Source organism: Lacticaseibacillus mingshuiensis, assembly GCF_016861785.1.
GTDB lineage: Bacteria > Bacillota > Bacilli > Lactobacillales > Lactobacillaceae > Lacticaseibacillus > Lacticaseibacillus mingshuiensis.
The window spans coordinates 1-57671 of sequence record NZ_BOLS01000007.1; the positions used below are offsets into that span (position 1 = coordinate 1).

The 57671-nt window shown below is 56.6% G+C and carries 51 protein-coding genes, 1 tRNA gene and 1 pseudogene (1 of these 53 running past the window's edge); 31 read left to right on the forward strand and 22 right to left on the reverse strand.

Annotated elements, in window-relative coordinates; translation table 11 throughout:
* Positions 1 to 319 precede the first annotated feature (319 nt).
* From trxA to JUE67_RS05580, 4 genes are all read left to right on the forward strand, one after another.
* Positions 320 to 655 (forward strand): thioredoxin, encoded by a 336-nt coding sequence (trxA, locus tag JUE67_RS05565; RefSeq protein ID WP_203626547.1) that lies wholly within the window; start codon positions 320 to 322, stop codon positions 653 to 655.
* Entirely contained in the window at positions 645 to 1394 is a 750-nt protein-coding gene (locus tag JUE67_RS05570; RefSeq protein ID WP_203626546.1) for a threonine/serine exporter family protein, read from the forward strand. The genes trxA and JUE67_RS05570 overlap by 11 nt, the downstream gene beginning before the upstream one ends.
* A gap of 13 nt (positions 1395 to 1407) precedes the next feature.
* The gene (locus JUE67_RS05575; RefSeq protein WP_125696786.1) at positions 1408 to 1872 is read left to right on the forward strand and encodes a threonine/serine exporter family protein; all 465 of its coding nucleotides are present in this window, start codon (positions 1408 to 1410) and stop codon (positions 1870 to 1872) included.
* A gap of 344 nt (positions 1873 to 2216) precedes the next feature.
* Positions 2217 to 3317: an LCP family protein gene (locus tag JUE67_RS05580; protein ID WP_203637052.1), complete on the forward strand. Its 1101-nt coding sequence runs from the start codon at positions 2217 to 2219 to the stop codon at positions 3315 to 3317.
* A gap of 192 nt (positions 3318 to 3509) precedes the next feature.
* Here the strand turns inward: JUE67_RS05580 and JUE67_RS05585 are convergent, their stop codons facing one another.
* Both JUE67_RS05585 and JUE67_RS05590 read right to left on the reverse strand, forming a co-directional pair.
* The gene (locus tag JUE67_RS05585; protein ID WP_225877892.1) at positions 3510 to 4349 is read right to left on the reverse strand and encodes an alpha/beta hydrolase; all 840 of its coding nucleotides are present in this window, start codon (positions 4347 to 4349) and stop codon (positions 3510 to 3512) included.
* Entirely contained in the window at positions 4346 to 5551 is a 1206-nt protein-coding gene (locus JUE67_RS05590; protein WP_203626544.1) for a PTS sugar transporter subunit IIC, read from the reverse strand. The genes JUE67_RS05585 and JUE67_RS05590 overlap by 4 nt, the downstream gene beginning before the upstream one ends.
* Positions 5552 to 5687: 136 nt before the next feature.
* On the opposite strand from JUE67_RS05590, the gene deoC reads away from it, so the two are divergent.
* The 4 genes from deoC (at position 5688) to JUE67_RS05610 (ending at position 9899) form a co-directional block, all read left to right on the forward strand.
* Complete coding sequence (deoC, locus tag JUE67_RS05595) at positions 5688 to 6353, forward strand: deoxyribose-phosphate aldolase (RefSeq protein WP_203626543.1); 666 nt, start codon at positions 5688 to 5690, stop codon at positions 6351 to 6353.
* Positions 6353 to 7546 (forward strand): phosphopentomutase, encoded by a 1194-nt coding sequence (locus tag JUE67_RS05600; protein WP_203626542.1) that lies wholly within the window; start codon positions 6353 to 6355, stop codon positions 7544 to 7546. Before deoC ends, JUE67_RS05600 begins: the two co-directional genes overlap by 1 nt.
* An 83-nt stretch (positions 7547 to 7629) precedes the next feature.
* Positions 7630 to 8337, forward strand: a complete 708-nt coding sequence (gene deoD / locus JUE67_RS05605; RefSeq protein WP_203626541.1) for a purine-nucleoside phosphorylase — start codon at positions 7630 to 7632, stop codon at positions 8335 to 8337.
* Positions 8338 to 8546: 209 nt separating this feature from the next.
* Positions 8547 to 9899 carry a C40 family peptidase gene (locus JUE67_RS05610; protein WP_203626540.1) on the forward strand — a complete coding sequence of 451 codons (1353 nt, stop codon included), beginning with the start codon at positions 8547 to 8549 and terminating at the stop codon, positions 9897 to 9899.
* A gap of 865 nt (positions 9900 to 10764) precedes the next feature.
* On the opposite strand, the gene JUE67_RS05615 is transcribed toward JUE67_RS05610, so the two are convergent.
* The 3 genes and pseudogenes from JUE67_RS05615 to JUE67_RS05625 form a co-directional block, all read right to left on the reverse strand.
* Positions 10765 to 11610 carry a sce7725 family protein gene (locus JUE67_RS05615; RefSeq protein ID WP_203626539.1) on the reverse strand — a complete coding sequence of 282 codons (846 nt, stop codon included), beginning with the start codon at positions 11608 to 11610 and terminating at the stop codon, positions 10765 to 10767.
* 125 nt (positions 11611 to 11735) lie between these two features.
* Positions 11736 to 12404: pseudogene (locus JUE67_RS05620) on the reverse strand (hypothetical protein); the annotation flags it as partial.
* Positions 12401 to 14788 carry an ATP-dependent DNA helicase gene (locus tag JUE67_RS05625; protein WP_203626538.1) on the reverse strand — a complete coding sequence of 796 codons (2388 nt, stop codon included), beginning with the start codon at positions 14786 to 14788 and terminating at the stop codon, positions 12401 to 12403. The gene JUE67_RS05625 and the pseudogene JUE67_RS05620, both read right to left, overlap by 4 nt.
* 208 nt (positions 14789 to 14996) lie before the next feature.
* On the opposite strand from JUE67_RS05625, the gene JUE67_RS05630 reads away from it, so the two are divergent.
* Together JUE67_RS05630 and JUE67_RS05635 are read left to right on the forward strand one after the other, a co-directional pair.
* On the forward strand, positions 14997 to 15791 hold the full coding sequence (locus JUE67_RS05630) for a hypothetical protein (protein ID WP_203626537.1): 795 nt from the start codon (positions 14997 to 14999) through the stop codon (positions 15789 to 15791).
* Between the two features lie 732 nt (positions 15792 to 16523).
* Positions 16524 to 17408: a helix-turn-helix domain-containing protein gene (locus JUE67_RS05635; protein WP_203626536.1), complete on the forward strand. Its 885-nt coding sequence runs from the start codon at positions 16524 to 16526 to the stop codon at positions 17406 to 17408.
* A gap of 52 nt (positions 17409 to 17460) precedes the next feature.
* Here the strand turns inward: JUE67_RS05635 and pepT are convergent, their stop codons facing one another.
* Entirely contained in the window at positions 17461 to 18714 is a 1254-nt protein-coding gene (gene pepT, locus JUE67_RS05640) for a peptidase T (RefSeq protein ID WP_203626535.1), read from the reverse strand.
* 139 nt (positions 18715 to 18853) lie between these two features.
* Positions 18854 to 20056, reverse strand: coding sequence for an aminotransferase-like domain-containing protein (locus JUE67_RS05645; protein ID WP_203626534.1), 1203 nt, complete (start codon positions 20054 to 20056; stop codon positions 18854 to 18856).
* A 127-nt stretch (positions 20057 to 20183) separates the two neighbouring features.
* On the opposite strand from JUE67_RS05645, the gene JUE67_RS05650 reads away from it, so the two are divergent.
* From JUE67_RS05650 to brnQ, 4 genes are all read left to right on the forward strand, one after another.
* A complete protein-coding gene (locus JUE67_RS05650; RefSeq protein WP_203626533.1) occupies positions 20184 to 21086 on the forward strand; it encodes a LysR family transcriptional regulator in 903 nt (300 codons plus the stop codon).
* Positions 21087 to 21523: 437 nt separating this feature from the next.
* Entirely contained in the window at positions 21524 to 22339 is an 816-nt protein-coding gene (locus tag JUE67_RS05655) for a Cof-type HAD-IIB family hydrolase (protein ID WP_203626532.1), read from the forward strand.
* Positions 22340 to 22516: 177 nt separating this feature from the next.
* On the forward strand, positions 22517 to 23170 hold the full coding sequence (locus JUE67_RS05660) for a histidine phosphatase family protein (RefSeq protein WP_225877891.1): 654 nt from the start codon (positions 22517 to 22519) through the stop codon (positions 23168 to 23170).
* 85 nt (positions 23171 to 23255) lie between these two features.
* The gene (brnQ, locus tag JUE67_RS05665; RefSeq protein WP_203626531.1) at positions 23256 to 24593 is read left to right on the forward strand and encodes a branched-chain amino acid transport system II carrier protein; all 1338 of its coding nucleotides are present in this window, start codon (positions 23256 to 23258) and stop codon (positions 24591 to 24593) included.
* A 77-nt stretch (positions 24594 to 24670) separates the two neighbouring features.
* Here brnQ and JUE67_RS05670 read toward each other — a convergent pair whose 3' ends face one another.
* Positions 24671 to 24928, reverse strand: coding sequence for a DUF2187 domain-containing protein (locus JUE67_RS05670; RefSeq protein ID WP_203626530.1), 258 nt, complete (start codon positions 24926 to 24928; stop codon positions 24671 to 24673).
* 477 nt (positions 24929 to 25405) lie between these two features.
* On the opposite strand from JUE67_RS05670, the gene JUE67_RS05675 reads away from it, so the two are divergent.
* The 8 genes from JUE67_RS05675 to JUE67_RS05710 all read left to right on the forward strand — a co-directional run bounded on the left by JUE67_RS05675 (position 25406) and on the right by JUE67_RS05710 (position 35963).
* The gene (locus JUE67_RS05675) at positions 25406 to 25747 is read left to right on the forward strand and encodes a hypothetical protein (protein WP_203626529.1); all 342 of its coding nucleotides are present in this window, start codon (positions 25406 to 25408) and stop codon (positions 25745 to 25747) included.
* A 424-nt stretch (positions 25748 to 26171) separates the two neighbouring features.
* Positions 26172 to 26981, forward strand: coding sequence for an HAD family hydrolase (locus JUE67_RS05680; RefSeq protein ID WP_203637053.1), 810 nt, complete (start codon positions 26172 to 26174; stop codon positions 26979 to 26981).
* A 125-nt stretch (positions 26982 to 27106) separates the two neighbouring features.
* Positions 27107 to 28099: an aldo/keto reductase gene (locus JUE67_RS05685; RefSeq protein ID WP_203626527.1), complete on the forward strand. Its 993-nt coding sequence runs from the start codon at positions 27107 to 27109 to the stop codon at positions 28097 to 28099.
* 364 nt (positions 28100 to 28463) lie between these two features.
* A complete protein-coding gene (locus JUE67_RS05690; protein WP_203626526.1) occupies positions 28464 to 31775 on the forward strand; it encodes a vWA domain-containing protein in 3312 nt (1103 codons plus the stop codon).
* Position 31776: 1 nt separating this feature from the next.
* Positions 31777 to 33084, forward strand: a complete 1308-nt coding sequence (locus JUE67_RS05695) for a pilin N-terminal domain-containing protein (RefSeq protein ID WP_203626525.1) — start codon at positions 31777 to 31779, stop codon at positions 33082 to 33084.
* A 33-nt stretch (positions 33085 to 33117) separates the two neighbouring features.
* A complete protein-coding gene (locus JUE67_RS05700; RefSeq protein WP_203637054.1) occupies positions 33118 to 34485 on the forward strand; it encodes a pilin N-terminal domain-containing protein in 1368 nt (455 codons plus the stop codon).
* Positions 34442 to 34864, forward strand: coding sequence for a SpaA isopeptide-forming pilin-related protein (locus JUE67_RS05705; RefSeq protein WP_203626523.1), 423 nt, complete (start codon positions 34442 to 34444; stop codon positions 34862 to 34864). Before JUE67_RS05700 ends, JUE67_RS05705 begins: the two co-directional genes overlap by 44 nt.
* A 76-nt stretch (positions 34865 to 34940) precedes the next feature.
* The gene (locus JUE67_RS05710; RefSeq protein ID WP_203626522.1) at positions 34941 to 35963 is read left to right on the forward strand and encodes a class C sortase; all 1023 of its coding nucleotides are present in this window, start codon (positions 34941 to 34943) and stop codon (positions 35961 to 35963) included.
* Positions 35964 to 36136: 173 nt separating this feature from the next.
* Here the strand turns inward: JUE67_RS05710 and JUE67_RS05715 are convergent, their stop codons facing one another.
* Together JUE67_RS05715 and JUE67_RS05720 are read right to left on the reverse strand one after the other, a co-directional pair.
* Positions 36137 to 36907 (reverse strand): ABC transporter permease, encoded by a 771-nt coding sequence (locus JUE67_RS05715; RefSeq protein ID WP_203626521.1) that lies wholly within the window; start codon positions 36905 to 36907, stop codon positions 36137 to 36139.
* Positions 36904 to 37827 (reverse strand): ABC transporter ATP-binding protein, encoded by a 924-nt coding sequence (locus JUE67_RS05720; protein ID WP_203626520.1) that lies wholly within the window; start codon positions 37825 to 37827, stop codon positions 36904 to 36906. The genes JUE67_RS05715 and JUE67_RS05720 overlap by 4 nt, the downstream gene beginning before the upstream one ends.
* A 129-nt stretch (positions 37828 to 37956) precedes the next feature.
* Here JUE67_RS05720 and JUE67_RS05725 point away from each other — a divergent pair, with 129 nt between their 5' ends.
* Both JUE67_RS05725 and JUE67_RS05730 read left to right on the forward strand, forming a co-directional pair.
* Positions 37957 to 38622: a response regulator transcription factor gene (locus JUE67_RS05725; protein ID WP_203626519.1), complete on the forward strand. Its 666-nt coding sequence runs from the start codon at positions 37957 to 37959 to the stop codon at positions 38620 to 38622.
* Between the two features lie 551 nt (positions 38623 to 39173).
* Positions 39174 to 40079 carry a sensor histidine kinase gene (locus JUE67_RS05730; protein WP_203626518.1) on the forward strand — a complete coding sequence of 302 codons (906 nt, stop codon included), beginning with the start codon at positions 39174 to 39176 and terminating at the stop codon, positions 40077 to 40079.
* Between the two features lie 67 nt (positions 40080 to 40146).
* Here the strand turns inward: JUE67_RS05730 and JUE67_RS05735 are convergent, their stop codons facing one another.
* A complete protein-coding gene (locus JUE67_RS05735) occupies positions 40147 to 42684 on the reverse strand; it encodes an excinuclease ABC subunit UvrA (RefSeq protein WP_203626517.1) in 2538 nt (845 codons plus the stop codon).
* A gap of 26 nt (positions 42685 to 42710) precedes the next feature.
* Between JUE67_RS05735 and JUE67_RS05740 the strand changes: the two genes are divergently transcribed.
* On the forward strand, positions 42711 to 43454 hold the full coding sequence (locus JUE67_RS05740; RefSeq protein ID WP_203626516.1) for a nitroreductase family protein: 744 nt from the start codon (positions 42711 to 42713) through the stop codon (positions 43452 to 43454).
* A gap of 72 nt (positions 43455 to 43526) precedes the next feature.
* Here JUE67_RS05740 and JUE67_RS05745 read toward each other — a convergent pair whose 3' ends face one another.
* Both JUE67_RS05745 and JUE67_RS05750 read right to left on the reverse strand, forming a co-directional pair.
* A complete protein-coding gene (locus JUE67_RS05745; protein ID WP_203626515.1) occupies positions 43527 to 43853 on the reverse strand; it encodes a MarR family winged helix-turn-helix transcriptional regulator in 327 nt (108 codons plus the stop codon).
* Positions 43829 to 44011 carry a hypothetical protein gene (locus JUE67_RS05750; RefSeq protein WP_203626514.1) on the reverse strand — a complete coding sequence of 61 codons (183 nt, stop codon included), beginning with the start codon at positions 44009 to 44011 and terminating at the stop codon, positions 43829 to 43831. Before JUE67_RS05750 ends, JUE67_RS05745 begins: the two co-directional genes overlap by 25 nt.
* A 75-nt stretch (positions 44012 to 44086) precedes the next feature.
* On the opposite strand from JUE67_RS05750, the gene JUE67_RS05755 reads away from it, so the two are divergent.
* The 4 genes from JUE67_RS05755 (at position 44087) to JUE67_RS05770 (ending at position 46343) form a co-directional block, all read left to right on the forward strand.
* A complete protein-coding gene (locus JUE67_RS05755) occupies positions 44087 to 44737 on the forward strand; it encodes an HD domain-containing protein (protein ID WP_203626513.1) in 651 nt (216 codons plus the stop codon).
* A 216-nt stretch (positions 44738 to 44953) separates the two neighbouring features.
* Positions 44954 to 45026: transfer RNA gene (locus tag JUE67_RS05760), tRNA-Thr, on the forward strand.
* A 71-nt stretch (positions 45027 to 45097) separates the two neighbouring features.
* Positions 45098 to 45775: a CPBP family intramembrane glutamic endopeptidase gene (locus JUE67_RS05765; protein ID WP_203626512.1), complete on the forward strand. Its 678-nt coding sequence runs from the start codon at positions 45098 to 45100 to the stop codon at positions 45773 to 45775.
* A gap of 46 nt (positions 45776 to 45821) precedes the next feature.
* Positions 45822 to 46343: a GNAT family N-acetyltransferase gene (locus JUE67_RS05770; RefSeq protein ID WP_203626511.1), complete on the forward strand. Its 522-nt coding sequence runs from the start codon at positions 45822 to 45824 to the stop codon at positions 46341 to 46343.
* Between the two features lie 121 nt (positions 46344 to 46464).
* Here JUE67_RS05770 and helD read toward each other — a convergent pair whose 3' ends face one another.
* Positions 46465 to 48759, reverse strand: coding sequence for an RNA polymerase recycling motor HelD (gene helD / locus JUE67_RS05775; protein ID WP_203626510.1), 2295 nt, complete (start codon positions 48757 to 48759; stop codon positions 46465 to 46467).
* Between the two features lie 1750 nt (positions 48760 to 50509).
* Between helD and JUE67_RS05780 the strand changes: the two genes are divergently transcribed.
* The gene (locus tag JUE67_RS05780) at positions 50510 to 50824 is read left to right on the forward strand and encodes a hypothetical protein (RefSeq protein WP_203626509.1); all 315 of its coding nucleotides are present in this window, start codon (positions 50510 to 50512) and stop codon (positions 50822 to 50824) included.
* 749 nt (positions 50825 to 51573) lie between these two features.
* On the opposite strand, the gene JUE67_RS05785 is transcribed toward JUE67_RS05780, so the two are convergent.
* The 8 genes from JUE67_RS05785 to JUE67_RS05820 all read right to left on the reverse strand — a co-directional run bounded on the left by JUE67_RS05785 (position 51574) and on the right by JUE67_RS05820 (position 56969).
* Complete coding sequence (locus JUE67_RS05785; protein WP_203626508.1) at positions 51574 to 52086, reverse strand: hypothetical protein; 513 nt, start codon at positions 52084 to 52086, stop codon at positions 51574 to 51576.
* Complete coding sequence (locus JUE67_RS05790; protein ID WP_203626507.1) at positions 52067 to 52711, reverse strand: ATP-binding cassette domain-containing protein; 645 nt, start codon at positions 52709 to 52711, stop codon at positions 52067 to 52069. The genes JUE67_RS05785 and JUE67_RS05790 overlap by 20 nt, the downstream gene beginning before the upstream one ends.
* Positions 52708 to 53397, reverse strand: coding sequence for a hypothetical protein (locus JUE67_RS05795; RefSeq protein WP_203626506.1), 690 nt, complete (start codon positions 53395 to 53397; stop codon positions 52708 to 52710). Before JUE67_RS05795 ends, JUE67_RS05790 begins: the two co-directional genes overlap by 4 nt.
* Complete coding sequence (locus tag JUE67_RS05800; protein WP_203626505.1) at positions 53397 to 54071, reverse strand: hypothetical protein; 675 nt, start codon at positions 54069 to 54071, stop codon at positions 53397 to 53399. Before JUE67_RS05800 ends, JUE67_RS05795 begins: the two co-directional genes overlap by 1 nt.
* Complete coding sequence (locus tag JUE67_RS05805; protein WP_203626504.1) at positions 54049 to 54861, reverse strand: hypothetical protein; 813 nt, start codon at positions 54859 to 54861, stop codon at positions 54049 to 54051. The genes JUE67_RS05800 and JUE67_RS05805 overlap by 23 nt, the downstream gene beginning before the upstream one ends.
* A 62-nt stretch (positions 54862 to 54923) precedes the next feature.
* Positions 54924 to 55325: a DUF2712 domain-containing protein gene (locus JUE67_RS05810; RefSeq protein ID WP_203626503.1), complete on the reverse strand. Its 402-nt coding sequence runs from the start codon at positions 55323 to 55325 to the stop codon at positions 54924 to 54926.
* Between the two features lie 53 nt (positions 55326 to 55378).
* Positions 55379 to 56464 carry a hypothetical protein gene (locus JUE67_RS05815; RefSeq protein WP_203626502.1) on the reverse strand — a complete coding sequence of 362 codons (1086 nt, stop codon included), beginning with the start codon at positions 56462 to 56464 and terminating at the stop codon, positions 55379 to 55381.
* Entirely contained in the window at positions 56454 to 56969 is a 516-nt protein-coding gene (locus JUE67_RS05820) for a sigma-70 family RNA polymerase sigma factor (RefSeq protein ID WP_203626501.1), read from the reverse strand. The genes JUE67_RS05815 and JUE67_RS05820 overlap by 11 nt, the downstream gene beginning before the upstream one ends.
* A gap of 437 nt (positions 56970 to 57406) precedes the next feature.
* On the opposite strand from JUE67_RS05820, the gene JUE67_RS05825 reads away from it, so the two are divergent.
* Positions 57407 to 57671, forward strand: partial view of an ABC transporter permease/substrate-binding protein gene (locus JUE67_RS05825; RefSeq protein WP_203626500.1) — the 5' end (the start) only. The gene runs 1265 nt beyond the window's last position; the window shows 265 of its 1530 coding nt (coding positions 1–265); it begins with the start codon at positions 57407 to 57409; its stop codon lies off the right edge, out of view.

Below are 57671 nucleotides of genomic sequence, written 5' to 3' on the forward strand. Positions count from 1 at the left end.
CTCACCATTCTTCATGATGAGGTAAGGGTACTGCTGGGGCGCTGCCTTTTACATACGGTCAGTTATTGGGTGCTTACTAGGCTGGTAGCGGTCGGGCAAGTCGAGTCGGTCTCCGTAAGGCGATACGAGACGCCGGCTTGTCGCGGACACCTGGGTGACGTGCCGATGGGTCAATGAGAAGCTGCCGAAAATTGGTGGCGAGATGATGAAAAAGTCGCGCTAGGCCACGCCAAATGGGCCGCAATCTGCTAAAATCATGGCAATGGTCACAACAAGTTCAATCGCCAATCGCGAACGGGCCATCTAGGAGGGACGCATCATGCCGCAAACGGTGAACACGAAAACATGGCAGTTGGCCGCGACTCAGCATAAACGGGTCGTCTTAGATCTGTGGGCGCCTTGGTGTGGCCCGTGCCGGATGATCGCCCCGATGCTTGAAACATTGGAAGGTGAATTGCCAGTCACGGTGCTGCGGCTGAACATCGATGAGGACAAGACGGCCACAGATGCCTTTCATGTGCAGAGCATTCCGACCCTGATCCTGTTCAAGAACGGCAAGGCATTTGAAAAAATCACTGGCGCCTACCCGAAGGCGCAACTCGAGGCCCATTTGCGGCAGTCTTTTCAGCTGGAGGAAACGCGCGATGACGACTGAGGACCTGTTACTGGACACCTGCTTGTTGGCGGGACGAATCATGATCGAGGGCGGCTCGGAAATGTACCGGGTCGACGACACCATGTCCCGCATCGCGAAAAACGCAGGGGAGTGCTCGGCGATGGTGTTCACCACGCCGACCGGGATCTTCGCAGCTGTGTCGAGTTCGCCGCTGGTGCAGCTGTCGCCGGTTCTCAGACGCGGCATCGATATGGAAAAGGTGGCGCGGGTGAATAACCTGTCGCGCCAGTTTGCCGCACATGAGCTGACTCTCCCAGAGTTGCGGGAGGAGCTGATCAAAGTCGATCAACACACCCCGTATTTTCCATTCTGGCTGCAGGTGCTGGCCGCGGGGCTGTGCTCGACCACGTTGATGGTGATCTTTGCGCAGGCCTATGACTGGTTCGATATGCCACTGGCGGCGCTGGCCGGGGCGGTCGGCTACTGGGTCTATGCCCGCGTGAGCCGCCTCACCAATGTGCGCTTTATTGCAGAGGCGATCGGGGCGCTCTGCGTTGGCCTCGCGTCATGGGCCGGCGTGCGCCTCGGAATCGGACATAACCTCGACAATGTGATCGTCGGGGCTGTCATGCCGCTGGTGCCTGGCGTCGCGATCACCAACTCGATTCGCGATATGTTGGCCGGCCATTTGATCTCCGGCATCGCGCGCGGAATGGAAGCCATTTTGTCCGCCTGCGCGATCGGTGTCGGCATTGCCGTGATCTTTAGATTCTTATGATGGAGGAAGCGCCATGCCATATTGGGTGCAGCTACTCGTTCAGCTCAGCTTCAGTTATCTGTCCACGGTGGCGTTTGCCATCATCATCAATGTGCCGCACCGCGCGCTGAACTTGGCCGGGTGGGCCGGCGCGACCGGCTGGATGGTCTATTGGCTCTTAATGGAAGTTCATGCGGGCCGCATGATGTCCAACTTGCTGGGTGCTTTTGCGATTGGGCTGGCCGGGATGATCTTTGCGCGGGTGAAAAAACTACCCGTGATTCTTTTCAATATTCCGGGCTTGGTCCCGCTGGTGCCTGGCGCCACGGCGTATCAGGCGGTCCGGGCGCTGGTGCTGGGAAAATTCGATGACGCGATGCTTTTGACGGTGCGCGTCGCAATGGTCGCTGGGGCGATCGCGGTTGGCTACATGATGGCGCAACTGCTGGCCGAACAGACCTACAAGGCGCAGGCCAGGCGCGCGTCAAAAAATGAGTGACTGTTTTTTTCGCCGCGGTTGGCGGCCCGGCCAGCGCGTGGTATACTGAGGCCATGCGATGAGTCGAGTAACCGGCAATGCCGGTGAAAGCACAGCTGGCTGTTTTACCGCCGGAATGCGGGGGTCAGTGGTCTGAGGTTGTGGAGCCAAGATGGCCTTATCTTGAAAAAGGTACTGTGAGCGAGCGCCGTGTCCTTCGGGATGCGGCGCTTTTTGCATGCTCGCAGGCGCCGCGTACATGTTAATATTTGCTTAATGTCACCGCTTGCACCCAACTTTCTGATATGATACAGATGCGTGTGTAATACAATTGGACTAATACAAGCCGGTTAGGGGAGACAAGCATGGCTGACAAGCGACGAGGGGAAAAACAAGATCATCAGCGCCATCTGATCGGGAAGCTGGTCATGATGGCTGTGCTGGCGGTGGCTTTTTTGGCGGCTGGCTATGCGGCGCGTTTGTGGACCCAGACAAAAACGGCGGTGGCCAAGACTTATGAAGTGGCCAAGACCAAGGAAGGCAAAACGGTCACCTATCATTCGGCGATCGATGGCACCAAGCCGCTGAGCATTCTTTTGCTGGGCACGGACACCGGCGCATTTGGGCGGACCGAGACAAATGGGCGTACGGATGCGATGATTCTGGTGACGATCGATCCGAAAGCGCAGCATACCACGATGACCTCGCTGCCACGGGACATGCTCAGTGTGATGGCCGACTCGGGCGACATGACTGGCCAGTTCGCCAAGCTTAACGCGGCGTACGCGTATGGCGGCGCCAGCGCGTCCATCCAGACGGTCCATGATTATCTCAATGTCCCGATCAACAAATACGTGGTCGTCAACATGTCTGGCCTTGCGAAGATCGTGGATGCGGTCGGGGGCATCGACATCGACGTCAAGTTCGGCTGGACCGACAAGGATGTGGGCAACCAGACCTTCGTTAAGGGGAAGCAGCACGTCAACGGCAAACGTGCCTTGGCCTATGCTCGGATGCGCCACGAGGATCCGGAAGGCGACAACGGCCGGGCCAAACGCCAGCAGGAAGTCATCGAGGCGATCGTCAAAAAGGCGCTGTCCGCTAGCTCCCTTAGTAATTATGAAAATGTGATGGCCTCCTTATCCTCCACGATGCGCACGGATCTCTCCTTCGATGATCTGCTCGCGATCGCGGCCAAATACCGGGCGGCCGCCAGCAACATCACCAAGGATGCGATCAAGGCCACCGGGGCTTGGGTCACGGATGGCTCGGGCATGCAATCCGCCTACCAAGTCGCGACGACTGCGGAATTGCAGCGGGTGTCGGATGCGATTCGCAAAGAGCTAGGCTTGGCGAGTGTACCGCTCACCGGCAAAGTGATCGAGGAAAATAAGCTCAATGCCGCCAATGGGATGCCGCTGGGCGACGGCGGCAATCCGATCTACACGTTGTACAACGTGCAATAAATGGGGCGAGACAAAAACGGGAACCAAATTCGCACACTGCGGATCAGGTTCCCGTTTTTGCATGGGCGAGTTGGGCGGACCGGTTCGTTGGCCGGGTCCGGCTGCGGTTGGACGCTCGGCCGTGGCCGATCATGGCGAGCGCACTGCCTCGCCAGGTCGGTCTCGGCGCTGCCCTTCCGCCCGCGCTGGGGGTCATTGCTGCCGATCGCGGCCCGGGTTGCTGAGAATATTCTGTTTGATCATGTCGACGATCTGCTGGTTTTGCGGCAGTGCGCTGTGCTGGGCATCGGTGCCGGAAACAGTGAGCTGCGTGAAGCTGTGCACCGCCCCGAAAAAGATGTTGCGCCCGGCTTCCACACTGGCCAGGGGCACGATGCCATCACCGCTGGCATTTTCGATGCCGGCCACCGAGATCACATCCAGCGACTTCGGTAATTTGGTGCGCGCCTTCATCATATCCGTGTACATCTGGGTGGGATTGGCCAGGCTGCTTTCCTCGAGGTTGAAAGGCGACCCCAGCGTCATGAGTTTATTCATGGTCACGGTATCGTCATCAACATATTTTTCCAAAAATAAAGTGAGGACTAGGCCGCCGTTGCTGTGGCCAATCGCGGAAAACCGGTTGAAGTGGTAGCGGCCGGTCAGGTAGCTGAAGGCCGTCTTGAACCACTTCGCCTGGCGCTTGATGTTCGTGTAGCCGTCGCTGTTGTTGGCAAAGGCGACGACGATGTAAGGCTCATTGTCCCCCGCGGCGACCTCGCCGGAAAGTGAGAGCTTACCATTTTCGGCCACCGTTACCTTGAGCAGGCTGTGGCCGCGCGCCTGCTGGTTGAGCAGGGTGACCAGCGTGTTGAAGCGCTCCTGATTGGCAGAGCTGCCCGGCACCAGAATCACCGGATGCATGCGGGAATTGTGCACCACCCGCGCTGACGAGACGTTCGATTTCATCCACTGGACACTGCTGATGGTGAGTGTCCCCGCTACAAGCAGACCAAGTGCCAGCAGCAGCCATAGACGCAACTGTTTTTTCAAGAGACGGCACCTTCTTTCAACGCGATGCGCACGAACGGCAGGAAGATCAGCGTCGCCACCGCCAGCATCACCACGGCGAAAATGCCGGCGCGCCAATCGCCGTTCGTGCCCAGCAGCGCGATCAGCGGGCCAGGCGTTGTCGGCGGGACCTCAAACACGTTCGCGGCGAAAAGATGCAGCGCCAGCGCGCCAGCGGCCAGCAGCTGCACCACCAGTGGCGCGATGATCGCCGGAATCAGAAGGACCGGATCCAGCAGGGCGGGCAGGGTGAGCAGCGCCGGCAGCGGCAGGTTGACCAGGCTGGGCAAAAAGGCGGCGGATGGCACCTTGCGCCGGGCGATCACCACCGCGCAAAGGAGCGCCAGGGTCATGCCGGCGCCGCCCATGTTGGCAAACGGTGCATATGTCGTCATCAGCGTCAGGAGGTGCGGCAGGTTCGACCCGTGCGCGTGGCTCAGCGCATAATCCAGGTTTTCCGTGCTCCAGCCGCTACTGGAAAAACTGTTCAGCGTTGGCAACACACCCGGCAGACCGCACCAAATCAGGAGCGTGTTGACCACAGGCAGCAAAAACAAAAAGACATGCGGGCCGGGCAGGTTGGCGACTGATGTGATCACACCGGAAGAGACGACCGCCAGCTGCCAATAATGGCGAGTCGCGCCGATCGTGATGGCGAAGACGGTGACCCCCAACGCGAGGCAGGTGCGTGGCCGCACGCCGCGGGCCCAGTTGCGATCAAACAACCAGGCTACAAACCCTGCGATCACCAATGAAACGAGCAGGCGGTCGCTGCCAAAATCAGAGAAGGTCGGTGGCCGCATGGTGGACAGATCCATAGAACCCAGGACCACCACGGCGATCGCGGTCACCGGCGCAAAGATGTCGCGCCGCCGCTGGACCTCATAGGTGAAAAGCCCCACGATGGCCAGCGTGAGCAGGCCCCAGACCACCGGCGTCGCGGCCGCAAACGCGTGACCCACGGGTGCCCAACCCGGCATGCGATGTGGCAGATCATAGACTGCCGCAAAAAAGCCGTTATGGGAAAAAACGCTGGCCGTGATGGCACTGAGCGCCCCTGTAAACAATAAAAACGCGCGCAGCCGCCGTAGCGTTGTCATCAGCGCAGCCGGCCAAGGAAGCCCCCGCCACCATTGATGCAGGCGCGTGAGGATGCGGTCGAGTCGCAGCCCAATTTTTCCCAAGATGTGCCACCTCCGTTCGTGCGTCAACTGGGCGCACTGAGTACTGTTATTATTGCGCGGCTGACCATTAATATCAATGCAGGCGCGGCGTGGCAATGGTAATATTAGGGCAGAGACGAACAAAGGAGTGCAAAAAATGACAAAGCCATTAGCAAAATACATCGACCATACCCTGCTCAAGCCGGAAGCCACGCAGGACCAGATCGACCGGGTCTTGGATGAAGCCAAGCAGTATGATTTCGCATCCGTGTGCATCAATCCGTACTGGGTCCCACGCGCGGCGGCGGCCTTGGCCGGAACCGATGTCACGGTGTGCACCGTGATCGGCTTTCCGCTGGGCGCAAACACGACGACGATCAAGGTCGCCGAAGCCAAAGAGGCCATCGCCAATGGTGCCGGCGAGGTGGACATGGTCTTGAACATCGGCGAGCTCAAGGCAGGCCATGACGCGGCGGTGCAGGCGGATATCGCGGCGGTCGCGGATGCGGCCCATGCCGGTCACGCGCTGCTCAAAGTGATCATCGAAGCAGTGTTACTGACGGACGACGAAAAAGTCACGGCCTGCAAGCTGGCGGAAGCGGCGCATGCGGATTTCGTCAAGACCTCGACAGGCTTTGCAAACGGCGGCGCGACGGTCCATGATGTGGCGCTGATGAAGCAGACAGTCGGCGATCGCCTGCAAGTGAAGGCGGCAGGTGGCATTCACACCTACGCTGACGCCAAGGCGCTCATCGAGGCCGGGGCGGATCGCTTGGGCGCAAGCGCTGGTGTCGCCATCATGAAGGAAGCAGGCGAAGCGTAATGGAAAAATTCAAACGTGTCATCGCGATCGTCACAGATTCCATCGGCATCGGCGAAGCGCCCGACGCCGCAAAATACAATGATGTCGGCGCAGATACGCTGGGCCATATCGGCGACTTTTTCAAAGGCGACTGGGCCTTGCCGAACTGGCAGCAGCTCGGACTTGGGAATATCCGCCGCGATGCCCCGATTCAAGGCGTTGAACCGATCGAAGGCCCGCTCGGTTATTTTGGCAAAATGTATGAGATCTCGGCTGGCAAGGATAGCATGGACGGTCACTGGGAAATGATGGGCCTCCCGGTGACAGAACCGCTTGGCTTTTTCCCCAAGGGCTTTCCGGCTGAGTTGATTCAAAAGATCGAGGATTTTTCTGGGCGCAAGGTGATCGTCAATCTGCCGTATTCTGGTACCGAAGTCATCGCCAAATACGGCGAACACCAGCTCAAGACCGGTGATCTGATCGTGTACACGTCGGGGGATTCCGTTTTGCAGATCGCGGCGAACACCGCCGTCATTCCGCTGGCGGAGCTTTATAAGATCTGCGAATATGCTCGTAGCATCACCACCGACCAGCCGTATCGCATTGGGCGTGTGATCGCGCGGCCGTATGTCGGCGATAGTGCGGACACATTCACCCGCACGTCGGATCGCCACGACTATGCGCTGATGCCGAACGCGCCGACGGATCTCGACCGCCTGCAAGCGGCCGGCGTGCCAACTTATGGCGTGGGCAAGATCAATGACATCTTTTCTGGCCAGGGCCTGGATGACGGGGTGCACACCACTTCAAACGATGATGGCATGACGCAGACCATCAAGGCAGTCACGGACGGCCGGACGGGCTTTATTTTCACCAATCTCGTGGACTTTGACGCGGTGTATGGCCACCGCCGCAACGCGCAAGGGGATGGCGATGCCTTGATGGCGTTTGACGCGCGGCTTGGCGAGCTGCTGGCGATCATGGAAGACGATGACCTGCTGATGATCACGTCCGACCACGGCAATGACCCGACCTTCCGTGGCACCGACCACACACGGGAATTTGTGCCGTTGGTTGTCTATTCGCCAGGCCTGCCGGGCAACGGTGACTTGGGTATCCGCTCGCCTTTTGCCGATATGGGGGCCACCATCTTGGCCAACTTCGGGGTCGCCAATGACGGCAGTGGTCAGTCATTTTTGAACGAGTTAAATTAGCTTTATATAGGAAGAAAAAAGCTGTAAAGTGAGTTGACCAACTGCGGCATTCCATGCGGCAGTAGGGCTGAAAGGAGCTCGTGATGAGTACACATATCGAAGCCAAGCAGGGCGAGATCGCGGATGTCGTCTTGTTGCCAGGCGACCCACTCCGCGCCAAATACATTGCGGAGACCTATCTGGATGATCCGGTGCGCTATAACACGGTGCGCAACGCGTTTGGCTATACCGGCACCTATCAGGGCCGCCGCATTTCCGTTCAGGCGACGGGGATGGGAATTCCGTCCATTAGTATTTATATCACCGAGTTAATGGTCGATTATGGCGTGAAAACCCTGATTCGCGTGGGCACGGCAGGTGGGCTCGGCCCCGATGTGCATGTGCGCGATGTCGTGTTGGCGCAGGGTGCGACCACGGATTCCTCGATCATCCTCAATACATTTGGTGCGGGTCTGTATTTTGCCCCGCTCGCTGATTTTGGTCTGCTTCACCGGGCCTACCAATGCGCGCAGCAAAAACAGATCCGCGTCCATGTAGGCAACGTGCTCGGGGAGGATCGGTTCTACAACGACGAAATGGATCGGCAAAAGTTGATCGATTACGGCGTATTAGCCACCGAAATGGAAACACCGGCACTTTATTTACTCGCTGCAAAATATCACCGGCGGGCGCTGGCGGTCTTGACCGTGTCAAACCACCTGATCACAGGCGAGGAGACCACGGCGGAGGAGCGCCAGACGAGTTTTGACGAAATGATCGTGCTTTCGTTAACCGTTGCACAAGGTCTGTAACACAATTGAAAAATTTCACCGGTCGGCGGGAGAAAATGCCCGCATGACCGGTTTTTTTTGTAACAAATGCGGCGCTTTCATCATGAACGAACAGGCATTCGGGTGCAAAGAATATTTGAACGTGTTAATGTGGTAACAGTTGCTTAAGAATCTTTAAAAATAAATGCGTTTATCTGACGCGATAAGTAGTTTGAATGGAGGATCGTTGCATGGTTAAGACAAAACAAGTCGTCGCTTTAACAGCAGGGCTCGTCGGTGCGGCGGGGGCCGCAGTGCTCTCTGCAAACACGAATACTGTCAGTGCCGCAACCGGGACTGTGACCTATAAAGACGGCGCGACTACCGTTTGGGGGACCCCTGCGTTCAACCAGGTCAAGCGTTACGTGACCTATAACGAAACAATCAACGTGATCGGCCAAAAGACAGTTAACGGGGCAACCTGGTATCAGATCGGCGCCGGCGAATGGATCCCGGATACTTATCTGCAGGTCGGCGGCACCACCAAAAAGGCGACCACCACGACTACAACGGCCGCTGCACCTAGCAGTAGCAGTGCGTCCAGCCAGAGCCTGTCCGTGACTTACACCACCGGGGCAGTGACGGTGTGGGCCGGTACCAGCTACACGCATCCGACTGGCCAGTATCTGACCGCCGGCAATAAGTACACCGCAGTTGCTAAGACAACTACCGGTGGTGAGACATGGTATCGCCTGAGCAATGGCGGTTATGTACCGGCTCGCTTCGTCGCAGCCGGGACTGGCGCCACCACTTCGACGCCTGCCAAGACCACCACGACCACAAACACGGCTTCTAAGACCACGATGCCGGCTCAGTCCACCGCGACCAGCACAACCAAGCTGACCATCAGCTATACGGGTGGTGCAGTGACGGTTTGGGCAAGCGCCGGCTACAGCACGCCAAATGGCTCGTATTTGACCAATGGCACGACTGTGACCGCGACGGGCAAAGTGACCGCCTCTGGTGAGACTTGGTACAAGCTGAGCAATGGCGGTTATGTCCCAGCGCGCTTTGTATCCACGGGCGCTGCGACCAGCACGCCAGCGACCTCGACGCCTGCCAAGACGACCACAACAACGAACACCGCTTCTAAGACAACCACCACGCCGGCCAAGCCTGCGACTTCTGCGCCTGCAACGACCACGAACACGACTAACGTTTCTTCTAGTGCCAGCCGCACCGCGAAGATCAATGCCGTGATCGCGCTGGCCAAGCAGCAGATCGGCAAGCCTTACCAGTGGGGCGGCAAAGGCCCAACGAGCTTTGATTGCTCCGGCCTCATGCATTATGTTTTCCTGAACGCGATCGGCACCGAGATCGGCGGTTGGAGCGTCCCTCAGGAATCTGCTGGGACGGTCATCTCCGTCAGCAACCTTCAAAAAGGTGACTTGGTCTTCTGGGGTGCCCGTGGTGCTTCCTATCACGTTGCGCTGTACCTTGGCGGCGGCCAGTATCTCAACGCCCCACAGCCTGGCGAAAACGTCCAGATCGACTCTTTCTCCGCGTACTTCGAACCTTCCTTTGGGGTTCACGTGGACCTTTAATTCAAAATTGTTTTGGCGCTCGCTGCGGCGGGCGTTTTTATTTTGTCCAGGAGAGGTTGCGGAACTGGCAAAAATGCACAAAAAAAGGCCGATCCAGTTGCGCTTGCCCGCAACTGGATCGGTCAATTTTGGTCCTGTTACCGATGCAACGTCCCCAGGCGGGCGTCACGCCGCTTGGTTAGAGCTTTGGTTCGGGTCAGGGCGTCTGTTCAGCGGCCCTCGTTTGTCAGATTGGTCCTGGCCGTTTGACCGCACTTAATACGGCCTTGATGAAGGGATTTTTTTAGATCTCCCAAATCGTTGTTTTCCAACTCGTTAGGGGGACGTGATCGGCGTCCCAGCCCGCAGTGGTGCCGGGCTTTTCCGGAAGTACTTGTTCATTTGCCTGGTGTACCCAGGGTGACTAGGCAGGGTGGCCCTCCCAGTGACGGTCGCCGTCTCGACACGAGACCAACTAATAGTGCCGCGGTGTGTTCGCGAAAATCACCGCGCCGTTGGACTCGCTCTCGACATGGGGTGACTGCAACGAACTGCGACATTTGCCGGTCGCCTTGCAGACACCCAATCTTAAGATAGTGTCAGTATAATCTCGAAAGCGTTTTCTGGCAAGAGATCCGATTGCGGGCGACGCTTCGATAGAAACGTTGATACAGCGCGGATTTGAGGCCGTTTTAGATGCAATAAAAAGCCGAAGTACCCGCTTCGGCCGAATCTTTTACATAACATTTACGTGCTGCAGATAGGACCACAAGACAAGATTGAATCTTCACAAATAAAACGCATAGAGATAGCAGGGACGGGGGCCACAGACGACGACATCTCATCAGAATCGCAAAAATTAAATAATCATGCGACAGATGCCCAGTTAGGTCAGCCACCGGCCCATGATGGTCAAAAAGTGGCTCAGTTGCCATTTGCGTACAGCACCCAACCCGGGGAAGTGCCGTGCGGCCAGCGCCTCTGAAATGGCGGTCGTGCCTGGCGTGATCGCTTCCGGATGCGTTGCCAGCCAATCCTGCATGGTCGCGGCGGCCTCGAAGAATTTTTCCCCAGGGGCGTCAAAGCCGTCATTGCTTTGCGAGACGAAATGATGCATCCAAAGCGTCCCATTTTTCCCAGGATATAAGAGATGCAGCGCGATCGCCCGCTGGGGGTAGCCGTGCGGGTCATAGGTCGCGCGGGACAGCGGGTAGTCCGCAAAGCCAATGCCAGGCAAGGCGGCATGCTGGTATTGGTAAAATTCGTCCGGTATGCTCGCATAATCCTCAGTCCGCTGGCGGCCGGGGGTGTGATCTTCCAGATAGATCGCGCGAGGATGCGCCAGTGCACGCACCCGGGCGGCATTCGGCACCACCGCGCGCTGCTCAGGTGCCAGCAGTGCCGCCTGAGTCTTGGTCTGCGCCAACACAAGCGGGGCGTCCAGGGGATCGAACCAGCGAGCCGGCTGGACCCACTCGTTCCAGACCAGCGGGTAGCGCGGCTCCGCCAACAGGCCATAGTCGCCGACGCTGGCATTGGCGATGACAAAAAGCGGGTGCTGGGCGACGGTCGCGGCCCGCAACACCTTGGCCAAGGCGCTACTGTCCTTGACCGGTTCGATGATCGGCACGATCCGCGGCGAGAGTTGGCCTTGTTGCAAAAGGTCGCTCAGCGCCAGCAGGTCCCATTGGCGCCCGCGAATTAGCGGAAAATACTGTAGTGGCGCGGTCATGGCTGAGCCTCAGAGGGGGCAGACCCGGTGCCGGCATCCGCGGCATCGGTTGCCGTATCGGGTGATGCAACCGTTGGCCCGTCAGTTACCGGCACACCGAGCCCCTCATCCTGTCCCCCGCTTGCCAGTTTGGCCGCTGCGACTTCACTGGCCAGGGCGTCGACTTCTTCCTGCAGGGCATCGATGGTGGTGTTTTGCAGCTCGGCGGCGAAGCGGTCGTAAAGGTTGGCGTCCGGATCATAAACGTCGTAGTCGCGGGTGCGCCGGCGCAGCTCCTTGGCCAGTTCATCGACGGAAAAGCCGGAGAGGCCGCGCGCTTTTTGCTTGGCCTTACGCACTTCGCGGTCCAGGCTGGCGATGAAGCGAGTGGTCAGGGCCGCCTCGTCGACAGCCAGCGTCTGAAACCGGGCCGGCCGGACGATGGTCAGTTGGCCCGGCGCCAGCGGGACGTCCGCCGTCGCGGCGAGTTTGGCGGCGTCAAAGGCGCGATAAGTCATCACACCGATGCCCGCCGGAATCTCGGCGGCCAGTTTTGTGTACAATTTGGCTGGCAAAACGAAGTAATTATAATTGCCGATGAAACTGAGCTTCGCGTGGCTGTGAAAATCGCTCGCGGTGACTTTCAGCTCGAAGCATCGCCACACGCGCTGGCCGTTTTCGTCCTGCATCACTAAGGTGTCGACGATGCCGAGGTCATCGGGCATGGTCACCTCGTCGACGGCGGTGCCACCGAGGTCTTCCCAGTAGGCGTAGAGCGTTTTTTCAAGGTCGAGTGTCAGTGCGGTCTTCGTCATTTGCCGTCGCCTCCCAATAGGTCTTCCGTGGCTTCCCAAAAGAGTGTGAGTTGGGTCGCCAGCTCGTCCGTGGACCGTGACACTGTGGCATGGGCCCAATGCGGTGGAAATAATTCCGCGTACCTATTTTCCGCGAAGCGGGCGTCTAAAAGGAGAATCACCCCACGGTCATGCTTGCCGCGAATCACGCGCCCGCCGGCTTGCAGGACGTTGTTGAAGCCGGGCAGCTGGTAGGCGTAGGCGAACCCGTTGCCGTTCTTGCGGTCAAAATAATCGCGCAGGCGGTCGGTCTCGGAGTTGAGTCCGGGCAGGCCGACGGAGATGATGGCCGCGCCGATCAGCTGCTCGCCTTTGAGGTCGATGCCTTCGGAGAAAATGCCGCCGAGAATGGCAAAGCCGACGACCGGGTCGATGTTGTCCCGGAACTCGTCGAGAAACGCGCTGCGGTCCTCGGCGCTCATTTGCGCGGTCTGGCGGACGGTCTTCAGATGCGGCGCGGCGGTCTCAAAGGCAGTCGCGACTTGATCGAGGTAGCCGTATGACGGCAAAAAAACGAGGTAGTGGCCGGCATGCGCGGTCACCATCACCAGCAGGCTCTCGATCACCTGAGGGAGGCTCGCTTGGCGCTGACGGTAGGTGGTGCGAATATTCGTCGCGACGATCACTGCCTGGCGCGCCGGCGGAAACGGCGACGGCAGGCGATAGGCGAGCGACGCGTCGACGCCGCCCAAGACGTCGCGGTAATAATCCAGCGGCGAAAGGGTCGCGGAAAACAGCACGGCGCCCCGCCCCAGCCCCAGCGAGCCGTCGATGAAGGCGGAGGGATCCAGGCACAGCTGCTTGATGGTGACGCTTTGGCTGGTCAGGCTGACCTTGGTCTCAAAGGCGTCGTTGTAGAATTCGTTGATGCGCAGGTAGCCGAGCATGATGAAATAGGCCGGCAGAAGGAGGTCCACCAAGGCCTGTTGATGGGTGTCCATGTCGGTGCTGAGATAATCGTGAATCGCGCTGCCGAGGCGGGTGAGCTGGCCGGCGAAACTGTCCAGGCTCTCTGGCTGAAACACCTCATCCTGGCCATCCGGCACGCCGGCGCGCACGACGTCAAAGGCCGTCATGAGCTTGGTCAATTCGCCTTTGATGGCGGGGATGGCCTTGCCTTTGAACGGGGCGATGGCGACTTTCAGCGCGGTGAAGTCGGTGTCGGTGATCTCGGCTGAATACATGTCGCGCGCCCGCGAAACAAGATTGTGCGCCTCGTCGATCAGAAAGAAGTTGCCTTTGTCGGGGCCGCTGAAGAAGCGCTGGAGAAAAACAGCGGGATCAAAGAGGTAATTGTAGTCGCAAATGATGACATCGCAAAACAAGCTGGCGTCCAGGGAGAATTCGAAGGGCTCCAGCGTGTGTTTTTTCGCGTAGCGCTCGATGACCGGGCGGGTGAGTTGGTCCTCGTTGTCTAGCAGATCCTTCAACGCGGGCTTCAGCCGGTCGTAATAGCCGATCATGTACGGATTTTTCGTGGCGTCATCAGGCTCGTCGGGAAAGCGAATCGTGTCTTTGGCGGTCAGGGTGATGCTTTTGGCGCGCAGCCCACCGTTTGCCAGCAGGTTCATCGCGGTCTCGGCGACGTGGCGCGTGCTTTGCTTGGCGGTCAGGTAGAAGGCGCGATTGACGAGGCCTTCGCCCATCGCCTTAATCGTTGGAAAAAGGGTGGAGATCGTCTTACCAGTACCGGTCGGAGCCTCCACGAATAGCCGCTGCTCGGTCATGATGGTCTTGTAAACGGCCACGGCGAGCTCGCGCTGGCCTTTGCGGTAGGCGGGGAAGGGAAAATCCAAAGTGGCAATGCTGGCATTGCGGCGGGCGACGATATCACTGCGCATTTTCAGCCAGTCGGCAAATTCGTCGATGAGGTCGTCAAAAACGGTGGCAAGCTCTTCTGCGCTGCGTTTTTCCGTGAAGCGAGTCACCTTGTCGTTGCTGGTCTGATAGTAGACGAGGTCGATCTCGATGCTGTCCAGGTCGCGGTCCTCGCACAGAAAATGCGCGTACACGCGGGCCTGCGCCCAGTATCGATCCTGCGTATTTTGGGTGACTTGTTCCCAGGCGCGCGCGGAGGTCTTGATCTCTTCAATCACGACTTTATCGCCAGTCGTCTGCACGCCGTCTGCGCGGCCGTCGATGATGTAATCGACGTCATTGACGCTCACGTGATGAGCGAGGTAGACTTCTTTTTCGTAATCATCGTCATAGGCGGACTGGAGGCGACGGTGAATCTGGGCGCCAATCAGCGCGGTGTTGCTGGAGTTGGTGGTCACGGGGTCGAGGTCGCCGGTGCGCACGGTCAGCTCAACCAGCTCGCGCACGCCGATTCGTTCACTTGTCATTGCCTCGCCCCCTTCTGTCTTTGATTAGTATAAAACACCTGTTCGCATGTTGAAAGAGGGCAGCGTAACCCTTGTCATCGCTGTCGACTTTTAATAGGAAGAAATGACGACCCGACCCTTACGCCTCGATTTTCTCCGCGCGCAAAACTTGCCCCGGCCGGCCAAGTTGGGCTATGATTGGCCATAGACTACAAGAAGAAGGTTGAGTATGGATATCAACGTCAAAGCTTTCCAAGACGCGATCGCAGAGGATATTTTTGAAAAGACGACGCACACGGTCACTCAGACGGCGCTGTTGGCTGACCCAGCGGCTGCGCTTGCGCCGCTTTTTGCCGACCTGGATCAGGCGCTGGCGGCGGGCAATTTGCTGCAGGCGTCCTTGGTCGCGGATGGTGAGGATGAGATCGGGGTGCGGCTTGAGACCGGTGTGATCAATCTACCGTTTGCCGACAGCAAGAAGGTCACGAATTTCGTGGCGGCGGACAGCGCGGTGCCGCTCAAGGTGTATCTGATCATCACGTCGCCGTTTGTGAACGTGTCGCATTTGCGCATCGACGAGGTCACGACCGCCGACAACTATTTGGCTGGGAAAAATAGCCAGCAGGCGGCCGTCATTGCCGACGTCCAAGAAAAACTGGATGTGATCGAGACGAACCGCAAGACGCCAAAGCCAGCCGCCCCGGCGCCTGCTGCGCGGACCACGAGCCGGAGCACGACCACCCGCGGGAAGACGCCGCGCAAGCCGAGTGCCCGCACGACCAATACCGTCAAGGCCGGCTCGCGGAAAAAAGTGACGGCAAAAACGGCGACCAAGGCGAAGGCTGCGCCAAAAACCACAGCCAAGTCGACCACCAAAGCGCCTGCAAAGACGGCAAGTAAAACCACGACTAAGGCAGCCGCAAAGAAGTCTCCGGCTACCAAGTCCACCGCTGCGGCGAAAAAGACCACACCTACCAAGCGGGCCACCAAGACCACCGCAACTAAGGCGGCCACCAAGAAATAAACCGAAGTATCGGGGTAAGACCCGATCCGCTTCATCCAAGCGCACGCCTTTTTTCATTAAGGCGTGCGTTTTGCGTCTTGGCGAATCAAAAAGTCGACCCCACCACAGGGCCGACCGAAATAAAATGGGGGTCAGGCAGTCGATCACTGTTCCGACTGATTGTAATTGCGATGGACATCCGCTTCCGCATCCCAATCCTCGAAATGAGAACTGTTGGATGTCCATTTGTAAATGTGTGGATGTTTTTTCCGGTACCACATCTCGACTGACTCCTCAATGACCGCCATCAAGATCACGATGGGGCCGAAGCGGATGAAGTTGATGATGACGCCGGCGAATGCGAAGACAGCGAAATAGTAATACCAGCAAAGGATATAGGCGATCCAGCGAATGATCAGATCCCGCCGCCGTCGCCGAATCCATTTGCGGTCGTCATAGGTCGGGAGAATCGTCCGCCGCGCCCGGGCAATCTCAGTCGTTTCTTCAATCGTTCTGCGTTCGATAATGCGATCAACTCCCCTCAGGAAAGTGTAGCGTTAATTTGAAATGTTGCTTGAAACCGATAATCAGGAGCATGTGGTAAGGGCGTCCAGTAGCGTCAGCGTCGGCTTCTGAAGTCGCCAACCGGTCGGCACCACCATATCTTGTCCTTGATGAAAATGCTATCATGATTCTGAATAGTTTTGCTCATTTTACGGCATCGAGTTTCAGATATGCAACTAGGAGGATAATATGAAAGAACAATCTTCTGGGGCGTTGTTTCGGGCGATTCGGCTCAGTCGAGGCTGGACGATCGACCAGGTCCGTGGCGATATCAGCCGTAGCACGGTTTCTCGTTTTGAAAATGATCAGGTGGCGCTGCCGATAGAGCGGTTTAATATGCTGTTGCAACAGAGTGGGATTTCATTCAGCGAGGTGATGTCAAACCGCGAGAAAGAAAATTATACGGAAAATTTCACCTCGTTTGATGCGCCTTTTCTCTGGCAACAGCTACAACTCGCGATGCGATCTGAATCCGTTGGGCCGCTCAAACCGGTGTTGGCCCAATTGGAACGGTTGAATGGACCGATGGCAGTGATCATGCTGAGTGCAGTCAAAATGGTCCGTGATTCTTTTGATTCAGCAAATGCCTCAAGCAGTGAAAAAGATGGTCAGCCTGTACAGTCTTTTCTGACACATCCAGGAACCTGGTACGACTTGGAATATCGGCTATTTGCACTCTTGATCTATATTTATCCCAGGAACGCGGCAGGGCCGCTGCTTAAACGGGCACTTAGCGAGTATGCGAAACACTCGAATAGCCAATATGCCGGTAGTTTCATGCTCGGCCTGCATAATGCCACGCTGAAAGCCATCGTGGATCACGACGAACCGACCAGTCAGATGCTGTTGGCCGGACTGTGTGGGTTTGATTCCGATTGGAACGGCTTTTTCCTCCGCTACCGCATCACGGTGTTGGAATTTGTGCTGGATTATTCGCTGACTAAGGATATGAAAGACGTGGTCGCGCTGGATCAGATCTTGGCGACGCTGAAGTTGTTGAAGGCGGACGCCATTTTGGCTGGAGAGGTCCAGTGGATCAAAGAATTGGACATTCCCATTCACGACCCGGCGTAAGCAAAATTGTTGTGTGCCTGAGCCGATTCCAAGAATGTTCCCGCAATTGCCGCTAGTCAGTTGTCCCGCCCGCCTCGGTCCCGGCGAGTTCGGCGATCGCCACGAGTGTTTCGGCGAGTTTGCCCATCGCCTCGGTGGAGACGCATTCAAATGGACCGTGAAAATTGATGCCGCCGTTGAAGAGGTTCGGTGTGGGGATACCCTGGAACGTGATCTTCGAGCCATCAGTGCCGCCGCGGAACGGGACGTATTTTGGCGTGAGCCCGACATGGCGAATGGCTGCCTCCGCCAGAGTCAGCGGCGTGCGGTCGCGGTCGATGATGGTGGCCATGTTGTAATACTGGTCGGCCATCGTGAAGGTGACGCGCGGCTCGGCGAACGGGGCGTTGAGGCCGGCCACCGCCTGGGCGAAGCTCGCTTTGCGGGCGGCAAAGTTGGCGGTGTCGAAGTCGCGAATGATGTAGGTGGCGGTCGCTTCCTGAATCGTGCCGGTCAAACTGAGCTGCAGGTAAAACCCCTGCTTGCCGTCCGTCTCTTCTGGACGCTCGAATTGGGGCAGGGCGGCGTCCAATTTTTCCGCTAGGGTGATCGCGTTGACCATCAAATTTTTCGCCTCTCCCGGATGAACACTGGTGCCGCGGATAGTCACGACGGCTTGGGCTGCGTTGAACGTCTCGTATTCAATCTGGCCGAGGTCGCCGTTATCCAGGGTGTAGGCAAAATCGGTCGCAAATGTTGCGGCATCGAAGCGGTCCGCCCCGACGCCGATCTCCTCGTCGGGGCCAAACGCGAGCTTGATGGTCCCGTGCAGGATCGACGGGTCGGCCAGGAGCGCACGCACCGCGGCGATGGCCCCCGCGATACCGGCCTTATCATCGGCGCCAAGCAGGGTGGTGCCATCGGTTGTGATCAGTGTTTGGCCAAGGTATTGGGCGAGCGCCGGAAAATCCGTGGTGTTCAGGCTCAGGCCATTCGCAAAATTGATCGGCGCGCCATCATAATTTTCATGAAGCTGCGGGCGGGTATTAGTCGCGTTATAATCCGCGGTATCCAAATGGGCGATAAAACCGATGCTGGGGCGGCCGTCCGTATTTGCCGGCAGGGTCGCGGTGACGAAGCTGTTGGCTGGATTCAGCTGCACGTCGCTGAGACCCATTGCCTCGAGCTGGCTCACCAACAGCTTGGCCAGCTCAGTCTGGCCCGGGGTCGTGGGGATGCGTGTCGGATGCGCCTCGTCTGAGCGGGTATTGATCTGAACATAGCGCAGAAAATCGGCCTGCAAAGCCGCCAAATCGATAGTTGTCATATGCGATTCCTCCGTGTGTCTCTATCGTAATGCAGCCCGGCGGATTTGCAAGAAATTGCGCTCAAAAAACGCACGGATCACCAGCGGCATTTGCCGTTGAGAATCCGTGCGTTTTTGAGTTGGCGATTGGCTTCGCGTTTCAGTGGCTGGCTGCCTTGGCCGTTGCGTCCAGCGCTTCCGTGAGCGCGGCGCCCAAGGCTTGGGTGCCTGCTTCGATCTCGGCGAGGGTGCTGCTGGTGAAGTTCAACCTGGCCGCATTTTTCACCTGATGTGAGGCGTATAAAATTCGGCTCGGCACGAAGGCAACATGCGCATCTGGTAAGCTGTGGTCGGCCATGAAGGCTTCTGCATCGAATCCTTCCGGAAACGTCAGCCACAGGAAAAAGCCACCGGTGGGCCGGTCAAAATGCACGCAAGCTGGCAATGAACGCGCCAGCCCATCGGCCATCGCGGTCGTTTTTTTCCGGTACAGGTCGCAGATCTGCGCAAGGTGCTGGTCAAAATCATTCGTGGTCAAATAGCGGGCGACCGCATTCATGTTCAGGTGCGGGGATTCGACATCACTGGCCCCTTTGAGTGCGGTGAGGGCGGCCATCAGCGCCGGCGCCGCATGAAGCCACCCGAGTCGCAGGCCCGGCGCAAGAATTTTCGAAAAACTGCCCAGGAAGAGGACCCGGCCTTCAGTGTCGAAATGCTTGATCGGCGGAATCGGGGCGCCGCTGTAGCGGAGCCAGCGGTACGGGCTGTCCTCGATGATCGCGACGTCGTATTGGTTGGCCAAGGCGACCAAGGCGCGGCGCTTGGCCTCGCTCATCACAACGCCGGTGGGATTTTGAAAATCGGGCACGGTATAGATCAACTTGACGGAATGCTGCATCAACACTTTTTGCAACGCCCGCAGATCCATGCCATCGCCGGTCATCGGCACTTCGTAATACGTCGGCTGATAGGCGTCGAAGGCGGACAGGCCACCCACGTAGGTCGGCCCTTCGACGACCACGCCGTCACCGGGTTCAAGAAACAGCCGGGCGGCCAGGTCGATGCCTTGCTGCGCGCCTTGCGTGATGAGAATGTCGTCGGGTGCGGCCGGCATGCCGTCTGCGGTCATTTGGGCGGCGAGCCATTTACGCAGATCCGGGGCACCGCTTGAGCCGCCGTATTGCAGGCTGGCGTCCCCGCGAGCGGTCAGTTCGTCGCGCATCGCCCGGTCGATCGCCGCTTGCGGAAATGTGGCGGGATCCGGATAGCCGCCTGCAAACGAGATCGTGTTTTCCTTGGCCCCGGCAAACAGGGCACCGAGTCCTGAATCCATCACTTTGTTGACGCGCGTTGCAAATTGCATGCGATAGCCTCCCTCATCGTGTCGTCTTACGACGTTGTTCGTTGATTTAATCTTAATTCCCTCGCATAATGAAGTAAAATTCAACTTCTTCAAATATAGATGAACGGATTTCACGAAAGGAACGACTATGTCCAATTTTAGTTACGAGGTCTTTGCGGCGGTGGTGGAACAGGGCACCTTTATGCAGGCGGCGCTGGCGCTCAATGTCACGCCCAGCGCGGTGTCTCATTCGGTGTCTCAGCTGGAGGGCGACCTCGGGTTTCCGCTTTTCATTCGCAACCGCACCGGCATTCAGCTCACCGAAGACGGACGCGCCATTCTGCCGACGATCCAGTCGATTCTCAACCTGGAGGATCAGCTGATTCAGGTGGCCGACAACATCAACGGGCTGAACACGGGTCGCATCCGCATCGGCGCGTTTTCCTCGGTGTCGACGAATTGGCTGCCACCGATCATCCGGCGTTTCAAAAAACGGTATCCAAAAGTGGACGTGGATGTGGTTCAGGGCGGCTTCAACGAGATCGTCGAGCAAGTCCGTGTCGGCAGCATCGATATCGGTTTTTCCCTGGCGCCAGTCTCGGATCAATTGATCGTCCGGCCGCTGCTTCAGGACCCGATCTATTGCATCACGCCGCGCGATTTTCAGCCGAAAAACGGAACGTTCATGACCGACGCGGACATGAGCAAGCAGCGCTTCATTCTCCAGCAAAGCGATTACGACCGCGACACCAAGGCGGCGCTGGATCGCTACAAGGTCTCCAGCAACTCCCTGCGCTACTCGATCGATGACCAATCGATTCTTTCAATGGTCGAAGCCGGCCTCGGCTGGGGCATCCTGCCGAAGCTCGCCCTGCAAAAATTGATGGGTGACGTCAACGTCTTTCCATTCTCCGAGCCATTCGACCGCACCCTAGTCATGGTCATGAACCCAACCACCCAAAAATCCCCCTCCGTGGCAAAAATGCAGACGGTGATTTTGGATTACCTGGAAGGCGAATACGGGGAGTTGTTATTGCAGGGGGAAAAGTGAGGGCAGGCTAGGACCTGCTGTGAGCGGGCGTTGAATCGTCAAAATAGCAGTGTGCTGGGATGAACCGCAATAGTGTCCCCTTCAGAGAATGGCTGGTCAGCGTGATTGAAGTCAGCTTTCGGGAAATTGAGTCGTACGGCTTTTGAGATGGCATATTTTGAGCCGTAACGAATCAAAGCTCGAACAAAGGGGGCACTCCGGCCAGAAATGGCTCGCTTCGCATGTCTGGGTGTAAGGCGTAAACGCCTAACGCCCAGAGCAAGCCCCCTCACTTATCCGCTATACTCCGGTCACCAGCCATTTTCTGGCCAGAGGGCACCCGTAATCTTCCACAAACTGAACTCAAACGGATGATCGCTCTACACCACGTTTCTTCTATTAAACAACCGCCCCAAACATGCTATACTGGATTCCAATCACGCGACGGAGGACAAGCCATGCAGCGCAAATTGATCGCCTTAGATCTCGACGGGACCACCTTAAATGCCAAGGGCGCACTGACCCCACGTACGATCGCGGTGCTCGAAGCGGCCAGCACCGCCGGGCATCAAGTGGTCATCACGACCGGCCGCCCGGATTCGATCTCCGAGCCATTTTACGATCAACTCCACCTGACCGCCCCGATGATCAACTTCAACGGCGCGCTGATTCACGTGCCGCATCAGCACTGGGTCGGCGAACATGCTGTGACCCTGCCGATCGCGACCGCGCTTGGGCTGCAGGAGTTCAAGGCCGACTATGACATCAAGGTGATGGTCGCGGAAGGCAAGCAATTGTTGGTGGCGGATCATGGCTACACCGACATTCCGTTTTTGCCGGACATGCCGACGCCGACGCGCCTGTTTGATGCCGCCGGGCTGACCCAGAACCCGATCTCGGTGACCATGTTCATCGACGAGGCGACCTTGGGCCCACTGTCTGCCGCAATCGCCGGGCGTTTTCCAGACTTGGCCGCGAAGACCTGGGGTGCTTGGAGCGGTGAAAATACGGCGCTGGAAGTGACCGCGCCGAACACCTCGAAATCCCGGGCGCTGGCTTATGTCGCGGATGCTTGTGGCATCGCGCGCACTGATATCTGGGCCTTCGGGGATGACCTGAACGACCTGGACATGATCGAGTTCGCCGGCATGGGGGTCGCGATGGCCAACGCCCGGCCGCAGATTTTAGCCGCGGCGGACGATGTGACCGGCGATGACAACGACCATGATGGCGTGGCGGCGTATCTCGCAAAGGCGCTGCATCTGGCGGCCTAATTGTGCCTCGAAAATCGTTGGAGACAATCACTGACGAGGACTGCTGCGGAAACCCACCGCCCGACTCGACTGCGGGAACCCACCGCCGAGCCCAATGGCGGAAAACAACTATCTAGATGACACAAGTAAACTGATAAAAGGACTGGCGAACTGCTTTTGACCACTGAGCTTTGGATCGTGCGGCATGGACAAACGAAATTCAACGTCGAAGACCGCGTGCAGGGAATGGCGAACTCCGACTTGACGGATAAGGGCATCGCGGACGCTCGCGCGCTCGGCCGGGGCCTGGCGCAGGATGGCATTACCTTTGACCGCGCGTATGCCAGCGACCTCACGCGGGCCGCAGACACGGCACGACTGGCGCTGGATGCCGCTGGGCAAGAGAAGCTCGCGATCACCGAAACAGTCGGCCTGCGCGAAGAAAATTACGGCAAGTATGAGGGTCAGTTGACCAACGATTTTTCCCAAGAATTGTTTGGTCTGCCAAATTTCACTGCGGCCCTGCTTGCGCACCAGTTGACGTTGGCCCAGATCGCCGACGCCACCCGCGCGGCAAATGAGGACCGGGTGCCGAACCGCGCAGAAGACAACGCGATGGTGCAGAATCGGCTGGATCAAACGCTGCGCACGATCGGCCAAGAAGCGCTTGGCGAAGGCGACCGGCGTGTGCTGGCGGTCAGTCATGGGACCGCGATCTTGATGTGGCTGAACTTTATCGGCTTTGACACCGGCGGCCAGGAAATGTTGCATAATGCCAGTGTGACGCGCGCGGTTTTTGATGGCGCGCACTTCAATGTGGTCGACTTTGACGATTTGAAGTGGACGAAGTGACGAAACGGCAAGCTGCGAGCCAATCTATTGCGCGCGGCTTGTCGTTTTGCTATTCTGGAAAAAATTGGGCAGAGGGGGTCGCAACATGCCGGACAAAAAGTTGAGCCGGCGGGATCTGTTTTTTATCGGGGCAATGCTGTTCGGGCTGTTCTTTGGCGCGGGCAATCTGATCTTTCCGGTGTTTGTTGGCCAGGAGGCTGGCACCGCCTATTGGCCCGCGCTGATCGGGTTCTTGCTGTCGGGCGTCGGCCTGCCGCTTTTGGGCGTCGCGGCGATCGGGCTGACCAAAACGGATGGCGTTTTTGAGCTGGCCGAGCGGGTCAACCGACCGTTTGGCTATGGCTTCACCATCTTGCTTTATCTCTGTATCGGTCCGTTGTTTGCCTTGCCGCGGCTGGCGTCGATCTCGTTTGAAGTCGGTTTGGCGCCGTTTGTGGCGACCCGCATCAGCCGGCCGGCGCTATTCATCTACTCGCTCCTATTTTTCGCCGTGGCGTGGTGGTTTGCGCGGCGCCCCAGCAAGATCATGGTCACGGTGGGCAAAGTCCTGACACCGGCGTTCTTGGTCAGCCTCGGGGTGCTGCTCGTGATGGTGCTAGTGCGGCCGCTGGGAGGCGGCGCCGCGGCCCATGGGGTGTATGCGAGCCAGCCACTGGCGACGGGCTTCACCGCCGGCTATTCCACGATGGATGCACTGGCCGCCTTGGCATTTGGCATCATCGTGGTCAAGGCGATCCGGCAGCTCGGCGTGACCGCGCCTACCCAGGTCGCAACGGACACGATTCGCGCCGGGGCGATCGCGATCGTCATGATGGGCGTGCTGTATGCGTTGCTCGCGCTCCTTGGCCGCAATGCGCTGGGCGTGTTCGGCCGCGCCGCAAACGGTGGCCCAATCTTGGCCAATGTGGCGCATGCCTATTTTGGCGACTTGGGTAATGTGTTGCTGATGGTGATCGTGGTGCTCGCCTGTTTGAAAACAGCAATCGGCTTGATCACCGCGTTCGGGGACACGTTCAAGGAGCTGTTCCCCGCACTTCCGTATCAGGGCCTGATCGCATTTGCGGCGCTGGTGCCGCTCTTTTTCGCGAACATCGGCCTCGACCGCTTGCTTGCCGTGTCCACGCCGGTCCTTTATTTCATTTATCCGCTGGCAATCGTGCTGATTCTGCTGGGCCTACTCAGTCCATTTTTAGGCCAGTCGCGCTGGCTGCTCAATACCGCGATGCTGTTCACCGTATTGCCCGCGCTTCTCGATGGGCTCAATGCATTGCCGGCTGACGCCAAAATAGGGTGGATCGCGCAGTTATTGATGATTGGTGATCATCTCCCCGGGTTTGCTGTGGGCCTCGGCTGGATCGTGCCCGCCGTGATTGGGGTGGCGCTCGGCTGGGTCCTGGCCAAAACAGTGGGTCGGGCAAAATAGACGCGCCGACTAAAAAAGGCATCCTGCTTCGTGTGTGCAGGATGCCTTTTGACGTGTTTGTGGATGGATTCAGGCAGTTACTCGACTGCCGGTTCTTCCTCGGCTGGCGGATCGATGCGGCCGCCGCCGAGATTTTTGACGATGGATTTGAAATTGATGACAATTTTGAAGTTGAGCTCCGCCACGTTTTGTTTGTCGCTCGCATCGAAATCGGTGATGTTGAGCAGGGCGGAATTCTCATACATTTTTTGCACGGTCCCGGTGAACGGCCGGTCCATGTCCTCTTTGACTTTGCACTTTAGGCTGTCGCCTAGATGAACTTCTTCTCTTTTCATGTGCGTTCAAATCCTTTCGCTGATCAATTTTCTTCAATTGATAGACGACATACTAATGCATACCAAGTAAGAAAGCAAGAGCCTTCAGTCGGAATTGCGCGATATTTTTATTTTTATCGTGCAAGCGCATCCACGTCAAAAACATGATAGCGCTATCACCTATATTTGTAACGAAAAAATGGTGACAAAGTGATGATAGACTGCGACTCGAATTTTGAGCGAGCCGTATCCAGTTTGTCTGGCCTTTTTTGGTGAGCGCCGCGCTACGCACCCTCCATAGCCGGGCTCCGCGAGGCAGGAATGAGACATCTAGTTGCCTCGTGCACTTGCGGCGAAGTGCGCCTCAAGCACCCGAGTCAAACTAGCCGCTCATTCCTAACCGCCCCGCTTCGCACCCTTTTTTCTTCGAGACTTGCGAATCCCGCCGCACTTGGCTATCGTATAGAGGTAGTACACTCAGGAAAGGATGGCTGAACTATGGCAAAATCAGTCACGATCAATGAACTGACACCGGATGCGCAAAACGCGGCGGTTGAAAGCTTTGCAAAATTCTACTTAGATAAATTCTCTAATGAGGGACTTGATGTGATCGCCCAGATCGATGGCACCGGCCACATCGCCGACATCAACCAGTGGCTGATCGACAATCCGGCGCTGTCCTCTGAGGCGCGCATCGCGGGGCTGCTTGTTGCCCGCCAGGACAATTTCGTTGAACTGCTTTCCGTCCTCAAGACGACCTTCAACGAATCCGGCATTCCAGACGTTTCCTGGAGCGACTGGTTCAAAGAACAAGAAACAAAGATTCCGCAGGGCCGCTGAGCGAGCCCGAGGTGACTGGCTATGATGGCCGGTCGCCTTTTTATTTTGCAGAAGCTTGAATTCGCTTCGTGATGGTAACACCAGCTGGCAGCAACCGTCAAAGATTTGGATCGGCTCAGGCAAAACAGACCGATGTCCGCGCCCAGTTTCCAGCAACCGGTCACAGCTGATCCCCTCATCCAATGCAGCACGCAAAAGTAGCGGAGGGGCTCGGCAGAATGGGCTCAGGGGTGAAATTATTCTTGGCGGTTCACCGCCTAGAATAAGGTCGAGCTTTGAGACTCGCACCGCGAGGCTCAAAGTCGTGCCCACCCCGTTCCAGCCTATTCTGCCGAACCCCGAAGCGGACGTTGGCCGAACCTCAACGCTTTACACGCTTCAAAAAGTAGGCGAAAATAAGTTGTACGCAAAGGAGGATGGCGCTTTGGACAACTATCTGATCGTCAGCGATATTGATGGCACGCTGGCCGTTGATCATAAACACGTGACGCCGCGGGTGCGCCGCGTGCTCAACGAACTGATGACCGCGGGCAACGATTTTTATGTGGCAAGCGGGCGCATGTACAACCTCGCCGAACAAATGGCGGCCGAAGTGGGGCCCCAAGCGAAAGTCATCGCGTCAAATGGCGCCGTCTATGAAGTGGCCGGCCGGCGCGTCCATCATCTGCTGGGCGAGGCGGCCCTGACTGCGGCGGAGCGGGCGACCGCCGCTGAAGCATTGAATGCCGTGTTTTTCAGCGACAGCCACGTCTATTACACGCGCACGCCACCGGCCGCCTTGGAAGCCGCGCTGGCAATGTTTGTTACCGACGATGCGCCGATCGAAGTGGAACAGCTTTTCGACGAAGCGGGCTTGTTGAAAAAAGCGGACGCGATCACCAACGGCCTGGTCCTCAGCATGAACGACGCAGGGGCCTTGCAGCGGACGCATGACGCCTTGACCGCAAGCGCGCTGCTGCACGTTTCCGCGTCGGATCCCACCAACATCGAGCTCATTCCCCACAATGTCGACAAAGCCCATGCAGTCGCGGAGCTCCAGGCCGCGACCGGCATTCCGGCCAGCCGCACGATCGCGTTTGGCGATGGCCTCAACGACATGGGGATGCTCGCCCAAGCTGGCATCAGCGTCGCAATGGGCAACGCGGTGCCAGAAGTGAAGCGGGCCGCGCGCTACGAGACGCTTGCCAACACGGAAGACGGCGTCGCGGTCTTTTTGGAAAATTGGTTCGCGTGATCAGCATGCGCTCTTTTTGGAAAAATTCGTTCGCGTGATCACCCATCGGCGCTACATCAAAGCTTCTGCACACTATTTTTCCAAGAGTCGTGCTACGCTTGAGTGAGACAAAAGGAGGATTCGCCATGTATTCTGCAAAAAGTGATCGTTATGACCAGCTGCCTGTGCGCCATGCCGGCAAGTCTGGGTTGGTATTACCTGTCGTGTCGCTCGGCCTGTGGCAACATTTCGGGTCCGCCGATCCACTGGCGGCGCGGCGGCAAGTGATCTTGTCCGCCTTTGACCACGGTGTTTTCCATTTCGATGTGGCCAATCATTATGGCGACGGGGATTTCGGCTCTAGTGAAAGCCTGCTGGGCCAAATTTTGCACAACGAACTCGCGCCTTATCGCGACGAATTGGTGATCTCAACGAAAGTCGGCTACGAGATCCATCCCGGCCCATTCGGCACTGGCACCTCGCGCAAGGCGGTACTTCAGGGCATCGACGACTCGTTGCGCCGGCTGCAGCTCGATTACGTCGATCTGTTTTACGCCCACCGGTTTGATGACACCGTCGACCTGGCGGAAACCGTCCGCGCGCTGGATGACGTCGTGCGGCAGGGCAAGGCGCTTTACATCGGCATCTCCAACTTTCAGACGCCGCAAGCACAGGAAGCCATCAAGTTGTTCCGCGAACTCGGCACGCCATTTGTCGTTGACCAGATGAGTTATAACTTATTTAATCGCGGCGTCGAGACTAGCGGCTTGCTGGACCTGTTGCGCAAGAGTGGCGACGGCCTGGTCGCTTATGGGCCGCTATCGGAGGGCCTGCTGTCGGACCGCTACCTCGGCGGCATTCCGGCGTCCTTCAAGATTCACCCGACCAACGAGGCGACTTTTGCAGGCGGCCGCGAAGCCGTCGTCAAGCAGCTCAACGCGCTCAACGATCTGGCGAAAAATCGTGACCAGACGCTGGCCCAAATGGCGCTCGCCTGGCTCCTTCACGATCCGGTCGTCACATCCGTCATCATTGGCACCACTTCGGTCGAGCATCTCGTCGACAATTTGGATGCGGCCAAGCACCTGACCTTTACAGCGGATGAACTCGCCGAGATCGACCAGATCACCGGGGCGTGATCGCCGTTTTGCTCAAATAACGGGTTGTCCGACTCCGCAATTTTGACGTCCGCGAAAATCGGGTGCCGTTTTCTGCCACGGGCGCGCGGGCCCGCCATTCCGTCAGAATGGACTCATATACAATAGAAGAAACACGTCATGAACTGTCAGCCAACGCTGGCAGTTTTTTTGATTCGAAAAATATTTTTGTCAATAACGGGGTTTATTATTTATTTTCGGCATTCCGACCTGTTACGATTTATTTATGGCAAAAGTTATCTCTTCCATAACAAGAATGGAGGGATGATATTTGAACCGGTTGCGAGATCCTTGTGCCTGTGTGTGAGTTGATGTGTTTTTTTACAATCAAGTTAGGGGGAAGCAAATGACGAAGAAGATCGTCCATGGCGTCATGGTCCTGATCTTGCTGTTGGTGCAGCTGCAAAGCCTTGTGACTGCCCGCGTTGCGCAAGCTTCGAGCGGGTCGAGCACAGTTTCGCAGAGCATCATCGCAAATGATGATCTCTCCATGACCGTCGATGGCGTGACCTCTGGTGAGACTATCGAATGGACTGTCACGTATGAGAAAAAGGCGGCCGGTTATGACCGGGCGCTCAAACTCCGTGTCAGCGCAAACGAGAATTTCGATACCCAGTTGACGCCGATCGGCCAAACAGCTTTCCACCGCATGCAGGCTCAGGGTGATGACCCTGACCAGCAGTGGTGGATCGAAAAAGAATATGCGCAAAGTGGCAACGGGACTGTGAAGTTCACCACGCCGCGCGCGCAAAACACGGTGTATGTTGCGGCTCAATTGAGCCAGACCACCGATGACGGGAACACCGATGTCCTCACCGGTGTCGACGCCGCCGCCCACAAAGTGACACTGGATACCAGTGTTGTGGACGTGCCGGCTGAAGAAGTTGACGTGCCAGCAACTGAAGAAGAAGCTGCCGCAACGGAAACTGCCCCGGAAGCGGAAGCAGCAAACCCAGAAACAGCTGCACCGGCGGAAGATGTCACTACTGAGGGCGAAGAAGAGAGTGTTATTCAAACAACTTCTACCAATGTGATTGCACGCTTTACCGCATGGAATCCTGTGGCTCGCGCTGCTGGTTCAGCAACGCCTGCAGATCCGTTCACATATACGAATTCGCCAACTAGTGCCAACCAATATCCAACCTATAGCACCGAGTATTGGTCAACTGCTGAACACAAAGATACCGTTAGCAATTTCAATTATGGCGGAACGAATCATGACGGTGCTAGCACAACCGCTGCGCTGCCTGGCGCAGCTTTGAACATGGATTCCGGGTACCATAAATATACGGATGACAAAGGGATGACGGTTGGTTATACCAAAAAAACAGTCTCTGCGACCCTTGATCCAACGAAATTCAACGTGCAACTCGACATGATTGGCGAGCAGATCAAACCTGTGCCAAAGGTCGATGTGGTTCTTGTGATCGATCACTCTAACAGTATGAGTTACGTCGACTCGAATACTGACCGGAGAACCCGTTGGCAAAAGCTTGTGGCCGCGGTTGAGACATTTTCAGAAAGCATGCTTTCTTCGGAAAATGATGTCCAAATTGGGATGGTTGGTTTCGGGACACTTGATAATAGTAATCAGACCCGTACACCATTCGCTGAAATTGCGTCATTCTCTCCAATATCTTCCGGGACTGTTAAAGGCTTTACTGATGACGTGAATGCTTTAAAGGGACACGAGTTGCTCAGGACCTATCAGGGATACTTCACGCCGACTTACATCGGTTTTGAGACCGGCTTGTACCTCCTTTCAAATGAGGCTATGGGTGCGCGTGAGGGTGCACATAAAGTTATCATCACGGTAACTGATGGGCAGGCTAACGAGATGGCGACAAATTCATATAGCTCAAATGGTACCCAGTCTTTAGCAGATTCATTGCTTAACAGCACTAAGGTCGGCCAAACAACCCGGGCCAACAACACAGTGCAACGTTTTTATGTAAACAATTCGAGGTATCATACGTCCAGTTCGGCCTCAGCCAACACACCTGGCTATGTAAGAAACCGGCTGGCTCAATTCCCGGGTGTGGACGCATACTCTATTGGTCTCTACACTGGAAATGACGCTGCAAATACGCTTAATGCCTTGGGGCCAAAAGGCAATCACTACGCGGAAAATGTGGGACAGCTGATTGCGGCATTGAACGCAATCACAGATCCATATTTAAGGACAATCCAAAACGCAACCGTTTCAGATCCAATGAGTGACTTTGTAACATTGGATAGAAATTCAATCACGAAAGAGCGATTGAAGGTGACAAACGGTGTTGCGACGCCTTCCGCGATTTTACCAACTGAGACGGATTATGCGTCTGTTGTTGATGTCACGAGCACATCGAACGGAATCAACATTAGCAATCTGACACTGGGTTCAGATCAGGGCAGTCTTCAAGGTTATCGAATCACTTATGAAGTCACCCTGAAAGCTGAATATCAAGACGGGCACTTTTACCCAACGAATGGCACGACTTATCTGCTAAACAACGTCGCTAATGAGAAAGATTATCTGCACTTTGCAGTTCCATCTGTGCGGCTCGAATCAAATCGAGACATAGCAGTGAAAAAGGAATGGTTGAATGACCAGAATGACGTCTACAAGCTTCGTCAAAATGTAAAGATGAATCTTCAAGAAAAGACTGCAACTGGTTGGACAACCATAGACTCAGAGACCCTTTCTGAATCGAATAATTGGACCTACACCTTCACTGACCTGCCACAGTATGCAAACGGGAGCAAAATTGAATATCAGGTTCGCGAAGCAGTGGTGGTCAATGGCGTTGAGCAAGAGCGTGTGCCAGGCTACTATGCGCCTGAATATTCATCCGCTAGCGCAAACAACGTGACGACATGGACCGTCAAGAATACATTGAAGACGGCAAGTTTCGGTTTCACCAAGTATAAAGTGGATACGAATACCGAGTGGGATGATGTTAAATTCAGGCTTGAACGCGATTCGAGTAATCTCTCGATTGGTGAGATCTCGGAGGACGGTGGGAAGGTCAACTTCTCGGGGCTTGCTATGGGTAACTATACCTTGGTTGAAGAGACCCCAACTGGGATCAAGCCTGTGACCCACACTGTGCAGGTGACAGACACCGAAGATGGCTTGTCAGTCACCAGCACACTTGGGGCAGACAACCAGTTCATCAATGAATACAAAAACTTCGAACTAACTTTCATCAAGACGGATTCCGAAACTGGTGATGTCCTTCAAGGCGCGAAGTTTGCCCTCAAGCAAGGCAATCAGACTTTGGAAGAAACTGCAACTGGATCAGATGGTAAGATCGTCTTCGCACACGAACTTGCCCCTGGCGACTATGTGCTTGAAGAAACTGAAGTGCCAGCTGGCTATCTTCAGCTTGATGCAGACATCCACTTCACCGTTAACAATAATGGCACCGTCACGCTGACGCCATACACTGGTAGCGACAGTGCAGATGTTCAGGTAAATCTTGAACATGAATTAGAAGATGGCGACACCCTGAACCAAGTGACCATCACGGCGAGCAACATTCCAGAGCGCACGAACTTGCCACGTACTGGCGGACCTGGTATCTGGGGCTACGTCGCCTTGGCTACCTCCCTGGTATTCCTGGCAGGTGGGCTGATGGTCCACAACCGTAAATCTGTGAAGGAGGGGCAGTAACATGAAAAAGAAGTGGCTTTTATTTCTCGCCGCGGCCTTAATGGCATTGCCTTTCCTCGGAAAAGCGGCAACTGTTCAGGCAGCACCAGCTTCCAGCGATGACATCCAAGTCGTGCTTCACAAACGTGTTTTCCGTGAAGCGCGAATTGTCGATGAACAAAATCCTTGGAGCTATGAAAACGATGGGCTTGCAAAAGAAAATGACCCGCTTTCGTTTGGGTTGAACGGCGCGAACTTTGTCGTTTATGACCTGAGCGACCGCTTGGCGGAAGACCTTGAAGCCGCAAAGGGGACGGGCAAATCACAAGCTGATGTGAAAGCCGAGTTGGTGGAAGAATTCCGTAAACTCGGTCGCCGCCAATCGCTGGAATACGCTGCGGACAATAATCTCCGCAATGTGACCCCGACTGGCTCCGGCAAGACTGGCTATGACTCGGAACTGGACGAAAACGGGATCGCGCGGTTTGACATGCCGACCTATACCAGTGACGGGCAAATGGCAGCTTACTTGCTTTTGGAAACGCACGTTGATAAAGACACCTTGCTCAACGTGGATATGTACAAGCGGGCACTGCCAATCGTGGTGATCACCCCGTTTGCCAATCCAAGTGATCAGACCAAGTTGCTCGATACCATTCACGTTTATAGCAAAAACATCGGTTACGTTCGAGATCCGTACTTCTTCAAGTATGGGAAGAACGCGGATGGCACCGAAGTTCCGCTGCAAGGCGCGACCTTTGCCATTACCCGTTACGAAAATGGCCAGAAGCTCTATCTGTCCATGAGCCCCGTAACTGACTTGCGTAACGAATGGATCACCTCTTCTGACCCACTGAACGATTCTCGTGTCGATAAGTTCGTTTCTGACGAACGCGGGCTTGTCGATTCAGGGCAGCGATTCCTGCCAAGTGGGACCTTCTACTTCGAAGAATTGACTTCTGTTTCAGGTTATATCAATGACCTGACGCCGACCTCAGTGAAGATCGAGATTCCAGAAGAATGGTATGACGAAAATGGCAACTTCAACTATGTAACCATCAACGGCCAGAACCTGTTGGAAGCAGAATCCGGTATTGTGCCGGAAGAAGCGATCGCGCTGGCAATGCCGCGTATCTACAACAGTCAGGCTTCAACAACGACAGCCGCCACACCGACAACACCGACAACACCATCCAAGTCGAGTCCAAGTGGGATACTGCCAAGTATGAGCGATGCTCAGGCATGGCTGTTGGCGATCATCGGGCTTGTCGTGATGGTTGGCTCATGGTTCATTATTCGTCGTCGTGTTCAAAATAAGGCTGCCAATTAAGCCGACACTCACTCTTTAGGGGGAACTTAATCAATGAAATCAGCAACCTTTACCAAACTGACCCGCACCGCGTTGGCCGGAATGATGGCCTGCTCGATGGCACTGACTGCGGTTGCCGCAACAGTTTCGACTGGCGGTGTGATGGTGCGTGCGGCGGAAAATAAGACCGTCGAGAAGACGACTATCGAACTTCACAAGAAAGCCATCTACGATAACACTACCAAAGAAAATACTGGTAGTAGCATCACCTATTTCGACAACTTGGATCCGGTCAGCGGTGTGACATTCACACCTTACAACGTGACACAATGGGTTCAGGACAATACAGCCAAATATCTTTCTGCGGAAAATGCAGTTGAGTACCTGACGGCAAACTGGAATCAGATGAAGGTAGAATTGGCCGGACAGCAACTTTCCTCAGAGGTGACGGCAGACAAGACGGGTATTGCGACATTCAAGCTGCCAAGTCGTACCCTACTGACGAATGGCCAATATCGTAACAGCATCTATTTGTTTGAGGAAACTGCAAGCGCCCATGATGATAGCTTCATGCGGGCTGCCCCGATGGTTGTCGGGCTTTCTACTGAGTTGAAGGCGCTGGACAAAGTGATCGTGTATCCAAAGAACGTTGGGTTGGAAAAGGATCTCTATGTCAACAACACTATTATGGATGATTTCGGTGCTTACAGCTTCGAAGTGGGCCAGCAGCTGACCTACAAGTCTACCATGACGGTTCCGGAGAATATCCTTCACCGGTACGAGGATAGCGACGAGAACGAACAATATACCTACCAATATCTGAGCTTCCTCGATGTGATGACGCAAGCCGGCACTGACTTTGGGGGCGTTACCTCGATTGCGACCACCGATGCGCCACTGGTTAATTTGTTGGATGAATTTAACCAGTTCGGTAGCGCAGTTACCTCTAATGATGCTGCTTGGGCAGACACGCTAGAAGGCCTGTCAAATTTCAACGCGGATCCTCACGCTGGTTTCTATTACAACTTTGATTTGGGCGCCAACGAGCTGACCGAAGACGTAGAAGCGCTGCTCGGAAGGATCACCGGCAAGACCCTGACCTTCACTTATACGGTTACAATCAATGAAGAAGCCGAAGAGCATCAAGATATCGGCAACAACTTCTATGTACGATATCACAATGGCCAAAGCGATTTCACCGTGAGTGATGATGCGCCAGTGATCGAGACATCGGGCCATGATTTTACCAAGATCAGCAGTGCTGATGATAAGGTGAAGTTGGCAGGTGCGGAATTTGTATTGAGCCGCAATCTCAATGGAACCACTGAATATGCGAAGTTCAACTACGACGCCGGGAATGGGCCGGATAGTGGCGAATATGCCCCATCCAGCATTACCTGGTATACGGGACGAGACTCTTGAAGAAGCGCAAGACGACAAGCATGTATCCACGTTCACAACGGACGCTGATGGCTATGTTGGGTTCCGCGGCCTCGCAGCGGAGACGATTGGCGTAGATGCAGAGGGTAAGGCTACCAAGAATCTCATCAGTTACACACTGACCGAAACGAAAGCGCCGGCTGGGTATGAGATCAGTGCAAATCCGCACACGCCTTTCAACGTGACGCTGAGTGCTATTGATGAAACTGAGCTTCCAATGGTAGGAAAGAAATCCATCACCAACACCCCTGACAAGTCCATTCTGCCTGTCACGGGTGCCAACGGGATCATTGGCTTCCTTGTCCTTGGGGCGGCTGCCATGGGTGGCGCGACCATTTACAACAAGAAGCGTAAGGCTTAATCACCGCAAGATCCTAACTTTTGCTTCACGCCGAAACGGGCCCCCGCGCCCGTTTTTGGCGTAGAAAGGAGATCGTATGGCCAAAAAGGAAACGCAACCGCCAACAAAGAAACGCAAGAAGCGCCTATTTTCTGACATTCTGGTGATCATCATCTTCTTCACCGGACTGGCAGTGTTCGCCTATCCTTTTGTGGCAAATGCGGTCAACAATCTCGTCATGTCATATCGGCAGAAGCAAGATGCGGCGATCATCAAGGAAAATGCCAAGAAGCAGGCCGCCGAGCGTGAGGCGCAAAACAAGAAGATCGCGGAGATCGGTTTGCGGCCAAACGCCGATATCTTCAAGGCCACAGGCAAGGTCAGTGGCACAGCTGCGTATTTGCAGAAGCACTTGATCGGAGCGGTCACCATTCCAAGCATTCGCATCAATATTCCACTCTACGATGATACGAATGAAACGACGCTTCAATCTGGCGCAGCCGTCTTGCCCGGGACGAGTTTTCCAACGGGCAAGAAAAATACGCACACGGTGATCTCGGCGCACAGCGCGTTGCCGGGCAAACAGCTTTTCACCGACCTTGAGAAGGTGAAAAAAGGCGAGCAGTTTATTATCACCGTTGATAGTAAGCACATGGCTTATGAAGTCGACACCATCGAAGTCGTGGAACCGGATGACACCAGTTCGCTCACGCTCCAGGCAGGGCGCGATATTGCGACTTTGATGACGTGCACCCCGTACATGATCAACTCCCACCGCCTCCTCGTCACCGGCCACCGCGTCCCGTACACGGAGGAGCTTGCGGCCGATGCGAAAAAGGCGGATCAGCACCGCAACTGGCTCAGCATTGCCCTCATTGCCCTGGCGGTGGGGGGCGCTGCGCTGGCGATCTGGCTGATCGTGCGGGCGGTGCGCAAGTATAAGGCGAAGAAGGCGGCTGCGGCCGGTGCCGGCACCGAGGCGTTGGCAGCGAAAAACGTCACCGAATCGCCGGCATCTGGCGGGACGGGAGCTGGCACGGACGGTCACGCAGCAGATGATGCAGGCGACCAACCGGCAAAAACAGCTGGTGACCCGCCGGATTCCCATTCACCTTCATAAGGAATCAACAAGAAGCAGTCGCAAACGCCAATGCGACTGCTTTTTGCATGCCCAAAATGCAGCGTCAAAAAGGCCGCGAAACGCCGTTATACCAGCGCTTCGCGGCCCTTAAACCACAACCAAAAAGAATTTTGCTTCCTATTAAATAGTAACCACAGACCCGGGTCCCAGCCTCACAGTTCCCGATGCCGAATCACAGCCGCAGACCCGACAAGCGAGAGGAGCACCAGCCCAATGCAGGTGCCGAGATAGGGCCACAGGGCGTCTACCTTGAGCGTCCCCAGCGCAATATTTTCGGCGGCGCCAGTGACGTCAAAGTATTTCAGCCAATTCCACTGCGTCAGCGCCTCGATCACGCCGATCAGAATCGGCCACAGCGCGATGAAGACGGAGGCGATCACGTTGGAGCCGGTCGCGACCAGCAAGACGATGGCCAGGCTGAAGACCGCGCTGATGAAAAAGGCGATCGTCAGACTTTCCGTTGCGGTGTTGCCGAGCAGCGTGCCGAGGTTTTCGCCCAGCGACCGCCCGGCGAGGCCGTTGACCGCCAGCGCGGTGAGGTAATAGATGAAGATCAGGACCAGCATGTCGACCACCAGCGTCACGTATTTGGCAAAGATGAACTGCAGGCGCGAGATGCCGGATAGCAGGGTGTTCTTATATGTTTTTTGGGAAAATTCGTAGCCAATCAAGATCACGAACAGGCCGATGTAGAGATAGACGAGCAGGCTGCTGGAAAGGGTGGCCGCCTGAAGCGATTCGATCGCGGTCCAAGACTTACTTGCCAGCTTGTCGAGGTTCGTCGTGTCTGTTTGAATCATGACCCCGCCGACACTTTTGAAGCCGACAATCAGGGCGCTGAGGGCGATCGTGGCCAACACGACGAGGTAGTAGCCCAGGGTGTGGAATTGCCGGTAGAGATCCGCGCGCATTTGATTGATCATTTGACTGCCCCCTCTGCTTCCTGCAAGAGATGCGTGTAGTAGTCCTCGAGCGAACTGGCACGATGGCTAAAATCCTCGACCACGATGCCGCCGCTGACCAGCGTGTGATTGATCAAGCCAGCGTCCGCGTCTTTTTGCATGATCAATATATGGGTGCGGTCCTGAACTTGGAAAGGCGTGATGTGCGCTTGATCCAGCAGGCGCGCTGTTTTCGCGGTGTCGTCGACCGTGATCAGAAGGCCCGCTTGGTTGGCCTCGTCCAGTTCCGCTTTGGTCAGCTCCTTGATCAGGGTGCCGTGGTGCAGGATGCCAAATCGCGTCGAGACTTGATAAAGCTCGGTCAGGATGTGGCTGGAGATCAAGATGGTGACGTGTTGCTCCTGATTGAGCCGTTGAAGCAGGGCGCGAAATTCCATGATGCCGGTTGGATCCAGCCCGTTGATCGGTTCATCCAGAATGAGAAAATCGGGATGCGGTAAAATTGCCAGGCCGAGGCCCAACCGCTGACGTTGGCCCAGCGAAAGATTTTTGGCCTTGGTGTTGCGCTTGGCGGTCAGCCCAACGAAGGCGATCGTCTCATCGATCTCCTGTTGGCTGCCTTGGCCATGTTGAATCGCGCACACTTTTAAGTTTTGCGCGACCGTCAATTTTTCAAAGAGGGCCGGGCTTTCGATGACGGCGCCAATGCGACTCAGGCTGCGACTGGCATGGCCGACATGCTCGCCCAGTAACTCGATGTCGCCGGTCTGAAGTGGCGACAGGCCGGTCATCAGGCGCATCAAGGTTGTTTTGCCGGCACCATTTTCACCGATCAGGCCGTAGATGTCGCCTTTGCCGATCGTCAAACTGACGTGGTTGAGTGCCTGGAAGTGGCCGAAATGTTTGTCGACGTTTTTGATCGTACAGATCGTTTCACTCATGATTTCTCCTCCTTAGGGTCAACATCATTTTCGCAGGCGTTTCTTAACTTGCGCCATAATCGTTCCTTAATTAAAGCTAAATTGTTCGCTCGGGTCAGCTGGGCTAAAATGGCTGGGGAGGAAACACTCATGCAGACCATGCTCGTTGTTGAAGATCATGAAGACATTCAGGCGCTGCTCAAACAGGTGCTCAGCGATCAGTATCAGGTGGCCCAGGCGTTTTCTGGGAGCGAGGCGCTGACTGTTTTTGACACCGCAAAGCCAGATCTGGTGTTGCTGGATCTGATGTTGCCGACGATCGATGGCGACAGCGTCCTCAAGTTGATTCGGCGCCACTCCCAAGTGCCGGTGATTGTGCTCACCGCGATCACGGACAAGCAGCGGACGGTCGCCTTGTTGAAAAATGGGGCGAATGATTATCTGACCAAGCCGTTTGATATTGATGAATTGCTGGCCCGCATTCAGGTACAACTGCGAGCCACGGTGATCATCCCGGAAACGCATCTGTGCTTTGAGGCGATCGACATCGACACTGCGACGCACACGGTTCAGATCGCGGGGCACCCCCTGACCCTACCGAAAAAAGAGTTCGCGATGCTCAGCCTTCTAACCGCGCATCCGCACCAAGTGTACAACAAGCAGGCGCTTTATGAAGCCGTCTGGCACGAGCCGTTTCTCAATGCGGACAACACGTTGAACGTGCACCTCAGCAATCTCCGCACCAAGATCAATGACCTCGCCCCTGAGCCGCATTACATCGTGTCGCTCTGGGGCATCGGCGTGCGACTGGTGTGAAAAGGGTGCGAAGCGCGGCGTTTAGGTCTGAGCAGCTAGTGCGGCCTGGGCGGTTGATGGCGCACTTAGCCATCAGGCGACCAGGACGACTAGATGCCTCAGACCTGCCGCGCGGAGCCCAACTGAAAAAGGGTGCGAAGCGCGGCGTTTAGGTCTGAGCAGCTAGTGCGGCCTGGGCGGTTGATGGCGCACTTAGCCATCAGGCGACCAGGACGACTAGATGCCTCAGACCTGCCGCGCGGAGCCCAACTGAAAAAGGGTGCGAAGCGCGGCGTTTAGGTCTGAGCAGCTAGTGCGGCCTGGGCGGTTGATGGCGCACTTAGCCATCAGGCGACCAGGACGACTAGATGCCTCAGACCTGCCGCACGGAGCCCAACTGTAGGGTGCGCAGGCCCGCGGGATGGCAGGGCAGCTAACTTGGCTCGGGTGCTTGAGGCGCTCTTCGCCTCGAGTGCACGAGACAGCTAGATGTCCCTGACATGCGGGCCGAAGCCCAACTGTAGGGTGCGCAGGCCCGCGGGATGGCAGAGTATCGATAGGGGGAAAAGACAATGCTATTTGTAGCGTTCGGGTTGGCCGCGCTCGCCTTGATCCTCGGCGTGCTGTTGGGCCTTGTGCTGCTGGATCTGCGTCGCATGACCCGCGACCTGACCTATTTGAACGGCCGCACGACAAATGCCGGCGTGACGACTTACACGGCGCTACGCCCGGTCCGTGCGCTGGCCGCGGCGATCAATGCGAGTCTGATCAAGCGCCGCCAGCTTCAGGCCGCCCAGTTTGATCAGCAGCAGAAGGTCCACCGTATGCTGACGAACCTGACCCATGACATCAAGACGCCGCTGACCGTTGCCACCGGCTATGTCCAGCTCCTTGCCCGCGACGCCGCCCCGGCTCAGCAAGACGCGTTTCGCCGCGTGCAGCACAACCTGGGCTCGGTCGATTATTACCTGACCTATTTGCTGGACTTCAATTTGATTCAGGAAAAAAGCGCCAGTCTCGACCTCAGTGACGTGGATCTCAGTGCACTGGTCGAAACGGCGCTCTTCAACGACTATGACAAATTAACGGAACAAAAGATCAACGTGGTACCGCACATCGAAACTGGCCTGCATCTTCACAGCGACCAGGCGCTGTTGCGGCGAATCGTCCAAAATGCGCTGAGCAATTGGCTCAAATATGCGGCCCGCACCGCGACGGTCAGCCTTGACCAGCTCGATGCCGGTCACATCCAATTGCGCTTTGACAATGAGACCGACGCGCCGGTGCAAGATGGCGAGACCCTGACGACGCGCTTTTACACGAGTGATCAGGCGCGGACGCAGCTGCCCAGCAACGGGCTCGGCCTAAATATTATCCACACCTTGGCGACCACACTGGGTGGCACAATGGCGATCAAGACCGAACCGGGGCACTTTAGCCTGACACTGATTTTCAAGACGGATAAGTTTACTGCCTGATTCCCAATCAAGAGGCGCGCGCCCGATTCGGATCGCGCGAAGCCGACCCCCGGTTTAAGCCCCCAGTTCACGCCAGCCCAAATCGCCGCAAATGATCCGCCAGATACTTTCCGGTATGCCCAGCGCCACTGGCTGCGACCTGCGCCGGGGTGCCGGACGCGACGATCTGGCCGCCTTCACTGCCACCGCCCGGCCCCATGTCGAGGATGTAATCAGCGTTGGCCAGCACATCCAGGTCGTGCTCGATTGCCAGCACCGTGCCGCCTGCGTCGATCAGCGATTGGAAAACACCGAGCAGCACCTGCACATCAAGGGGATGCAGCCCGACAGACGGCTCGTCGAAGACAAACAGCGTCCCGTTTTGTGCCCGGCCCATGTGCGCTGTCAGCTTCAATCGCTGAGCCTCGCCGCCGGATAACGTCGGGGTGCTTTCGCCCAGATGCAGATAACCGAGTCCCATATCATGCAGCGTCTGCAAGGTTTTCTCGATCGCCGGCAGCGCCTCCAGCACCGGCAACGCCTCGTCGACCGAGAGATCCAGCAGGTCGGCAATGCTGCGGTCGTGCCAGCGGACTTCGAGCACCTTTTGCGCATAGCGCCGGCCGCCGCATGTCGGACACACCGTTTGCATGTCCGGCAGATACTGAATGTCCAGATTGATGGTGCCGGTGCCCCCGCAAGTCGGACACGCGCCAGCCGCGACATTATAGGAAAAATCGCTTGCGGTATACCCGCGTTCGGTGCTTTCGGGCAGCCCCGCGAACAGCGCCCGCAGATTGTCCAAAATGTTGGTGTACGTGGCCACCGTGGAGCGCACATTTTTCCCGACCGGACTGGCGTCGATGGCAACGACCCGCCGCAGCCCGCCGCGAACGAGGTCGCGCGTCCAACTCGGCGCCGGGGCGGCCTTGGTCGCGGTGAGCGCCGGGACCAGGCCGTCGAACACCAAGGTCGATTTGCCGGCACCGGAAAAGCCAGAGACAACGGACATCTGATTGAGCGGCAGGCGCACGGTCAGATCATGGAGATTGAAGCGGTCAGTGACGGTCACGCCGAACCATTTTTTCACCAGCGGTTCGCGGCGCCGGGCGGTGGACCGCACGGATAGCGGCGCCTGCCCGGTGAGAAACGGGCCAATGAGGGACGTCGGGCGCGCGGCGATGGCGGCGGGGGTGCCTTGATTGAGCAGACGCCCGCCAGCGCTGCCGGCACCGGGGCCGATCTCGAGGACCTGGTCGGCGGCTTCGATGATCGCGGTGTCGTGGTCGACAACGATCACGGAATTGCCCTGATCGACCAGGCTGCGCATCACCTCCAGCAGGCCCGCGACATTGGCGGGATGCAAGCCGATCGACGGCTCATCGAGGACGTACAAGACGCCGGTGGTCTGGGTGCGCAGCGTGCGGGCCAGCTGAATCCGCTGAAGCTCCCCGGTCGACAGGCTCATACCGGCGCGGCTGAGCGTCAGATAGCCGAGGCCAAGATCGCGCAGCGGGGTCAGAATCTGGGTCAACTCGCGCAGGATGTCTTGGGCCAGCGGCTGCATGTCATCCGGCAGCCAGGTGAAAATAGTGGGGATGAAGGCCGTTAATTCGGAAAGCGTCATGTCGGACACTTGGGCAATATTTTTCCCATTGAGCCATTGCGTCAACAATTCCGGCTTGAAGCGGCTGCCGTGGCAAGTCGGACAGGTGCCGAATTCGTAGAACTTATTCAGCCGCGCGATCGCCCGCTCGTTGGTCGTGGTCTTCATTGAATCCTCGACCGCATTGAACGCATTCTCGTACACCGCGTTGTCCATGTGGAAAATTTTGCCAGTCTTGGACGGAATGTTGATGGCAAAAGTCTGCCGTGGGCCATGCCACACCATTTCCTGTTGGGCGGCGGGCAGATCCTCAAACGGGGTGTCGATATCGACGCCGGCGTATTGCGCGACGATCTGCATAAAGTTGCGGCCGGGCAGCCGCCATGAGGCCACGGCGCCTTCGCGAATGGTTTTCGTCGGATCGGGAATCAGGCGGCTGACGGCGAGTGTTTTCGCTTGACCGGTGCCGTCGCAGGCGGGACACGCGCCCGTCGAGTTGAAGGCAAAATCCTCGGCGCCATACGCGCGAAACGCGACCCCACAAGTCGGGCAGGTGATCACGCCCATGCCGGAACCCGGCACATTCGGCAGATCCATCGCCTCGGCGATCTTCAAGGTCGGCGGCACCTGATGCCCATTGGGACAGCGCGGCGACCCCAGCCGGGAAAAGGCGAGCCGCAGGACATTCAGCGCCTCGGTCGTCGTGCCCACGGTCGAGCGGATGCCGGGCACCACCGGCCGCTGCCGCAACGCGATCGCGCTGGGGATGTGCTCGACTTTTTCCACCTTGGCGTGCCCGACCTGGCCGAGCCGGCGTCGCGTATACGTGGACAGTGCGGAGACATAGCGGCGCATGCCCTCCGAATACAGCACGCCCATCGCGAGCGACGATTTGCCCGACCCACTGCGGCCGGTGATCGCGACAAGCTGATGGAGCGGAATGTCGACGGAGAGTTGCTTGAGATTGTGCTCATACGCGCCAATCACGCGGATGGCGCTTGGAATCGTGGTAGAATGCATGTAAACACCTCGAGAGAAGGAAAAATATGCAGCTGGATCAACGCGCATTGGCGCATCGTTCGATCAGAAAATTCACCGGCAACTTGACGGCGCCGGAACGCCTCGCCTTAACGAATGTAGCCCAGGCCACAGCGAGCTCGCGCTTTGGCCAGCAGTTCTCGCTGATTCACGTCGCGGATCCCGCCAAGCGGGCTGTGATTGCAGCCATCACACATGGCGATTTTGTCGCCGGCCCAAGCGGCGACTTATTTGTTTTCGTCGTCGACCAACATCGCAATCACCTGTTGATGCAAAATAGCGGGCAGTCCCTGGCCAATCTGGAAAATTGGGATGCGTTTTTGGCCGGCGTCTTTGACGCAACGCTGGCCGCCCAAAACATGGCGGCCGCCGCGGAGCGAAGCGGGCTGGGCGCCTGTTTTCTTGGCAGCGTCCTCAATGACCCGGCGCAAATGATCGACTTGCTCAACTTGCCCCAGCACACCTTTCCGCTGCTGGGACTGATCGTCGGACGCCCCGCCGAAACGCCGGAAGCCAAACCCCGCTTGCCGCATGCGGCGGTGGTGGGCGAGGACACGTATCCGAAGGCGGTGCCGCTTGGCGATTACGATGCGCGGGTTCAGTCTTATTATGCCACACGTTCCTGGGGCGCGCGGGATGAGAGTTTCACCTCGATGCTGCAGGCACAGCTGACCGCCGATCTGGCGCATCGCAATGAGATCGGGGCGATCTTGAAGCGGCAGGGATTCAATTTGCCGGACTGGGCGGAATAGCGAGATTGGGATGATGCCCGTGCGACAAAAAAGACCCGAAGCAATTCGCCTCGGGTCTCAAATGACACAGTCTTACACGTCGTCTTCATCGTCGTCTTCATCATCGTCGCAGTCCACCTCGATCGGGCCGGCCCCGTTTGGATGGGCCTGATTGAGCAACAGGTTGGCCTTGGCCAGCAATTTGATCAACTGCTTGAAACGCTTCTTGCCCAGGCCATCGCGCACCGTTTCCATCGGCGCCTGATAGGTCGGCGTCAAGGCAATTAGTTCCTCTTGTCCCTTGGCCGTCAAACTCAGCGTGAATGAACGGTTGTCCGCGGTGTCCATTTCCTTGGCAAGCAATTGGTCGGCGATCAGTGGCGTCAGCATTTTCGTCACAGCGGCCTTGCTGATGCCCATCGCCTCGGCGACTTTGCTGGGCGTGGCGGCGTCTTTTCCGCAGCGACCCAAAACAGCAGGTTCTGTTGGCTGATCGGGCGGCTTTCGTCACCCAGCGGCGGCACGAGCCGGGCGAACTGGTTCAGCGTTTGGGTATAGCGCAAGTTTTTGGCAGTCATGGGGATCCTCCTCTTATTTTCCTTACTTTAATCATAACGTTATGAACCGTGGTAAACCAAATGAAAGGCATCAAGATGACAGAAAAGACACGCATCGGGGCATTAATAGAATACGCAAAAACAGCGGCCAGCGCGGATCATAGTGGGCACGGCTTCGACCACATTCAGCGGGTCGCGGCCACGACGCGCAAGCTGCTCGCCGAAACGCCTGAAGCGGATCCGGCGATCGCGCTGGCCGCCGCGATTCTGCACGACACCTACGACGATAAATTGGTGGCCGATTCCGCGGTTGCGCGTGCAACAACGCAGGCGGAATTGGCGGCAGTCGGCGATACCCCCGAGGTGCAGGAGCTGATCTTGGCCATCATCGATCACATGAGTTTCAAAAGCAATCTGGGCGGCGCGCAACCCCTGTCGCTGGAGGGTCAGCTGGTGCAAGACGCCGACCGTCTGGATGCCCTGGGCGCGATCGGCATCGCCCGCGCGTTTATGTTCGGCGGCGCACACGACGGCGTGATGTATGACCCCGCCATCGCGCCGCGCGAAACGATTACCCCTGCGAATTACCGGGAGGCCGTCCCGGTGATCAATCATTTTTATGAAAAATTGTTGCGCTTGCCGGCCACGATGAACACTGAAGCAGGGAAGCGCCTCGCGATGCAGCGCGCCAAGGTGATGCAGGAATTTCTGGCGGAATTCAAAGCGGAGTGGCATGGCGAGGCGTAAGCTGGGGCGCCCCAGTCCGCCCGAAGCCTGATGACCCTCTGGCCAAGGACGTTTGGGGCGTGCCAGCACAGGCCTGCGGGGCGTCCTACCCAGCGGCAGCGCTCTTTTCGTTGGCGAAGGGAGAGAAATGCCCAAAAGTAGCACATTTTTGTTGTTTTGGCTTGCGTGATTCGCGGATTCATTGTATATTGATTGGGCAGGTTTTTTTACAACCATGCCGTCTTAGCTCAGTAGGTAGAGCGCATCCATGGTAAGGATGAGGTCGCTGGTTCGAATCCAGTAGACGGCAGCAGGCCCAACATCGCGGGATGTTGGGTATTTTTTTACCTTCAGCGCAACTTCCAAGAATCGAGGTGCCCCATGTCAGTCAAAACAATTGTCCGCCGCGTGTTCACCCTGGTCGTGATGTTTCTGGCCTATCAGATCGGCGAGGCGTTCGTGCTGGTGCCGGGCATAGTCAGCCGCGGCACCACGCCGGTCGTTTACACCGCCATCCTGTTTTCCGCGATCTTCGGCGGGCTGATCGCACTGCTTTGGCGCGTGTATGCCACCAATCATCAAGCGGACCAGGATCCATTCATTCATCGCCAGCCGTTTGACGGCAAGCGGGCACTCTTGATGGTCGGCCTGATCGGCGCGCTTTTTGCCGTTCAGGCACTGTCATCGCTGCTGATCTCCCATCAAGTGGCCAGCGAATCGCAGAATCAGGATCTGCTCCTGCAATATTTGGCCGAGTCCCCGCTTGCGATGACCCTGATCGTCGTGGTCGGCGCGCCGCCCGTGGAGGAGCTCCTGTTTCGCGGTTTATTGATGCAAGCTGTGCCGCATCCGGAGAAAAAGTCGTGGCGCTGGCTCGCCGCGGGTCTTTCGGCCATTGTGTTTGGCCTGGCCCATGCCGGCGTCAGTGATCCCGTCAACCTGCTCGTTTATTCGGCGATGGGCTTTGTTTTCGCCAGCGCCTACACCCTGACCGGCGACCTTCGCTACAGCATCGGGCTTCATATGTTGAATAATTTCGCCGCCTTATTTTTGCCATGAAAATGTGGGCTGAGGCTTTTGGAAAAATAGAAAGTGGAGGCACGCCATGCAGATGCGGGCACTGACCCAGGCGGATGCCGCGGTCTACCTGGTTTATCGGCGCGACACGCTGGCGCATGATCGGGATAATCCCTACAATCAAAATCGTATCCGCCAAATGACGGTCGAACCGACGATCACCCCGGTGCTGGCCCGCATTGCTCAAGCGGCGCGCCCCGATGAAACCGGGATGCGGCAAAGCACGTTGTATCTGTTCGATGACGCGAACACGGCGATTCTCGGTCGCGTCAGCATGCGTACCCATCTGTCGCCTGCGATGCGCGGTTATGCCGGCCACATCGGTTACGACGTTGCGCCAAGTGCCCGTGGTCGCGGGTTGGCGACGTGGATTCTGCGAGATGCCGTGGCCCAATACGCCGGGGTGGTGCCATTTGTCATTGTGAGCGCCGCAGTTGGCAACCTGGCCAGCCAGCACGTGATCGAAAGCTGCGGCGGCCAGGTGCAAGCGACCCGCGAGCGCGACGGGGAACGCTACTATCTTTACCACATCCCCACAGCGCAAGCCTGATCCGTTCACAACACAATTCAGAACGCAAAACGACCCGCAAGCCGCGAAAAATTTTCGTCGCTTGCGGGTCTTTGTTTTGGAAAATTGTGTGTGTCGGCCCTGAGGCAGAGACGCCAGCCGCTTACACCCGCGACGCCTTTTTGCTTCGGTCGATCGTGGTGAAACTGTCTGCCGGCAACGGCGCCAGCAGGGGACTCGGGTCGTCCAGCGCCACCAAGGTCAGGTGATGCAAGGCGCGGGTCGCCAGGGTGTACAAAATGTCGCGGTCCGCTTCGTCGGCATAGGTCTGCGCCGAAATGTCGTAGCCGATCACGGCATCAAACTCCAGCCCCTTGGCCAGGTAGACCGGCATGATCAAGCAGCCTGTTTTCATCGTGTGATCCGCCGGGGTCAACAGCGTGCTCTGGACATCCAGCTGAAGCGTCGCAAATAATTTCTCGGCCGTTCCGCGATCCCGGGTCAAAATGGCGACGGTGTTGTTGAACTTGAGCTGCTCGTTGATCAGGCGCGTGAGGTCGTTGCGCACCGCGGCCGCCGTGGTCGTGACCAGCACTGGCCGTTCGCCATCGCGGTTGAAGGCCAGGATGTGGTCGTGTTCCGGTAACAGATTTTTCGCAAAATCCGTGATCGGGCGCGTCGAGCGATAGGACTTGTTCAACGTGATCAGGCGCACCGACTGACGGGTAAAGACTTGCTTGATGGTCGCCAGAAAATCGCCGGCTTGATAATCGCTCGTGAACACGTCCTGCTTCGCGTCGCCCAGCAGCGTGAGCTTGGCTTTGGGGAACGCGTGGTGAAGATAGGCGAGCTGAGCCATGCTGTAGTCCTGCATCTCGTCGACGAAAACATAGCGAATGGCGTGGTTCGTCCCGCCACCGGTGATCGTGTCGCGCAAAAAGAGAATCGGCGCCGCATCCTCAAGCCGCAGCTCGTGATGCTCAAGGTCGCTGGCACAGGCCTCTGCCATCGCGGCCCAGGCCCCGGTACTGACTGTCGGCGCGGCGATGGTCGTCAAAAAGCGGGCATAATCCTGATAACAATCCAGGAAATAATCGTTATAGATCGCGTCATACACTGGTGCGAATGCCTTCGCCACCAATTTTTCCGCAATGAAGCGCTGCTCCTGGTCGCCGGTCGCAAAGCGTCGGCCCACCAGCATCGTTGTGACCTGCTCATCCGACAGCGCATCGAGGGCGTCTTGCACCCAATCGTCGCCAAGCGCCATCTTGATGCGCTGACGCAGCCGCTTGATCAGCGTATTTTTCGTATCCGTGAACTTGTTTGCGGCAGTCGCCTTGGCCGGCTGGCTCGCATAGATCTTCGTGATCGTCTCGGCCGAGAAAAAGACTTCGCCGTTGAGCATAATGTCGATGAAAAATGGCACCTGGTCCGGCGTTTGCGTATACGCGCGAATCAGCGTTAAGTAGTCCGCATTTTCCTTGAACCGACGAATGCGCTTGGCACTCTCTGGCAGGCCGGCGCGGTCGCGTTCATACCGGTCAAACAACGTCTCGACCTGAAGCCCCGAGAACCGTTTCGCGAAAAATTCGTAAAGGGTGGCCTGCCGCATATTTTTTTCGCCCAGCGATGGCAGGACCGCCGAAATATAGTTGGCAAAAAGCTGGTTCGGGGAAAATAGCACCATTTCGTCCGCGTCGAGGTCTTTGCGGCTGTGATACAGCAAATACGCCACCCGCTGCAGGACCGCCGACGTTTTCCCGGAGCCCGCGACCCCTTGCACCACGAGCACATCGGCCTTGGTGTCGCGAATGATGTCGTTTTGTTCCTGCTGAATCGTGGCGACAATATTTTTCATATAGGCGTCGCTTTGCTGGCCCAGCACCGCCTGCAGAATCTCGTCGCCGACCGTTTCGGACGTGTCGAACATGTTCCTGATCGCGCCGTTTTCAATCGTGAACTGCCGCTTGTTGAGCAGCGTGACTGTCGCTGGCCCGACTGGCGTTTCGTAAGTCACCGGCCCAAGTGTGCCATTGTAGTAGATCGCCGCGATCGGCGCGCGCCAATCATAGACCAGAAAGTCGTCCTTTTCGTCGATGAACGTGCCCATGCCGATATAAAGCGTGTCGACCGCGCCGTCCTCTTCAATATCGATCCTGCCAAAATAGGGATTCTGTTGAAGCAAGTGCAGCCGCTGCGCCTCGTGCTGTAAGATCGTCTCGTTTTCGACGGCCCGCGCGACCATCATCTTCTGTTGCTGGACAGCGGCATTCGTCTCCATTCGGTCATCGGTCTCGGTGATATTGACCTTCGTCGCATCCCCGTAAGCCTGCTCGACGCGCGTGGTTTCCCGGTGCGCCGCGTCGATCTGGCGCGCGACCACCTCGAGTCGCGCCTCGATTGCGCCCATCACTCGCGTCACTCGCGCCTGCTCCTCATCTCTGCTTGCAAGTTCCACGTTGCCGCCTCCCTTCGCACAATGTTCTTAATAGTTTAGGCCAATTGCGTGCTTGTGTAAAGTAAGAACCGGACGCGGTTGGGTCTGGGAAAAATAGGGCGGTGGGCAGGGTGATCGGGTGGGATTACCACTCTGTTTCTGGTCCCGCTACTGGGAAGAAATGCCTGGACTGGCAACTGCGTGTCGCCGCTCGACTTTGCGCCAACAAGGCTACCGAGAATCGGGTGTGATGCCATCACATTAGTTACTGATTGCGCAGAAGGAAATCAGAACAGTAGCCTTAATTTCCCGGGTTATGAAAGCAAAGTTGTGTGACGGCATCACACTAGTTAATGCTGCTCAGGGGGGGCGTGCGAACCCTGAGTCCAGTCGATGCGACTTGTGTGACCGGAGCGATCTCGGAGATCACCGATTTAGATTATCTACGCGGGCAGCGTGCAATTTTCAGTCTCAGAGATCGCATGCCAGGACTGTGACCGTCACATTGGTGTCACCCCGTCACAAGACTTGATATTGCACGCCTGAGTTTGGCAATCTTAGCGGACCACGGGACCGCGGATGTTGAATTTCACGAGGAAAAGAAGCAAATTTGTGGACCATGAGTCCGGTGTGTGAAATGAGTGGCCCGTTGCAATCTCGGAGATTACCGATTTGGATTGTCTACGCGGGAATCACGCAATTTTCAGTCTCAGAGATCGCACGTCCGGACTGTGACCGCCACATTGGTGTCACCCCGTCACAAAACTTAATTCCGTACGCCTGAGTCTGGCAATCTTTGCGGACCCAGGGACTGCGGGTTTTTAGATTCACAGCAAAAGACCCACATATACAGACTCTGAGTCCAAACGATGCGACTTGTGTGCTACGGGGCAATCTCGGAGATCACCGATTTGGATTTTCTGCGCGGTAATCGCGAAATTTTCAGTCTCTGAGTTCGCACGCCCCGGACCGCGACATCCACATTGGTGTGACGCCATCACAAAACTTTATATCGAGTGTCTTGGACGTGTGCGGACTTCCCGGACCACGGGACCGCGGATGTTGAATTTCACGAGGAAAAAAAGCCAATTTGCGGACCATGAGTCCGGCCAATGTGAAATGAGTGACTCGTTGCGATCTCGGAAATCGTCGATTTGTTTTTTCTGGCAACATTTCTCAACACTTGCATTCTCGGAGATGTAAGCCCGTACCCCGGGTATACGAAAGTCGTTGGTTTCCCTCGAATGATGATAATCGGCATACTCAGGGTACGCAAAATTCGATCTCCTGGGGGGGCGTGCGGAGAAAAGTAATGTAACCCCGTCACACCAGATTGAAGGGTACACCCAAGTCTTGACCACGATTGGTATACTCCGGATATGCGGATATCGGCTTTTCCTCCAAAAGGTGTCCACCGGTATACTGAGAGTAGACGCCCAGAGAAGCCATCCCAAAGTATTGTGACACCATCACACTAGTTTAAAGGGGGCGGACCTGGGCAAAGAATTCGAGGATTCCTATTGAGACGATGTCGGCATTTGCTGATCGTATGTTACAGTGACAACCGACGATAGGCTTAATTCAATTGTCTTTTACTCCTCTAGCGGGCGTATCCGCAGACAAATTGACCTAGATCATAAGCATCTCGGACAGATTCCACATGTACATGAAGGCGATGTAACAAATCATCAGACACAATTTCGGGTTCACATGACAAGGTCAGACAGGATGTATATTAATAAAATCGAACGAATATGGAAGGAGTACAAGAATGAATAGCGGGAAGCAAGTGCGAGACTGGGTCGATGATCTATCCAAGGATTTGTTTTTGGAACTTCTGAATGAGAACCAGGTCTTTTACTTCACGTTCAATCACCACGATTACCTCATCGAAATGTATAACGAGGGAATGCTAATTGCAGATCCATATCCATACTATAATGATGGTGGGTATCCAGGCCACAAGCAGTTTCAATATCCGCTGAGCTTTACAGCCAAAACAGTGGACGAGTTCCTGCGACTGCCATTCCTCGACGGACAAACAATTCTTAGCCAATGGGACAATATCCGCTTTTGGAACTACTAACGATTCCAGTATCAACTGATTTCCTAAATTCCGACTCTCGGGAAATTCCGCATACTCCTTATAAAGGAAGACTATAGTTTCAGGGATCGCGAAGAACATGCTTTTTCTTGGGCTACGTAAGACGTGGCCTTTTTCTTTTACTCGCTCCACTGAGCAGGGAAATCCTTTGTGGAGTCACCACATCAATTTAGGAAGACACCCTGTCGACAATTTGCCCCAGAAGAATCAAATTGGCAGTTTGAGAAATCCCGGAATCATGATCGTATATTTGCCTCATATACTCCAGAAAGGCAAAACCCTCGGTCCAGTGGTTCGCGTTTTTTGTAATGGAATCTCGTCAGTCCGCACGGCCCCGGGCGGGCAACGATTCATGTACTCTTGGTATGCGGAGATTATTATTTTCCATCAAAAGATGTCAATCTGCGTACCCAGGATATGTTGGTTTTGATTTTCCGAGATCCGGGAGCAAAGTAATGTGACGGCATCACACCAATTTCGTAAGAAGAATGAGGGTTGATGATCAGGCAAGGACGCATCGGGTTATGCCGTATCCAAGATGGCTTGTTTTGGCCCTGATATAAAGCCACTTCTCGAAGACACATCATCTGCTTATACAAAAAAACCGCGCCAGCTCGGCATTCTTGTCGATCTGGCGCGGCTGTCAGGTTGCGCTGTGGTGTATTTTGATGGGTAGTTGGTCATATCGAACGCGAACGCGACGCAGAATCGCGTCTGAGTGAACCACGCGCTCAAAGCGGCAATTCGACCCGCGTATAGCCGGTCACGGTGGGAACCATCAGTAGAATGTATGGTCGCCCGGCACCGGCCTCGTACTGCGCGGCCGACACGGTGAACGTCAGAACGAAATCATTGCGCTTCGCGTTGTTCAGCTGAGAAAACTGTAACGGCGAGCCATCCAGATGGGTGATCTCCGCCACGGCCAGCGCACTATACGGGACAACGAGCCGAAGATTTTCGTTAAAACTGCGGTTTGGGCCGCGGTCGCCGTACCGTCGCGGCTTGGTCTGCTGAATCGTCATTGTCGCGTTGACCCGATATGTCTCGTGCTCGCGGCGCGCGGTGAGCCGGCTGAAGGAAAAATCGAGTCCAGGGAAATGCACTTGTTGATCCCGGTCGATCTTCATCGTGCGGATTGTTTCGGTGGTCGCGGCGTTGACTTGGTGGTAGCGGACTGCGGCACCGAAACCGACGAGCAAAATTGCCAGCAGGATGCCGCCGCGTTTAAGCCACTTGTTGTTCAATGAGATGGCCCTCCTTCATTTTGACACGCCGGGTCGTAACCGCCTCGATGAACTCGCGGTCGTGGGAGGCGATCACAAACGTGGACCCGAGGTTGCGATAAGTCCGGACCAGGGCGGCGAGGGTCGTTTTGCTGTCTTCGTCAAGCGCGTTGGTCGGCTCGTCGAGGACAATCAGCGGCTGGTGGCCCATCAGCGCTTGGGCAATGCCAAGTTTTTCCCGCATCCCCAGTGAAAAGTCTTTGGCTCGAGTCTTGCTTCTGGGATCCAAGCTGAGCTCGCGCAAGACAGTGTTGATCTCCTCATCGGTGACGCCGGGAATCAGCGTCGCTAACAGCTTGAGATTCTGAAAGGCCGTGAAGTCGTTGATCAGGCTCGGATTTTCGATCAAAATACCAGCCTTCAGTGGATAGGCTTGGCCGAGGCGAAAAGGGTGGCCGCTGATGGTCAGCGTTCCGGTCGAATCCGTCAGGCCGAGCAGTGCCTTCAGCAACACCGTTTTGCCGGCTCCATTCTCACCTTCGATGGTCAAGATCTCCCCTGGCTCGACGGTGAGCGTGATGTCGTCCAATAGCATGCCGCCATGACGCAATTTTCGACTGAGATGTTCTGCGACAAGTAAACTCATTTTCTATCACTCCATTTTCCAATCAGTTGCCAAAAGCCGAGGGTATAAGCCCCGCTCAAAATGATCAATACCCCCAGCGTTATGACCAGCGGCACGGGGCCACGTGGGCAGCGAATCAGCATCGCGAATGGCAGGATAGTCGGCCAGGTGGTGTAGATCGTGATGACCTGCCAGCTGAGCATTGCCAGGAGGCCGGCGAACCGGTTGCCCCAACTCAGCCAAGTCTCGATCAGCAGCATCACCCACACGACTCCAAATAAGGTCGCGAGATACCAGCCGTCCACAGGCCTCCCGCCCAGCACAAGGCCGCCTGCAAGCAGAAGCCAGTATGCGCCGGCCCATTCCGCAATGAGCAGGAGGTCTACCAGCGCAAATTGTCGGCGACTGAAGACGTGGCCCCAGATCTGAATGCCTCGTCGCCGCCATAATTCTGGGATGGTATCCCCGAGTGCAAGCACCGGCAAGAGCAGTAAGACGACCCAGGTGACGGGAAAAACAATATGCGTGGGCGAGCTTTCCGGTGCATTGCCGCCAAGCAGTATTTTCGCCAGCTCAAAATGGGGATGCTGGTACGACTGCCAGGCCGCCCCGCCGATCATCAGCCCGGCCAGCCCGATGAAACACGTGAAGCGGCGCCAGTTGGTTGCCCAAAAGAAGCGCGTCTGATGCTCGATCAAGCGCCACATCACAGCGCCTCCCTTGCAGTGGCCCAGCGCAAGGCCGTGACTGAAAATCCGGTGAGTCCGATCAAAATGAGCTGATCGCCCGCTGCACGCATCGGGGTCAACACGGTGGCAAACGCAAAGATCAGCGCGGGGACGCCAGCGACCGTCAGTGCAAATAGGCCTGCTACGGCCAGCCAGGTTATGAGAAATGCGGCGATCCGCGAGTGCAGCGTGGCGACGAGCAATTCCGCGCAGCTGCTCACGAGGAGTTGGGTCAGCCAAAGCGTCAATACCGTGCGGCCGGCCAAGCCCAGATTGAGGACGCGACTACTGTGTGTCCAAAGCAGGCCGCTGAGGACAAACAAGCTCCACCAAATGAGTAATGCTGTCTGGGTCACCAAGAGGCGAAGGACGCGCTGCCCCCAAAGGACCGCGCGCGTGCCACATGCGGCCGCGTCGAGCTCCCGAATTTGGTCGGTCGTCAATGTCGCCAAAAGACACAATGGAAAATAGACGACCAGAAACTGGAATCGATCAAACACCGTATTTTGCAGAGCATATGCGGAGAGGCTTGCATGAAGGCCGTGGCAGGCGAGACTGGCGCTGAGGGCCGCCGCGAGCACGAGCCAAAGTTGCCAGCGCTGGTGCCACAAAAACCAGCGCCAAGTCTGTTCAACGATTGCTTTCGTAAGCACGCACGCGCCCTCCGATCATGGTCAGAGCGGCGATCGCGAGCGCCACGATCGCGGTCACGCTGGCGACGACCGAGCCGCTCAGCGTCGCCCCGGCACTTTCCCGCATGAAATCTGATGGCACAAAGCTTGCATGGGCGGGCAGGGGCAGCAAGAGGTTCGCCGCCATCAAGCCGATCTGCAAAAGCAGTCCCGCCGCCACCGTCAGGAATCGATTTTTTAAAAACCAGGCCATTGCCGTGGCGAAACTGGCGAATAGCCCACTCCAGGTTGCCGCCAGCAGGATCGAGGCCAGCGCGTGCCACAGAGGATGCGTGTAGTAGAGCCCAACCCACAAGGTATCTTGCGACATGACGGCAATGTTGAGATTGAGAAAGAAGTCGGGCTTCAAATTCGGCAAAAGCAGAAAGAAGCCAAAGAAGTTGATCAGCAGGGTGCCGCCCACCAGCGCCGCGCCCAATACGAAGCTGGTCACCAGATAGCCCCAGGCGACTCGCATCCCCCCGCGCCGCAAGATCAGTTGCTGGGTGAAGCGCGTCTGCCGGTCCTTGGCGATCAGTGTTGCCCCGGGAATGGCGGCGAGCAGCGGCACTAGCAGGAAAAATAGAATGGGGATAAAGCTGAATTGGTCCATCGACAGCCACATCGTGTAAGGCGAGTCGTGAAAAACACTACTGCGCTTGGCAATTTGCAGGGCCGATTGCCCAAATTGAATGAGACTGATCAGCATCAACAACGAAAAACTGAGCAGAACTGGCCGCCGCTCGATACGGCGGAAAAACAGATGCGACATGGGGAGGCTCCTTTCGATAAACTCAAGACCAGTTCTCTTGTGAGCTGTATACGAAGACAGACTCAGCGAACACTGTCCGGACTCCAAACGCCTTTTGCATAGCCGTTATTCCAACTTCTTGAATTAATTCGGACGCTGACGCCTTTGCCATAGTTTTCAACCGCATTATTCCATAGAAAAGTCGCGTCGCCTTGGTAGCTTTTATAACTATGACCGTCTGAGACATCTCGTCCGTCATACAACGCTGCCCAAATGGTGTGATAGCCAATATCTGTAGAAGTAGTCCTGTTGTAATAAGCGGTCTTGTTTGTTTTCTCTCTTGCTGGGGTGTAATCATTTGGACTCCAGATTCGATACTGGTTGGACCAACTGGAATCTTGATGGTTATCTGCCTGGACGACGTGTACTCCAGCCAGCACGATTGAAGCTGAGGCGAGCAGTCCGAGTATAATTGTCTTTTTCATTATTTGATTCCTCCATTTTATTTAGTTCGGTCAGACAATCTGACTATATTGAGTTAGGGCAGTAGCTGTGAAACCGGCAAACTGAACGTTCCGAGAATCTCTGGATGTGTGCTTCCACTCGGCAACTCCAACCTGAACAAAACGGTCGCATCGGCTGGCAAGTCACGCAGCGGCAACGCTTTGTCGCTGCCATCTTTTTGGTACTGTGTGGCAAACACGGACTGAAAATTGACGGTGTGCGTCGCCCCCCGGCTTGTGTCGCCGATTCGCAGGCCGCTGGTGCCCAACAACAACTGGCCCAGCGTTTTGCCGCGCCGCTGAACTGTCGCCTCTGAGATCCAGGCGGCTTGGCGGAGCGCCTTGGCGCGGCTGTTTGTCTGCGCGAAGGTCGTGTGGTAATGCAACACAAAGGATTGGGCGCCGGCATCCACCGCGTCCACGCCGCCTGTGACGCCGGCCTTAGTCGCTGTTAGGGCGAGTGGCCGGTGAGTGGCGGTTGGCGCGGCGATGTGCAGGGCCGGAAGCCTCACATTTTTCGCTTGACCATTGAACCGGTCGATACGAATGCGAATCGTGTCGCTCGGCATCTCGGCCGTCGGGGTGTAAAAAGCCAAGAACTGACGGTAATGGCCCAGCGCGATCTGGCCATAATTCTGCGAGACATCGAGAATGCGGTCAATGCCGTTCATCGTGACGGTGATCGTCTGTTTGCGCAGCGCGGCGGGGTCGAGTTGGCCGCCTTGATAATCGATCACCAGCGCGCGCATCCCGGGGGCAGCCATGACCCCGCGAACCGACAGCGTGACAGCCCCGACCAGGGTACGATTTCCCCGGACTGGTTGATACACGCTCAGGTCTGCCATGTCCCCGAAGACTTCGTTCATGGTCGGGTCAAAATGGTGCGTCTTTTTCCCTTCCTGATCGAGCAGTTGACGAATGGCAGGCGCGACCCCACCGGCTTGAAGGGTCAGTGGGTTGATGACCGCTGCGACCAGCACAAGCGCGGCTGCGACCAACACGCCGATGTAGCGGTGCCGCCTTCGTGCATTCGCGCGCGCTTGGCCGCGGCGCAGCGCCTGGTGGACCAGGTTCGTGGGGACGTCGAGTTGGTCGCTCATTTTTTGCCAGTCAGTATTCACGTTGCATGCCTCCTTTCTCGCGCAACCACTTGCGGCCGCGATTCAACCGACTTTTCACCGTTCCCGTCGGCACCCGCAACACCGCGGCGATCTCGCTGGCCTCAAGTTCGTTGAAATAAAACAGAATCAGCACGACGCGATATTTTGCCGGGACCTTCGTCAGCGCCTGCATGAGATCTTCGTGGAGATCGATCTGCCGGTGTGCATCGGGCATCTGCTCAGGCGCGGGAAGGGGCGGCAGGGGCCGGCGATAATAATGACGGGAGACGTTGATCAAAATTCTGATCAGCCAAGTGTCAAAATATTGCGGTTGGCGGAGACGGTGAATGCTCAAAAACGCCTGCAGGGAGGTATCCTGCACGATATCCAGCGCATCTTGTGCGTTATGGACGCACAGAAAGGCGGTCTTATACAGTTTTTCCTGCCGCGCGTCCAGCAGTTGCATCAACGCCTCCTGATTCCCGGCCTTGGCCGCCAGAATCAGCGTCCCATCTTCTTCCGTCACTTTTTCACCCCCTGACCCCACAACTATTAGTGCGAACCCCGCCCTGCGAGGTTCCATTTATTTTCGCTTTTTGCGAATTCGCGACAAGGGCCGGGCCTGCTAAAAAAATATGAGGCCCCCCCTTTCACTGGCATCATCTCACCAAACCAGCACCGCGTCTTTGGACGATCGTGGCAAGCCACCTATATTTGTAAAAGAATTCTTGTGGGCGGCCGGGGTTGGCTTCGGCCGCGGTGGGTTCGGTATGATTAGGATGACACGCCCGCGATTTGGGCGGGAGCAAGAGAGCGGACTTGTTACAATGGAAGAAACGGGTTGGCCGGCTTTTCAGCGGCTGGCGAAGCTGGGGAAGTCAACGGCCTGCGTGAAAAGTTCGGGGGCGTCGCGTTGACAGCTATGATATATTTAACTGTGTAAAAGTAAGCGGAGGCAGACACGTGAAAGACGTTTGGCAGACATTTTTGGATCAGCGCGGGGCGCTTGTGCAGCAGCTCGGCCAGCATATTGAACTCTCACTGCTCGCGCTGTTGGTTGCGGTGGTGATCGCCGTACCCCTGGCGATCTGGGCGCAGCCTCACAAGCGCGCGGCGAATTTTCTCCTGCAACTGACGGGGATCCTTCAGACGATTCCATCGCTGGCGGTGCTCGGGCTTTTGATTCCGCTGGTGGGCATCGGCAACCCGCCGACCTTGATCGCGCTGG

Excerpts from the sequence above, each read along its gene's own strand:
- trxA (WP_203626547.1), top strand. The coding sequence starts at position 320 with ATGCCGCAAACGGTGAACACGAAAACATGGCAGTTGGCCGCGACTCAG.
- JUE67_RS05570 (WP_203626546.1), top strand. The coding sequence starts at position 645 with ATGACGACTGAGGACCTGTTACTGGACACCTGCTTGTTGGCGGGACGA.
- JUE67_RS05575 (WP_125696786.1), top strand. The coding sequence starts at position 1,408 with ATGCCATATTGGGTGCAGCTACTCGTTCAGCTCAGCTTCAGTTATCTG.
- JUE67_RS05580 (WP_203637052.1), top strand. The coding sequence starts at position 2,217 with ATGGCTGACAAGCGACGAGGGGAAAAACAAGATCATCAGCGCCATCTG.
- deoC (WP_203626543.1), top strand. The coding sequence starts at position 5,688 with ATGACAAAGCCATTAGCAAAATACATCGACCATACCCTGCTCAAGCCG.
- JUE67_RS05600 (WP_203626542.1), top strand. The coding sequence starts at position 6,353 with ATGGAAAAATTCAAACGTGTCATCGCGATCGTCACAGATTCCATCGGC.
- deoD (WP_203626541.1), top strand. The coding sequence starts at position 7,630 with ATGAGTACACATATCGAAGCCAAGCAGGGCGAGATCGCGGATGTCGTC.
- JUE67_RS05610 (WP_203626540.1), top strand. The coding sequence starts at position 8,547 with ATGGTTAAGACAAAACAAGTCGTCGCTTTAACAGCAGGGCTCGTCGGT.
- JUE67_RS05615 (WP_203626539.1), bottom strand. The coding sequence starts at position 11,610 with ATGACCGCGCCACTACAGTATTTTCCGCTAATTCGCGGGCGCCAATGG.
- JUE67_RS05625 (WP_203626538.1), bottom strand. The coding sequence starts at position 14,788 with ATGACAAGTGAACGAATCGGCGTGCGCGAGCTGGTTGAGCTGACCGTG.
- JUE67_RS05630 (WP_203626537.1), top strand. The coding sequence starts at position 14,997 with ATGGATATCAACGTCAAAGCTTTCCAAGACGCGATCGCAGAGGATATT.
- JUE67_RS05635 (WP_203626536.1), top strand. The coding sequence starts at position 16,524 with ATGAAAGAACAATCTTCTGGGGCGTTGTTTCGGGCGATTCGGCTCAGT.
- pepT (WP_203626535.1), bottom strand. The coding sequence starts at position 18,714 with ATGACAACTATCGATTTGGCGGCTTTGCAGGCCGATTTTCTGCGCTAT.
- JUE67_RS05645 (WP_203626534.1), bottom strand. The coding sequence starts at position 20,056 with ATGCAATTTGCAACGCGCGTCAACAAAGTGATGGATTCAGGACTCGGT.
- JUE67_RS05650 (WP_203626533.1), top strand. The coding sequence starts at position 20,184 with ATGTCCAATTTTAGTTACGAGGTCTTTGCGGCGGTGGTGGAACAGGGC.
- JUE67_RS05655 (WP_203626532.1), top strand. The coding sequence starts at position 21,524 with ATGCAGCGCAAATTGATCGCCTTAGATCTCGACGGGACCACCTTAAAT.
- brnQ (WP_203626531.1), top strand. The coding sequence starts at position 23,256 with ATGCCGGACAAAAAGTTGAGCCGGCGGGATCTGTTTTTTATCGGGGCA.
- JUE67_RS05670 (WP_203626530.1), bottom strand. The coding sequence starts at position 24,928 with ATGAAAAGAGAAGAAGTTCATCTAGGCGACAGCCTAAAGTGCAAAGTC.
- JUE67_RS05675 (WP_203626529.1), top strand. The coding sequence starts at position 25,406 with ATGGCAAAATCAGTCACGATCAATGAACTGACACCGGATGCGCAAAAC.
- JUE67_RS05685 (WP_203626527.1), top strand. The coding sequence starts at position 27,107 with ATGTATTCTGCAAAAAGTGATCGTTATGACCAGCTGCCTGTGCGCCAT.
- JUE67_RS05690 (WP_203626526.1), top strand. The coding sequence starts at position 28,464 with ATGACGAAGAAGATCGTCCATGGCGTCATGGTCCTGATCTTGCTGTTG.
- JUE67_RS05695 (WP_203626525.1), top strand. The coding sequence starts at position 31,777 with ATGAAAAAGAAGTGGCTTTTATTTCTCGCCGCGGCCTTAATGGCATTG.
- JUE67_RS05700 (WP_203637054.1), top strand. The coding sequence starts at position 33,118 with ATGAAATCAGCAACCTTTACCAAACTGACCCGCACCGCGTTGGCCGGA.
- JUE67_RS05705 (WP_203626523.1), top strand. The coding sequence starts at position 34,442 with ATGCCCCATCCAGCATTACCTGGTATACGGGACGAGACTCTTGAAGAA.
- JUE67_RS05710 (WP_203626522.1), top strand. The coding sequence starts at position 34,941 with ATGGCCAAAAAGGAAACGCAACCGCCAACAAAGAAACGCAAGAAGCGC.
- JUE67_RS05715 (WP_203626521.1), bottom strand. The coding sequence starts at position 36,907 with ATGATCAATCAAATGCGCGCGGATCTCTACCGGCAATTCCACACCCTG.
- JUE67_RS05720 (WP_203626520.1), bottom strand. The coding sequence starts at position 37,827 with ATGAGTGAAACGATCTGTACGATCAAAAACGTCGACAAACATTTCGGC.
- JUE67_RS05725 (WP_203626519.1), top strand. The coding sequence starts at position 37,957 with ATGCAGACCATGCTCGTTGTTGAAGATCATGAAGACATTCAGGCGCTG.
- JUE67_RS05730 (WP_203626518.1), top strand. The coding sequence starts at position 39,174 with ATGCTATTTGTAGCGTTCGGGTTGGCCGCGCTCGCCTTGATCCTCGGC.
- JUE67_RS05735 (WP_203626517.1), bottom strand. The coding sequence starts at position 42,684 with ATGCATTCTACCACGATTCCAAGCGCCATCCGCGTGATTGGCGCGTAT.
- JUE67_RS05740 (WP_203626516.1), top strand. The coding sequence starts at position 42,711 with ATGCAGCTGGATCAACGCGCATTGGCGCATCGTTCGATCAGAAAATTC.
- JUE67_RS05745 (WP_203626515.1), bottom strand. The coding sequence starts at position 43,853 with ATGGGCATCAGCAAGGCCGCTGTGACGAAAATGCTGACGCCACTGATC.
- JUE67_RS05750 (WP_203626514.1), bottom strand. The coding sequence starts at position 44,011 with ATGACTGCCAAAAACTTGCGCTATACCCAAACGCTGAACCAGTTCGCC.
- JUE67_RS05755 (WP_203626513.1), top strand. The coding sequence starts at position 44,087 with ATGACAGAAAAGACACGCATCGGGGCATTAATAGAATACGCAAAAACA.
- JUE67_RS05765 (WP_203626512.1), top strand. The coding sequence starts at position 45,098 with ATGTCAGTCAAAACAATTGTCCGCCGCGTGTTCACCCTGGTCGTGATG.
- JUE67_RS05770 (WP_203626511.1), top strand. The coding sequence starts at position 45,822 with ATGCAGATGCGGGCACTGACCCAGGCGGATGCCGCGGTCTACCTGGTT.
- JUE67_RS05780 (WP_203626509.1), top strand. The coding sequence starts at position 50,510 with ATGAATAGCGGGAAGCAAGTGCGAGACTGGGTCGATGATCTATCCAAG.
- JUE67_RS05790 (WP_203626507.1), bottom strand. The coding sequence starts at position 52,711 with ATGAGTTTACTTGTCGCAGAACATCTCAGTCGAAAATTGCGTCATGGC.
- JUE67_RS05795 (WP_203626506.1), bottom strand. The coding sequence starts at position 53,397 with ATGTGGCGCTTGATCGAGCATCAGACGCGCTTCTTTTGGGCAACCAAC.
- JUE67_RS05805 (WP_203626504.1), bottom strand. The coding sequence starts at position 54,861 with ATGTCGCATCTGTTTTTCCGCCGTATCGAGCGGCGGCCAGTTCTGCTC.
- JUE67_RS05810 (WP_203626503.1), bottom strand. The coding sequence starts at position 55,325 with ATGAAAAAGACAATTATACTCGGACTGCTCGCCTCAGCTTCAATCGTG.